Here is a 54,759-nt window from a genome sequence, read left to right as displayed (position 1 = left end):
GGCGGTGATGCGCGTGAGCGAGGTGCTGCTGGGCATCCTGGTCGCGGCCGTGTTCAGCGATCTGCTGTTGCCGCAGCGCCTGCGCGTGGTGCTGCGGCAGAGCGCGCGCAGTCAGTTCGCCCACTTCATCGACTTCGTCCGGGAAAGTACCGGCGGCGTGCTGCCGCGGGTGCGGATGGAGCAGGCGCACCTGGAGTCCGTGCGCGCCGCCGTGCACCTGGAGGACCTGCGCGCCTCGGTGATCTTCGAGGATCCGGAAGTGCGCACGCGCAGCGCCCGCATGCGTCTGCTCAACCAGCGCTACATGGCCGCGGCGACCAGCTTCCAGTCGTTGCACCACCTGATCAACCGCCTGCAGCGGGGCCGCGACGCGGTAGCGCAGGCGCTCATCGCGCTGTACCGGCCGATCGGGCAGGCGCTTTCCGTGCCTGCGCCGGAGCAGCATGAACCTTCGATCCTGACCCGGCGCCTGCGTGCCTGCGCCCAGACCCTGCCGGCGCACGCCGCCGCCCTGCGCGAGCCGTTCGACGAGCCTGCGGCAAGGCTGGAATTCGATACCGGCGCGGCGCTGGTGCTGCGCTTCGCCGACGAGCTGTCGGATTTCACTGCGGCGGAAGCCTCACTGCGCAGCGACACCCTGCGCGGCAGCGTCGAGCGCGTGCACTTCCGCCGCGGCAACGACCTGGCTGGCGCGGCGGTCGCGGTGCTGCGCACCTTTCTCACCATGATCGTGCTCGCGGCGTTCTGGCTGGCCAGCGGCTGGGCCTTCGGCGGCAGCGCGATGCTGCTGGCAACGATCTTCGCCGGCCTGCTGGCCGCTTCGCCCAACCCGATCGCCTCGGCCGCACGCACGTTGTACGGCTATGCCGGCGGCATGGCCGCGGGCTTCGTGGCGGTGTTCTTCCTGCTGCCGGGAAGCGACGGCTTTGCCATGCTGATCGCCGCCACCGCAGGCCTGTTGCTGATCGGACCGTACCTCACCACACGCGACACGCTGCCGGGCGTCGGCGCCGGCTACACGCTGGGTTTCGTCTACATCCTCGCGCTGAAGAACCCGATGGTGTACGACCCCACCCACTTCCTCAACGACATGATCGCGCAGCTGGCGGGACTGGGCCTGTCCGGCGTGGCCTTCATGGTGCTGCCCGGCGTCACTGGCACGCAGTGGCAACGCCGGCGCCAGCTGCGGCTGTTGCGCGCACAGGTCACGTTGGCGGCCAGCGCGCCGCTGGAAGGGCTGGCGTGGCGCTTCGAGAGCGTCAGCCGCGACCTGCTGCAGCAAGTCGTGGTGCACACGCGTCCGGACAGCGACGAGTCGCGCCACCTGCTGGCCTGGTCGCTGGCGGTGCAGGAAAGCGGGCGCGCGGTGATCGAGTTGCGGCAGGACCTGAGCGGCGGCGAGCTGCCTGCCGATGCGCGCGCTGCCGCGACGCGTGCGCTTGATGTCGTCGCCACGCTCTATCGGGCTCCGGACGCCACGCGCTGGCAGGTGGCCGATGCGGCCGTGCTCGACGCCATCCACGCCACCCCGCGCGGCGCTTCCGTGCGGCGCCACCTGTACCAGTTGCGCAGCGCCCTGCGCGACGAGGAATCGCCCCTGGTCGCCTACATGCCCACGCCGGAGGTCGCCCATGCCGCCTGAGATCGAGTTCTACGGGGTGCTGGTGCCAGGACTGCTGCCGGTGTTCCTGCTCAGCCTTGCACTGATGGTGACGCTCGACCTGGTGCTGGGCCGCGCCGGCCTGTACCGGCGCCTGTGGCATCCCTCGCTGTTCCGTTTCGCTCTGTTCGTTTGCCTGTTCGGCGCCGCCGGACTCTTGCTGATCCACTGATACCGTTCCCATGAAAGCCGCTTCGTTGCTCCGATTCCTGGTCACCGCCGCCGTGGTGGTGCTTGCCGTGCTGCTCGGCCACGCGCTGTGGAAGCACTACCTATATGCGCCGTGGACGCGCGACGGCCGTGTGCGTGCCGACGTGGTGCGCGTGGCGCCGGACGTGTCCGGGCTGGTCGACCGCGTGGCGGTGTCGGACAACCAGTTCGTGCACAAGGGCGATCCGTTGTTCACCATCGACCAGGCGCGATTTGCCAACGCGGTGGCGCAGGCCGAGGCCAACCTCGCTGCGGCCGAGGCGGGCGCGCGCGCGGCCGGCGCCAACATCAGCGCCGCATTGGCCAGCGCCCAGGCCAGGCAGGCGGAGTACCGCATGTACGCCGAGCAGGCGCAGCGACGCGAGCAGGTCGGCGACGTGATCTCGCGCGAAGCGCGCAGCGACGCGCGGGCCACGGCCAGCGCCGCGCGCGCCAGCTGGCAACAGGCGCAGGCCGGCGGCAACCAGGCCAGCGCCGCCCGCGAACAGGCCGCAGCGGCGGTGGAGCAGGCGCAGGTCGCGCTCGACCGCGCCAGGCTCGATCTGCAACGCACCGAAGTGCGCGCGCCGGTCGACGGCTACGTCACCAACCTGGACGTGCGCGTGGGCGATTACGCCGCCACCGGCACGCCGCGGCTGGCACTGATCGACGCGCACAGCTACTACCTGTACGGCTACTTCGAGGAAACCAAGCTGCCGCAGCTGCGCGTGGGCGATCCGGTCGACGTGCGCCTGCTGGCCGGTGGCGTGCACCTGGAGGGCACCATCACCGGCATCGCCCACGGCATCACCGACCGCGACAATCCCGCCGGCGGCGACCTGCTGGCGGACGTCAACCCGACGTTCAACTGGGTGCGGCTGGCGCAGCGCGTGCCTGTGCGCATCGCCATCGATGCTTCGCAGATGCCGCCCGGCACGTTGCTCGCGGCAGGGATGACCGCGACGATCGAAGTGCACCCGCGCGGGATTCGCTAGGAAGTTTCCGGCGAGCCCTTCACCCCAACCCTCACCCCGCAGGGAGAGGGAGCCAGGCTGCTCGCGCGTTGTGGCCTCAAGGTGCCTCACACGGCTCCCTCTCCCTGCGGGGAGAGGGCTGGGTGAGGGACCAGGGCTTGCGGAAGACTCGGACGAAGCGGGCAGGAATGCTCAGCGCGACGCGGTCAACCGCTGGAGCCGCAACTCCAGCCAGCGCTTCACGTCCGCCCATTCACGCTCGAGGATCGAATAGCACACCGTGTCGCGCAGGCTCCCATCCGGCCGCCGCCGGTGCGCACGCAATACGCCCTCGCGCTGCGCGCCCAGCCGCTCGATCGCCCGCTGCGAATCCAGGTTGCGCCCGTCGGTGTGGAATTCGACCGCGACACGGCCCATGCGCTCGAACGCGTGCTCCAGCAGCAGGCGCTTGCACGCGGTGTTGAGATGGCTCTTCTGCCAGTGCCTGGCGTACCAGGTGTAGCCGATCGCCGCGCGCGGCGGGTCGTCCACAACGTCGTAGAACCGCGTGCTGCCCACCAGTTCGCCGGTGCCGCGCTCGCGGATCGCGAACGGGAGCATCCTTCCCTCACGTTGCCCGGCCAGCGCCTTCTCCACGTAGGCCGCCATTTCCCCCGGCGCCGGAACCGAGGTGAACCACAGCCGCCAGAGCTCGCCGTCGGCGGCGGCGGCTTCCAGCGACGGGACGTGTTCGGCACACAGCGGTTCGAGGACGACGTGTGCGTCCTCCAGCGTGGTGGGTGTGGGCATCGTCGTCAGGCGTCCAGGTCGGGGATCAGCTTGCTTTCCAGCCGCGCGATGGCGTCCTTGAGCAGGAGCTTGCGCTTTTTCAACCGTGTCAGCTGCAGTTCGTCACGCGCCGGGTGCGTAGCCATGTGGCTGATCGCCGCGTCCAGGTCGCGGTGTTCCTGGCGCAGTTCGGTCAGGCGGCGGGCGATCTGGATGGGGTCCTGGACCTGCATGGCGGGTGGCGGCGGGCGGAACAGGGGGCCAAGTGTACCGCCGCGGGCCGGATGCGGCGGCGCGGTACAATGGCGCGCTATGTCCGTCCCCGTTCTTCCCGACACCCGCGCCGACCGCAAGCGGGCCCATGAGGCCGCGCGGCTGGCCAAGCGGCTGCGACGCCAGGTGGGCCAGGCGATCGTCGATTTCCAGATGATCGAGGATGGCGACCGCGTCATGGTCTGCCTGTCCGGTGGCAAGGATTCCTACACCCTGCTGGACATGCTGCTTTCGCTGCAGGCCAGGGCGCCGGTGCGTTTCGAACTGGTCGCAGTCAACCTGGACCAGAAGCAGCCGGGCTTCCCCGCGCAGGTGCTGCCGGACTACCTCACGTCGCGCGGCGTCCCGTTCCACATCATCGAGCAGGACACCTACAGCACGGTCACCCGGGTGATCCCGGCGGGCAAGACCATGTGCAGCCTGTGTTCGCGGCTGCGTCGCGGCGCGCTGTACCGCTGGGCGGCGGAGAACGGCATCACGCGCATCGCGCTTGGCCATCACCGCGACGACATCCTGGCGACCTTTTTCCTCAACCTGTTCCATGGCGCGAGCCTGAAGGCGATGCCGCCGAAACTGCGCTCGGACGACGGCCGCCACGTGGTGATCCGTCCCTTGGCCTACTGCCGCGAGAGCGACATCGCCCGGTACGCGCAGGCGCGAGCTTTCCCGATCATCCCGTGCAACCTGTGCGGCTCGCAGGAAAACCTGCAGCGCAAGGCGATCGGCCGTATGCTCGCGGACTGGGATGCGCAGCATCCAGGTCGTTGCGAGAGCATTTTCCATGCGCTCGGCAACGTCGCGCCGTCGCAGCTTGCCGACCGCAGCCTTTTCGATTTCGCCGCGCTCGGTGCGCGGGAAGATGCGCGGCGTGCCGATGCGCATGGCTGGCTGGTCGACGATCTGGCCGGAGCCAATGAAGACGTCTAGACGTCTATACTTCCAATTTTCAACGCGAGCCCACAACGTGTCCCACTTTGCTACCGTCGAAATGGCCCCGGGCGATCCGATCCTCGGCCTTACCGAGGCCTACCTGGCCGACCCGCGCCCGAACAAGGTCAACCTGGGCGTGGGCATCTACGTGGACGAGCACGGCCGCATCCCGCTGCTGCGCGCGGTGCGCGAGGTCGAGCAGGCGCTGGCCGCCGAAGCCAAGCCGCGCGGCTACCTGCCGATCGACGGCCTGGCGGCCTACGACGCGCTCAGCCAGCAGCTGCTGTTCGGCGCCGATTCGCCGCTGCTGGCCGCCGGCCGCGTGGCGACCGCGCAGACCATCGGCGGCAGTGGCGCCCTGCGCGTGGGCGCGGACCTGCTCAAGAAGGTGCTGCCGAAGGCGCGCATCGCGATCAGCAGCCCGAGCTGGGAAAACCACCGCGTGGTGTTCGGCAACGCCGGCTTCGAGGTCATCGATTACCGCTATTACGACCCTTCCACGCATGGCCTGGATTTCGCCGGCATGCTGGAGGACCTGGGCCGACTCGAGCCCGGCACCGTGGTGCTGCTGCACGCCTGCTGCCACAACCCCACCGGCGTGGACCCGGACGCGCAGCAATGGCAGCAGGTGGTCGACCTGGTCAAGGCGCGCGACCTGCTGCCGTTCGTCGACATCGCCTACCAGGGCTTCGACCAGGGCATCGACGCCGACGCCACGGCGATCCGGCTGTTTGCAGCCTCCGGCATCGATGCGTTCGTGGTGGCCAGTTCCTACTCGAAGTCGTTCTCGCTGTACGGCGAGCGCGTGGGCGCGCTGTCGATGGTCGGCGCCGATCGCGACGAGGCCGCGCGGCTGCGCGCGAAGATCAAGCAGACCATCCGCGCGAACTACTCCAGCCCAGCCACGCACGGCGGCGCGCTGGTTGCCGGCGTGCTCGGCAGCGCCGAGCTGCGCGCGATGTGGGAGGCGGAGCTGGCGGAGATGCGCGAGCGCATCCACGCCATGCGCGCCGGCCTGGTCGAGAAGCTTGCCGTCCACGGTGCGCCACAGTTCGGCTTCATCCAGCAGCAGGCGGGCATGTTCTCCTACTCGGGCCTGTCCCGTGCGCAGGTCGATCGCCTGCGCGAGGAGTACGGCATTTATGCGTTGGGCACCGGCCGCATCTGCGTGGCGGCGCTCAACCGCGGCAACCTCGATGTCGTGGCGCAAGCCGTGGCGGCGGTGAGCCGCTGACATCCCGCAGACCCTCCGACGTCGCTGCGCTACGCTCAGGGCGAACGAGGAGGGCCGACACCCCAATGAACCGTTCGCCCTGAGCGTCGGCCCGCACGGCCGTAGTCGAAGGGTCCCAGGGCAATCGCCTCCCAACCGGATCCCGCATGTTCTTCCGCAACCTCACGCTGTTCCGTTTTTCCCCCGCCGTCGCCGAAGACCTTTCCCGCCTGGACGAGGCCCTCGGCGAGCATCGCCTGCGCCCCTGTGGCCCGCTCGAGCTCTTCACCAAAGGCTTCGTGCCACCGATCGGCCGTGGCGAGGAAGCTGCGCTCACCCACGCGGTCAAGCACTGCACCTGGGTCTCGGTCGGCGGCGAGGACAAGTTGCTGCCCGCCGCCGTGGTCAACGACGAACTGTACCGTCGCGTGCAGAAGATCGCCGAAGAAGAGGGCCGCAAGGTGGGCGGTCGCGAGCGCAAACGCATGAAGGAAGACCTGCTCAACGAGCTGCTGCCACGTGCGTTCGTGCGCAGCTCACGCATGTCCGCCTACGTCGACCGCCAGCACGGCTGGCTGGTGCTCGACACCTCCAGCCGCAAATCGGCCGAGAACGCGCTCACCCAGATGCGCGAGGCGCTGGGCAGTTTCCCCGCGGTGCCGCTGGCGCCGGAAGAAGGCCCGCGCGTGCTGATGACCGACTGGCTCGCCAACGGCACGCTGCCGGCCGGCCTGACGCTCGGCGACGAGGTCGAGCTGCGCGATCCGGGCAGCAACACCGGCGCCATCGCCCGCTGCCGCCGGCAGGACCTGGAGAGCGAGGAGATCAAGGAGCACCTGCGCAACGGCAAGCAGGTGTTCCAGCTCGGCCTGGTGTTCGACGATCGCATCAGCTTCGTGCTGGGCGAGGACCTGGTGCTGCGCAAGCTCAAGCTGCTGGACGTGGTGACTGACGAGCTGGCCGACAGCGCCCCCGACGCCGCCGCGGAGCTCGACGCCCGCTTCGCGCTGTTCACGCTGGAACTCGAGCGCCTGCTGGGCAAGCTGGAGGAGTGGTTCGGCCTGCCGCGGCCCAAGGACGCCTGACCGCTTCTGCGCCTTTTCCCCCTCAGGGGAAAGGCCGGGGTGGGCCGCGCTTGCGGTGGCCTCCGCAAACGCGGTTCTTTCCCGGGCGTTTCCCGTGGGCCTCGGCTCTCATCCGAGCCTTCGGGCAACCTTCCCCACGGAGGGAGAAGGAACACAAATGCAACCGTCGACGTCGCGTGAACGGGAACCGAAAACCCGCCACGCGACGCCATCCAACCCTTTCCTCACACCCCCCGTTGCAAGGTTATGCTCTACCGACGGGCCCCGGATCATGGCAGCACAACTTCAAGGCGATTGGCTGGAACTGGCAACGGCGAGCGGCAGCACCATCCGCGTGCTCAAGGCCGCGCATCCGCGCGCGCGGCGCCTGCGCCTGACGGTCACGCCCAAGGGTGCGCGGGTGTCCTATCCCAACGGCACCCACCCGTCGCAGGTCAGCGCCTTCCTGCGCAGCCATGCCGACTGGCTCGAAAAGAAGCTCGATGAGCTCAACCTGATCGTCAAGCCGCTGCCTCCCTTGCGTGTTGGCCATGCCACCGAATTCCCGCTGCGCGGCGAGACCGCGCTGCTGGACTGGGCGGAGGGCCCCTACCCGCGGGTGGAGTCCTTCGACGGCGGCCTGGTCCTGGTGATTCCCCGGCCACACACCCGCGCCCTGCCGGTGGCGCGTGGCCTGCTCGCCTCGCATTTCGAAGCGCAGATGCGCCGCGACGTTTCGCGCTGGATGGCCGCCTACGTGCCGCAGCTGGGCCTGGCGCCCACCTCGCTGCGCATCCGTCCGATGAAGAGCCTTTGGGGCAGCCTCGACACGCGCGACCGCATCAATCTGGATCTGGCGCTGGCCCTGGCCCCGCCGGCCGCGCTGCGCTACGTGCTGGCGCACGAGCTGTGCCATCTGAAAGTGCGCAGCCATGCGCCGCGCTTCTGGGCGCTGGTCGCCACGCTGTTCCCGAACTGGCGCGAGCAGCGCGACTGGCTGCGCGTCAATGGCGCCACGCTGAAGGCGGAGCTGGACCGGCTGGTGGCCGACGTCGCCGATTGATCGCGGTCGCCGTCGCCTTGACCGGCGCGCTGCGCTCTCGTTAAGTTCGATCCTTGCACCATGGTGGCCATCCTGGCCCGCCGGCCCGCCTGCGGCAGGTCTCTCCTTCCACTGCCGCCCAGGTTCGCCCATCGTGTTCGACAAGGTGCTGATCGTCTGCATCGGCAACATCTGCCGCAGCCCCACGGCGGAGTACCTGCTGCGCCACCGGCTCGGCGGCAGGGCGATTACGGTCGACTCGGCGGGCCTGGCCGCGCTTGCCGGCAACCCGATCGATCCCTTCGCCGCCGACCTGCTGGCCGAACACGGGATCGATGCTTCCGCCCATCGTGCGCGCCAGCTGGACGAGGCGGCCATCGCCAGCGCCCAGCTGATCCTGGTGATGCAGCGCTCGCACCTGGCCAACCTGGGCAAGAACTGGCCGCATGCGGTGGGCCGCACTTTCCTGCTCGGCAAATGGCAGGGCGACCGCGATGTTCCGGACCCCTATCGGCAGCCGCGGGCCGCCTTCGAGCTGGCGTACCGGCTGATCGACGAGGGCATCGACAGCTGGTTGCAACACCTCTGAGCGGTCGCCGCTTGGTATCGTTGGGCAGGCGCTTGCGTGGGGCGCAGGTTGGGGCGGCACATCGGCCGTAGCGGGGCCACGGTCGCCGGTGCCGGTTGGGAGGCAGGAACTCAAGGATGGACCGATGTCCAGGCGCAACAGCCTGGGCAGGCATGCGGGCGTCAACTTGAACGGGGTGGGGCCATGGACCTGGATGCACGCATTCTGGTGACCGGTCAGTGCGGCTGGGTGGGCAGCGCGGTGGTGCGCCGGTTATGGGCTGCCGGATACAGCAACATCCGCTTTCTTGCGCCGGGCGAGGCGGATCTGACCCGGGCGGCGCCGGCTCAGGCGATGCTGTTCCGGGAGCGGCCCGAGTACGTTTGGCTGACCGCGCCGCGGGAAGGCGCCGGCGGCGCGCGGCCCGGCGAGGCGGTCCGCGAGAGCCTGGCAGTGCAGGCCAACGTGATCCATGCGGCATGGCGGGCGGAAGTGCGCAAGCTGTGCTTCCTGGCCTCGTCCGGCGTTTACCCGGCCAGGGCGTTGCCGCCGTTGCAGGATGGCTCGCTGTTGTCGACCGCGGTCGGGCCCGGCCAGGACGCCAGCGTGCTGGCGCAGATCGCCGGCATCCGCATGTGCCAGGTCTACCGGCGCCAGTATCGGTTCGACGCCGTCAGTGCCGTACCTGCCGAGCTTTACGGGCCGGGCGACAGTGCTGGCGCGCAGGCCGGCGTGTTGCCGGCGCTGGTGCGGCGCCTGTACGAGGCACAGGCGGCGGGCGCGGCGGAGCTGGCGATCAGTGCCGTGCCGGCGCGGGAGTGGCTGCAGGTCGACGACTTTGCGGACGCGGCGTTGTTTCTGATGCAGCGCTACAGCAGCGAGCTGCCGGTCAACGTCGGTGGCGAGGCAATGGCCTTCGCCGACCTCGCGCGGTTGGCGGCTGAAACGGTCGGCTACCGGGGGCGGCTGCTGTTCGGCAGACGGACCGCGGCGCCCGGGCAGGTGATGCGGGATGGCGCCTGGCTGAACACGATGGGCTGGTCGCCGTACATGCCCCTGCGCGACGGCGTGGAGCAGATGTGCGCGTGGTACCTGCAGGGCGTAGGACCCGTGATGGCGTAACGCAGCGGGACCTGTTCGCGCGCAGGGCGGGCTTGCACAGGGCATCATGTGGGGTCGCCGGGGATGGCCGGGCCGGTTCCGGCACACCACGGCAGTACGGATCGAGGTTGCCTGCCGCCAGATGCGGCGGGCCGGATGGAGATGTCGATGGTTCCTGTAATTCTTTCCGGTGGTTCCGGTACGCGCCTGTGGCCGTTGTCGCGCGAGTCGTATCCGAAGCAGTTCCTGCCGCTGGCCGGCACGGACACCATGCTGCAGGCGACCTGGCTCCGCATCGCGCCGCTGGCCTCGGCCGCACCGATGGTGGTGGCCAACGAGGAACACCGCTTCATGGTGGCCGAGCAGCTGCGCCAGGTCGGCTGCGTACCCTCGGCGATCCTGCTTGAGCCGGTCGGGCGCAATACCGCGCCGGCGATCGCCGTGGCTGCGCTGCAGGCCACCGGCGAGGGCGCCGATCCGCTGCTGCTGGTGTTGCCCTCGGACCACGTGATCGCCGACGCGGCCGCGTTCCAGGCGGCCGTGCGCCGCGCCGAGCCGGCGGCGGCGCAAGGACGACTGGTCACCTTCGGCATCGTGCCGCATGGTCCCGAGACGGGTTACGGCTACATCCGCGCCGGCGCCGAGGTGGCCGACGGCGTGCGCCAGGTGGCGCAGTTCGTCGAGAAGCCCGACGCGGCCACGGCGCAGCAGTACGTCGCGTCGGGCGAGTACGTCTGGAACAGCGGCATGTTCCTGTTCCGCGCATCGGTCTACCTGGCGGAACTGGCGCGCCAGCAGCCGGCCATGCTCGAGGCCTGCCGCGCGGCGATCGCCGGCGCCGCGCGCGATGCCGACTTCGTGCGGCTGGACGGGGCGGCCTTCGCCGCCTGCCCATCCGACTCGATCGACTACGCAGTGATGGAACACACCGACGCGGCGGCCGTGCTGCCGATCGACGTGGGCTGGAACGACCTCGGCAGTTGGTCGGCACTGTGGGAAGTGGCCGAGCAGGACGGCAACGGCAACGCGCACCATGGCGACGTGCTGGCGCAGGACTGCCGCAACACGCTGGCCTGGGGCGAGGGTCGGCTGATCGCGCTGCTCGGGCTGGAGGACGTGGTGGTGGTCGACACCGCCGATGCGGTGCTGGTTGCGCACCGGGACCGCGTGCAGGACGTCAAGGGGATCGTCGCCCGGCTCAAGGCGGAGGGCCGCGGCGAGCCGACCCGCCACCGCAAGGTGTACCGGCCGTGGGGCAGCTACGATTCGATCGACGTGGGCGGGCGGTTCCAGGTCAAGCGCATCACGGTCAAGCCCGGCGCATCGCTGAGCCTGCAGATGCACCACCACCGCGCCGAGCATTGGGTCATCGTCAGCGGTACCGGCCGCATCACCCGCGGCGACGAAGTGCTCACGCTGACCGAGAACCAGAGCACCTACATTCCGCTGGGCGTCAAGCACCGGCTGGAGAACCCGGGCCGGCTCCCGCTGGAGCTGATCGAGGTGCAGTCGGGCAGCTACCTGGGCGAAGACGACATCGTGCGCTTCGAGGATGTGTACGGGCGCGGCTGACATGGCCCGCCGCCGCGCCCGTCCGCGGCCCGCCGTCGGCCGTGGCGTCCGCCGGCGCGGCGATGGATTTTTTTCCAGGCATGGGACTGTAACGCTGCGATGAATCTCAACGTGCTCGTCTGTGGTGGCGCGGGCTATATCGGCGCGCACGCTGCGCGCTGGCTGGCCCGGGCGGGACACCGCGTCACCGTGCTGGACAACCTCTCCACCGGCCACCGCCAAGCGGTGCGCTGGGGCGACCTGGTCGAGGCCGACGTTCGCGATGCCCAGGCGCTGCGCCGCGCCTTCACCGCGCAACGCTACGACGCGGTGATGCATTTCTGCGCCCTGTCGCTGGTGGGCGAGTCCATCGCGCGGCCCTACGTCTATTACGACAACAACGTCGGCGGCACCCTCACCCTGCTGCAGGCGATGCGCGAGGCCGGCGTGGAGCGGCTGGTGTTCTCCTCCACCGCGGCGGTGTTCGGCGAACCCCGCCAGCCGTTGATCGACGAGGACCATCCGACCGCGCCGATCAATCCTTATGGGGCGAGCAAGCTGATGGCCGAACGCATGCTGGCAGACGCCGGCCAGGCTTACGGCCTTCGCTCGGTGGCGCTGCGCTACTTCAACGCAGCCGGCGCCACGCCGTCAGGCGAGATCGGCGAATCACACCAGCCGGAGACCCACCTGATCCCCAACGCCCTGCGCGCCGCGATGGGCAACGGCGAACGCTTGCGCCTGTTCGGCAACGACTACCCCACGCCCGACGGCACCTGCGTGCGCGACTACGTACACGTGGACGATCTGGCCGCCGCCCACCTGGCTGCGCTGGAATACCTGCACGACCATCCCGGCGCGCATCGCTTCAACCTGGGCAACGGGCAGGGCTTCAGCGTGCTCGAGGTGGTCGAGGCGGTGCGCCAGGTCAGTGGGCGGCGTGGCCTGTCGTTCGACTGGGAGCCGCGCCGCGCCGGGGATCCGCCCATGCTGGTGGCGGCCAGCGCGCGGGCCCGGCAGGCGCTGGGCTGGTCGCCACGCCATACCGACCTGTGCGAGATCGTCGCCAGCGCCTGGCGCTGGCATGCGCAGCCGCGCTACTGAGCCGGCGGCGCGCGCCGGCTCCGGCGCTCAATGCGTGGGCGGCGAGCGCTCGAAGCTTCCCGCCTCGCCCGGGAATACCACCGGGCTCTCATAGCCGTCCGCCGATACCGACGACACGCCGAAGTACCAGTCGTCGATCACCACGTCCTCGAGCACCGCCTGGTCCACGTTGCCCACCGCGCGGGCGTATTGCCATTGCGGCGCGGTGGTGTCGCGCCAGTGCACGCGGTAGCCGGCGGCACCGGCCACCCGCTGCCAGTTCATGGTGGTGTCGGTGGCCAGCGCGCCCTTGATGTCGACGCCGCCGGGTGGCGCGGGAGCACGGCTCAGGCTGGCCATCGTGATCGCGTTCAGGGCGGTGACGCGGGCCAGGTAGCGGAAGTCGAGGCCGTCGATGGTGTCGCCGTAGCCGGGGCGCAGCTCCTGATGCTGGCGGGTGTAGTCCTCGTGGCCCTCGGTGACCCGCACCGCCGGGAAGCCGGCCTGCAGGAAGGGCACCTGGTCGCCGCCTCGGCCATAGCGGTCGGTGCGGTAGACCATGTGCACGTCGAAGTCGGGCAGGTAGGCGTCGGCCAGCCGATCGATGTAGCGCGCCAGGTTGCGCGAGGGCGAATCGACCTCGCCACCGTGGTAGCGGCGGAAGGCGGCCTGCTTGAGCGTCTCGTTGCTCTTGGTGCCCTCGGAAAACACGCGCACCATGGTGTTGTCGCGCACGCCGTTCTGGCCGCGGCTGTTGCCCACGATGTCGTTGTTGAGTTCGGCCTCCACGCGCCAGCCGTGCGCCACCGCGTAGTCGGCCAGCACCTTGCCGCCGTACAGCCCCTGCTCCTCGCCGGACAGCGCGGCGAACACCAGGGTGGCACGGTTGTCCTGTGTCGAGAGCAGGCGCGCCACCTCGATCAGCGCAGCCACGCCGGAAGCATCGTCATTGGCGCCCGGCGCGTCGTGGGTCGTGTCCATGATGTCGGTGACGCGCGAGTCGAGGTGGCCGGTGATCACGATCACGCGGTCCGGATCGCTGCTGCCGCGCTTGATCGCCACCACGTCCGCCACGCCGACCGGTTTGGGCGCGCGCTCGCCGGTGAAGGCCTGCGAAGGCGTGATGACCTGCAGGCAGCCGCCGCAGTCGCGGCCGATTTGCTCGAAGCGAGCTTGGACCCAGCGCCGCGCGGCGCCGATGCCGCGCGTGTCGGAGCGGGTATCGGACAGCGTGTGGCGCGTGCCGAAGCCGACCAGGGCGGTGATCGTGGCCCGCAGCTCCTGTTCGCTGGGCGCGCTGGCCAGGGCATGCAGCTCGGGATGCTCGACCGGCTGCGCCGGCGGTTTGGCGATGGCGGCGGTGGCGGCGGTGGCGAAGGGGAGCAGGGCGGCGAGCAGCAGGCGGTGGCGGCGAAACATGGCATGCGTCCACTGGGAAAGCACCTACCTTACAAGCCCCGGCACACCTGTAGGAGCCCACGTCTTCTGCACCGCCCGCCACGGGCGTCACCCACAAGCGGGCTCCCACGAGGGCGCGGCAAGGCCAGCAAAATAGGCTTTACACATACACATATTGCGCGTAAACCCGACCCGTCCAGACTTCCACCGTCGCAACCGCGGCGATCCTTCTGGAGACCATCATGAAACCTTCCACCTGCCTGTCCGCTGCCATCCTTGCCGCCACCCTTGCCGCGGCCACCCCCACGATGGCCGCGACGCCTCCCGCGATGGCCATGCACAACCAGGGCCCGGCATCCGCCGTTCCAGCCGCGCCCAAGCTCGACGCCGCGATGCGCTCGCTCTGGCACGGCCACGCCGTGCACACCCGCGCCTACGCGCTGGCCGTGCACGCCCATGACGGCGCCAAGGCCAAGGCCGCGGCCGACGCGGTGGTCGCCAATGCCAAGCAGATCGCCGCTGCGGTCGGCGGCTTCTATGGCAAACCGGCCGGCGCGCGCATGCTCCAGTTGCTTGCCGGCCACTGGGGTGGCGTCAAGGCGCTGACCGATGCGCGCGCCGCCAATGACTCGGCCGCCGAGCGCAAGGCCATGGCCGACCTGCAATCGAACGTCACGGCGATCGCCAGATTCCTCTCCGGCGCCAACCCGAACCTGCCGGAGGGCGCCGTGCAAGGCCTGATGGCCACGCACGTCGCGCACCACGCCACCCAGATCCAGCAGATCATGGCCGGCGACATGAAGGGCGAGCAGTCCACCTGGCAGGCCGTCCAGGCGCACATGGACGTGATCTCCGACGCGCTGGCCGGTGCCATCGCCAAGCAGTTCCCGGCCAAGGCCGCCTGAGATGAGCGCACTCGCCCGGCTCGGTGCCACCCAGCAGCGCCTGCTGCGCCAGTTGCTGATGGCGCCGCAGGGCTGCTCGGTGGAGGAGCTGTGCGAGCGCCTGCGCATCAGCCACAACGCGGTACGCCAGCACCTGAGTGCAATGCTCGCGCGCGACTACGTCGAGCGCGGGCAGGCGCGTGCGACCGGTGGCCGACCGCAGGCGCGCTTCCGCCTCACCGAGGGCGGTCGTGCGCTGTTCCCGCGCAACTACGGCCTGCTGAGCACCGCGCTGCTGGGCAAGCTGCGCGAGCGCTATGGCCCGGCTGCGCTGGAGGAGATGCTGCAGGAACTCGGCCACTCGCTGGGCAGCCACGAAGTCCCGCTGCCGCCGGAGGCCAGCCAAGACGAAGTGGCCCAGCAGCTGGCCGGCCAGCTGGACGCGTTGGGCTACGAGGCGGTGGTCGCGCGGCACGGCCAGGAGCAGCAGGTGGAAGCGTTCAACTGCGTGTTCCACGCGCTGGCGCGTAGCGTGCCGCAGGTATGCAAGTTCGACCTGGCCTACATGGAGGCGGCGAGCGGGCGGCGCATCCACCACATGGAATGCATCATCCGCGGCGGCCACGTGTGCCGCTTCCGCATCGGCGACGCCAAGCGCTGATCCCTCGGCGGCGGCGTGGGCTGGTCCGCGTCGGCGGACGGCCGCACGCGCGTCGGGCGAACGACGGCGCTAGGCCATGAAACGCAAGCAAGCGGCTGCCATCAACCCAGCGGTCGAACGCGGAAGTTGCGCCCCTTGATGCGGCCTGCACGCAACCGCTCCAGTGCCTTGTTCGCCTGTGCGCGGCTGATGGCGACGTAGGCGCGCGTGGCGAACACGTCGATCTTGCCGATGTCGCCGGCGGCCAGCCCGGCCTCGCCCGTGAGCGCGCCCAGGATGTCGCCCGGGCGCAGCTTGTCCTGCCGGCCGGCATCGATCACCAGCGTCTTCATCGGCGCCAGTTGCAGCGTCTTGCCGCGTGGCGGCGCAAGCTTCAGTGGGTGCCACGACAGGGGCGTGCCGCTGGCCTGTTCGATGTTCTCGGCCTTGGGCCGCTCGCGCGGCGTGCACAGGCTGACCGCCAGGCCGGGCTCGCCGGCGCGGCCGGTGCGACCGATACGGTGGGTATGGGTATCCGGGTCGTGCGCGATGTCGTAGCTGACCACCAGCGGCAGTGCGGCGATGTCCAGTCCGCGCGCGGCGACGTCGGTAGCCACCAGCACCGTGCAGCTGCGGTTGGCGAAGCGCACCAGCACTTCGTCGCGGTCGCGCTGCTCCATGTCGCCATGCAGCGCGAGCGCGGAGAAGCCGCGCCGGTCAAGCTCCTGCGCCACTGCGTCCACCTCGCGGCGCATGTTGCAGAACACCAGCGCGCCTTCGTGGCTGCCGGTGCCAGCGGAGCGGCGGGCCTCGGCCAGCAGCTGCGCCAGTGCGTCCGGCTTGCGCGCCGGCTCCACCTCATGGAAACGCTGCTCGATCGCCGGCCGTGCATCGGCTTCGGCCGCCACGGTGACGGTGACCGGGTCTCGCTGCAGCCGGCCGCTCACGGCCCGGATCTCCTCCGGATAGGTCGCCGATAGCAGCAACGTCTGGTGGTGCCTGGCGATGCGCTTGACGATGTCGTCGATCGCCTCGGCAAAGCCCATGTCGAGCATGCGGTCGGCCTCGTCCAGCACCAGTACCTTGACGCCGCCGCCGTGCAGGCTGCCGCGCTTGAGATGCTCCTGCACGCGCCCGGGCGTGCCGACCACGATGTGCGGATCGTGCGCGAGCGAGGCAAGCTGTGGCCCAAGCGGCATGCCGCCGCACAGGGTCAGCAGCTTCACGTTGGGAATGCCCGCAGCCAGCTTGCGGATCACCTTGCTGACCTGGTCGGCCAGTTCGCGGGTGGGGCAGAGCACCAGCGCCTGCAGCCGGATCGACTCGACCTCGATCGCCTGCAACAGGGCCAGTCCGAAGGCCGCGGTCTTGCCGCTCCCGGTCTGCGCCTGCACGATCACGTCGCGCCCCTGCAGCATCGGCGGCAGGGCTTGCGCCTGCACCGGGGTCATCGTGGCGTAGCCGAGCGTGTCGAGGCTCGCCAGCAGGGCGGGCTTGAGCGGGTGCGTGTCGAAGGAGGTCATGGCGGCATGATCGCACGCGGAGCGGCGCGCTCCGCGGATCAGGCGGTCACCACTGCGTGCGATCGGGCAGCAGGCCCTTGAGTTCCGCGTCGGTGAGGTTGCGCCACTGGCCCGGCTTGAGGTGGCCGAGCTTGACGTTGACCACGCGCACGCGGCGCAGCTGGGTGACGCGGTAGCCGAAGGCCGCGGCCATCAGCCGGATCTGCCGGTTGAGCCCCTGGGTCAGCACGATGGCAAAGCCGAACCGGGCGATCGCGCGCACGCGGCAGGGCAGGGTCATCTGGCCGTGGATGCGCACGCCGCGCGCCATGCCGGCGAGGAACGCCGCGGTGACCGGCTTGTTCACTGCCACCAGGTATTCCTTCTCGTGGCGGTTCTCCGCGCGCAGGATCTCGTTGACGATGTCACCGTTGCTGGTCAGCAGGATCAGCCCCTCGGAATCCTTGTCCAGCCGGCCGATCGGAAAGACCCGCTGCGGGTGGTCGACGAAATCGACGATGTTGCCGGCTACGCCCTGGTCGGTGGTGCAGGTGATCCCGACCGGCTTGTTCAGCGCGATGTAGACCGCCCTCTTGGCCGCCGGCGTGGCCGCCAGGATGCGCGCCTTGACGATCTCGCCGTCGACCCGCACCTGGTCGCCCTCCAGCGCCTTGGCGCCGGTACTGACCACCTCGCCGTTGATGGTCACGCGTCCGGCCAGCAGCAGCTCGTCCGCCTCGCGACGCGAGCACAGCCCCGCTTCGCTGATGTACTTGTTGACGCGCATGGTGGCCCTCAGGAGCGCAGGCCGACCCCGCGCTTGAGCAGCTGCAAGGCCACGATGGACAGGCCCGCGACGAAGGCCAGCATCACCACGAACGCCACGCCGATGCGGACGTCGCTGATGCCCAGCACGCCGAAGCGGAAGGCGTTGACCATGTACAGGATCGGATTGGCGCGCGAGATCGCCTGCCAAGGCTCGCCGAGCATGTTGACCGAGTAGAACACGCCGCCCAGGTAGGTCAGCGGAGTGAGCACGAAGGTCGGCACCAGCGCAATGTCGTCGAACTTCTTGGCATAGACCGCGTTGACGAAGCCGGCCAGCGAAAAGATGGTCGCGCCCAGCAGCACCGAGAAGAAGGTCACCAGCGGGTGCGCCACGTGCAGCGAGGTGAAGAACAGCGCGATCAGCAGCACCAGCGTGCCGACCACCAGTCCGCGCGTCACCGCGCCGGTGACGTAGCCGAGCAGGATCACCCAGTTGGGCATCGGCGAGACCAGCATCTCCTCCACTGCGCGGCTGAACTTGGCGCCGAAGAAGGAGCTCGAGATGTTGCCGTAGCTGTTGGTGATGATGCTCATCATCACCAACCCGGGCACGATGTACTGCATGTACGAGTAGCCGCCCTGGATGGTGCCGATGCGGCTGCCGATCAGCTTGCCGAAGATGACAAAGTAAAGCGTCATCGTGATCGCCGGCGGGATCAGCGTCTGCGTCCAGATGCGCATGATGCGCACGATCTCGCGCCGCACGATGGTGTGCAGGGCGACCAGGTTGGTAGCGGTGTTGCTCATGCGCTTGGGTTCCACGCGGCTGCTGGGGTTGTGTTCGCCGGATGCGGAGGTGGGTGTGCTCACGCAGCCTTCTCCTTGCCCGACTCGCGCCCGCCCTCGACCAGCCGCACGAACAGCTCCTCGAGCCGGTTGGTCTTGTTGCGCATTGAGGTCACCGTAATGCCGTGCGAGGACAGCGTGGCGAACAGCGAGTTGAGGTCGTGGTCGCGCGACATCTCCGCCTCGAGCGTGTGCTCGTCGACCTTGCGGATGGCCACCCCGGACATTGCCGGCAGCGGACCGGGCACACCGGCCACGTCGAACACGAAGGTTTCCACGTCCAGCGAAGCCAGCAGCCGTTTCATCGTGGTGTTCTCGATGATGGTGCCGTGGTCGATGATCGCGATGTTGCGGCACAGCTGCTCGGCTTCTTCCAGGTAATGCGTGGTGAGGATGACCGTGGTGCCGGCCGCGTTGATGCCGCTGACGAACTGCCACATGGAGCGGCGGATCTCGATGTCCACGCCGGCGGTCGGTTCGTCCAGGATCAGCAGCTTCGGCTCGTTCATCATCGCGCGGGCGATCATCAGGCGCCGCTTCATGCCACCGGAGAGCATGCGCGCCTGGTGCTGCGCCTTGTCCCACAGACGCAGCTCCTTCAGGTATTTCTCCGCGCGCTGGGCCGCGATCTTGCGAGGGATGCCGTAGAAGCCGGCCTCGTTCACGCAGATGTCGAACGGCTTCTCGAACTGGTTGAAGTTGATCTCCTGCGGCACCAGGCCGATCAGCTTCATCGCCTCGTTGCGTTGCTGGTTGACCGAGACGCCGAAGATGCGCGCATCGCCACCGGTCGAGTTCACCAGCGAGGAGAGGATGCCGATCAGCGTCGACTTGCCGGCGCCGTTGGGGCCGAGCAGCGCAAAAAAGTCGCCTTGCTGGACGGTCAGCGAGATGCCCTTGAGGGCCTCCACGCCGTTGCCGTAGGTCTTGCGCAGGTTGTCGACGACGAGTGCGGGAACAGATGACATGGGCTGCACCGTGGGGGCCAGCCCTTTATTATACGTGGCCGTTTACCTGCCGCCCGCTCACGTCGGGCGTGCCTCCCGCTCCGGAATCCCATGGCCGACCATTTCACCCTCCGTCTCGTCGACAGCTTCATGCTCGCGCCTAGCGTGCGCCACCTGGTGTTCGAGCGCGCCGACGGACAGCCGCTGGCCTTCCAGCCGGGCCAGTTCCTGCAGGTGCATTTCCACTACGAGGACGGCACGGCGACCAAGCGCAGCTATTCGGTGGCGACCGTCGGCGATGGAAGCGCGCCCGTGCAACGGATCGAGATCGCGGTGAGCTACGTCGAGGGCGGCGCGGCCACCAAGCTGCTCGGCAACCTGCAGCCCGGCGGGACGATCGAGGCCAGCGGCCCCTACGGCCGCTTCTGCCTGCAGCCGGGCGACACCCACCCGCGCTACCTGCTGATCGCCACCGGTACGGGCGTGACGCCCTATCGCGCCATGCTGCCGCAGATCCGCCAACTGCTCGCCAAGGGCGGGCGCGAAGTCGTGCTGCTCTACGGCGCCCGCAGCGAGGCCGAGCTGCTCTACGGCGAGGAGTTCGAGGCCTTCGCGAAGGAAAACCCCGGGTTTACCTTCCACGGCTGCCTGAGCCGCCAGCCCCGCGCCGAACCCCGCCCGCACGACCGCAGCGGCCACGTGCAGGGCGTGCTGGCCGAACTGGCTCCCCAGGCCGACCGCGACATCGCCTACCTGTGCGGCAATCCCAACATGGTCGACGCCGCGTTCGCCGCGCTGAAGGACTACGGCCTGCCGGTGGCGCAGATCCGGCGCGAGAAGTACGTCAGCTCGCGCTGAGGCCCGCGCGCTCCCTCGCCAGGCGGGACGGCGGTCGGGCCGGAGTCAAACCTGCACGGAAAGCCCGCGCCGGTTCAAGTTTGTATTTCCCACGTCGATAAGTAACCCGCCAACGGATGCGCCTGCCTAACGGGCGCTCCGCTAAACCATCGCCACGCCCGAACCGCACGCAAAATGTGACGGCGTTCACGCTTTCGGACGGAAAGCCGACGCGCGCCATAAAGCCCACGCCGGCGGTGCCGAAAGCCCCTTTAGCTGCCGGGACTGGCCCGGGGTGCGTCGAGGGTTTGGATATGGCGAGTCGGTTCGGGAAATCTGCGACCTGCGGTCTGGCTGCCTCCCTGCTTGCCCTGTTGCCCGGCCCGGCCGCTGCCGACCAGGTCTCGGGTACCTTGCGGGTCACGCTGCGGGTGGTCGCTTCCTGCAGCGTGCAGACCCAGCCGTTGGCCCTCTCCGACTATGCGTCCGGTGGCCCTGTCACGGGTACCGCCTCGCCGGGTGCGATCGACGTGACCTGCGCACGCGGCACGCCGGCGGCCGTCTACCTCGAGGGCAACCGCACGCTGCAGGCTCCCAGCGGCGACCGCGTCGCCTACGAGGTGCGCGCCAATGGCGCGCCCTGGCGCGCGGGCGAAGCCATCCACGTCAAGGGGCTGGGGCAGACCCCGATACATTTGGCGCTTTCGGGCTCGGTGCCGGCGGGGCAGCGGGTGCCGGTGGGCGATTATGAGGACCAGGTGGTGGTGCGGGTCGTCTATTGAGCGGAATGCTCGTTGTACGATCTTCGCAGGCCGCAGCCGTCGGTGCTCAGTAATAGACGTACACGGTCACCACGTCGAAATAATCGCCGGCTGGGGGTAATCCTTGGTTCGGCTCGACCTTGCCATAAACGGTGAACGTTTTCGTGCCTTGCTGGCTGGTCTGCGTATCAATTTGATCCGTATAGCCCCACACAGTGTTATTGCCGCCGTCCTGATAGAGCTGGTAGCCGATCAGGTCGCTGTGCGTGGGGCCTCCGAGCATGTGCCGCACGTTGCCGGAGTAGTGCAACCCATTGTCCAGACCCACCCGGTAGCCCGTATGTTGGGTAAAGAAGCCATTGCACGTGACCGTCAGTGTTGCGGTTGCGGTCGTATTGCTGGGGTCACCGTTCACGGGCGTCGGAAAGACCAACGGATTGGTCTGCACGTTGCAGGTCGCCTGCATGTTTGCAGAGACCTTGAACCCTTCGATGCTGCCACCGCCTGGCGTGCACTGGCCACCGGACGGGCCGATATCGAAGGCAACGTTGCCTGGGCCGTACAGCGCCCCATAGCTGCCTGCCCCGCCGCCCCAGAAAGATTGATCGCTAGTTATAGTCGCGTAGATCGGTTCGGTAACTGGAGTCGACGTTCCGCCGGCCGGTACTGAAATGGTTCTGACGTAGGGGGTACCCCAATTGGCTTGACCAGTGCTGCTGCCCCAGCTGTTCGTATTGGAGGCATCCTTGAAAAGCTGGTAGTTCAGAACACTACCTGCCGGGCCGCTGAGAGACCGGGTCGGAGTGCCGGATGGATTACCAAGACCGATGCAGACGACAACGTCCTTTTGAGCCACGGTCGTGTTCGTGCAGTAATAAGTGAGGAAGCCTGTCGTCTGCAGATTGCTGTTTCCGTTCAAGAGCCCGATCCCGACCGTAGAAGCATCCACATTGCCGAAATTGATGTCGGTGATCGTGCCTTGGCAAGTGATGCCGGCCACGCTGGCCTGCGCCGCATTCAACGGGGCCATGCCGGCGGGCGCCAACCACTGGCACAGGATGAACAATCCGCCCAGCCACAGCCAGGTGCTAATGCGTCGGATCATGGCGCGTTCTCCTTCGTGCAGGTGAGCGGCCCGACCTGCGGAATGCCCTCACCCTGCTGGCGGTAATCGAAGCGGCTGCTGCAGCGGCCTCCCGCGGGCAGGCTCACCTCCAGCACGTTGTGCTCGCCCAATGTGTCCAGGTAGGCCGCGCCGTCGAAGCCGACCAGCGCCGCCTCCCCGGCCTGCCCGCGCACGCGCACCTCGCTCCCGAGTGGCAACGGCTTGCCGGCGGCATCGCGCAGCAGCACCGAAGCCGAACGATGCGGCTCGAGGTCGAAGCGCACCAGCGTGCCGGCGCGGTCAGTGGGCGAAGCCTGCAGGTCGATCTGGCCTACGCGCACGTCGGCCGGCAGCTGCATCGGGTCGATGCTCAGCTTGTTGTTCTGGTACGCATTGAGCGGCGTGACCAGAAGCAGGCCGTGCGCGTCGGTGTGGCCGATCGGGTTGTTCTCCAGCTTCACCGGCACATCGGGTATGCCATCGGTGGATACCACCGCAAAACCGTTGTAGATGCTGCGAGCGGCGAAGGCATGGCCATCCATCAGCACCAGCGCGCCGTTGCCACCGGCGAAGGCGGTGCTGTCGCCGCTGAAGCGCATGACGCCTGCCTGCACCTGGCCGTAGCGGCCCAGGTAATCCAGCTCGGCCAGGCCGGAGCGGGTGCCCTCGCCCTGCTGCGTCTGCGCACGCCAGCCGAAGCCGCCCTTGGTGGGCAACGAGCGGGCGATGCTGGTGTCGACCATGTTGCGGCTACCCTGGTGGTCCAGGCCGGCGCTCATGTAGGTGCGGTCGTCCAGAGACAGGCTGAAGCTCAGGAACACGCTGTGGTCGCGTGCGTCGTCCAGGTTCTGGTTGAGGTTCAGGCTGAGCGAGGCGCTGCGGCCCAGCGATCGGTACCAGTAGCCGCTGGCGTAGCGGCTGGTCTGCTCCAGGTAGCGCAGGTGCACGTAACTGATGCCGAAGTTGCCCAGCGAGCGGGTGCTGATGCCGGCCTGCGCGCTGGCGCTCAGCCGGGGCGACGGGCTGCCGTACAGCGCGGCCACGTCACGGTAGCCGCTGCTGCTGCGGGTGCCCTGGGCGCTGAAGTTGAAGCGGTTGTTGATCCACTGGTAGCCCAGGCTCAGCTGCGAGCCGCCGAGGCCGTGGTAGCTGCTGTGAGCTGCCGATCCGGAGAGCACGCCCGCGGTACCCAGCAGCCAGTCGCCACCGACGCCGGCATTGGCCAGACCCTGGGTCAGTTCGGCGTGCGCGCCGGCGGTGACCTGGTCGGTCAGGCCGCGGCGCCAGCTGCCGCTGGCCATGGGATCATGTCCATAGGAAAACGAGCGCAGGCCGTAGTCCTCGCGTACGAAGCCGAATCCGGCCGACCAGTCGGTCAGCCCCTTCTGCAGCAGCTGCTGGGTGTCGTACAGCGAGAAGTCGACTGTGGTGACGCGCCCCAGCGCATCCGTCAGCACCAGCTGTGCGTTACCCGCGCCATTGATGCCCGGGACCGCGTTGAGCTGGAACGGGCCGACCGGCACCTGGCCGCTGTACTGCTTCATGCCGTCGATGTACAGCTCGACCTGCGAGGGCAGGGTGGCCTGGCCGAGGAACTGCGGCAGCGGCGCTGTGACCCGGTAGGGCTGCAACGCGAAGTCGGTGCCGATCTGTACGCCGCCGATGCGCGTCGGGCGCGACCACGACGCGCCACCGGTGAGCGTGTCACCCACTTGCAGCGTGAGCATGTGCTCGGGAAATGAGCTGGTCCAGGTGGTGTCCAGGCGCACCGAACGGCCGCGCCAATCGCCATCGGCGCGGTTGGCCTGGGTCAGCCCCGTGCTGCTCAGCACGCCAGCGCCGCCGAACAGGCGCAGCTCGGTGTAGGCGCTGGCGGTGGCATTGCCCTGCGTGTCGTGGGTAGCGTAGAGGTTGTAGTTGAGCAGCGCGCCCGGCGAGGCGCTGGCGTGCGGGACCGGCGGACCCGGCGGCTTGAGGACGCTGGTAGGCAGCTGCAGCAGTTTCAGCGGGACGGTGAGCGCCGCCGTCTGCTGTTGCGCGTCATAGCGCACCTGCACGCCGGGCAGGCTGTCCAGGCGGATCGGGTCGGGGCTGTCCACTGGCAGCATGAAGCCCAACTGCTGCAAGGTGGCGCGCGAGGCCCACAGCTTGCCGTCGCGGTAGCCGAAGTGCGTCAGGCCGCGATAGGTGCCATTGAGGGTGAGGTCGAGGTACAGATCGGTGGCGTCGATGGCGGCCATCGCGCCCACCGGATCGAGCGCCAGGGCGGTCCCGTCGGCTGCGCCCTGGCTGCTGCCCAGGTCGACCGCCGACGCGCGAGGGGCGATGGCGATCAGACAGGGCAGCAGCAGCGACTCAGCGAGCGCGATCGGCCAGCGAGACCGTTTGCGTGGCCTTCGCGCCATTGATCGTTGCCTCCAGCGTGCCGGTTCCGGCGAAAACCGTCGCCGACTGCTTGAGCGTCCAGTGCATGGTGGCTCCTGGGAGCACATAACCCAGCAGGCCGCCGGCGATGGCCGTGCGATGGCCTGCGCGGTCGACGTAGCTGATCTCGGACAACTGCGCGTGGCCGCTGCCGGTGTTGGACACCACCAATGCCGTGTGGTCGCCTTCGTGCTGCAGCGCCCAGTGCAGGGTGGGGGCCACCTTTGCCGCCCCCTGCGGCTCGACGAAGACCGGCACCGAGTAGTGCAGCACGAACTGCAGGCCCTTCTTGCCTGTGTTCTGGATCGGCAGTTCGTCGATGGCCAGCCGGTAAGCCGCTTCCACGGCGCCGATGCCCGAGGGCGGCGCACCGATCCTGATGACCCGGATCAGCTGGCGCCCGCCCGGCTGGATGCCGAGCATCGGCGGACTGATCACCAGTTCCTGCGAGGGCGTGAGCTGGTCCGTGCCTTCTGCCTGCGTCCAGCGGTACACGCGTACCTGCGCGTGCACCTGGTCGGAACCGGTATTGCTCAGCCACAACCCGTCGGCGTGCTGCACGGGCTGCAACGTAAGCGAGACCGGTGCGACCTGCAGGCCGCTGGCCCATGCGCCAGCGCCGGCCAGGGCCAGGCCGGCGCACAGCAACAGGCGGAAGAGTAAGCGCCCGACCATCGCCTTTTCAGTAGGTCACGTTGACTGCGATGGAATCCGAGTACGAATCGGGCATTACATTGAGATTCGCCGACAGCACTTTGCCGTAGACCTTGTAGGTCTGCGCAGAACCGGTGCCGGCAGCCAGTCCGTTGGCGGCGGTCAGGCTGTTGCTCGCGGTGTTGCCCCAGGCCGTGGTGTTCCCGGCGTTCTGGTACAGCGCGTAGGCGATGGTGTCCGTATTGCCGGCGATGGTGCCCTTCATGGTGCCGGTGCCGTCGGTGCTGCTGGAGCTCGGCGTCAAGCCAACGCTGTAGGGGAGCTTCTTCGAACACGTCACGCTGATGTTGCTCGCGTTGGCTGTTGCGTCGGTGGACTGGTTGGAATCAACGGTGCCGAGGTCCAGGGGGCCACTGGTCGTCACCGAGCAAGCCTTGGCGATGGTCAGCTTGATCTGGAAACTCGCGGAGGCCGGGCTGGTGGCACCCGTGGCACTGACGGCAAAGCCGCCAAGAGCAAGCAAGGCGGAAGCGAGCAAGGTCTTCTTGAACAGCATGGGTCTTCTCCGGGAATGGGCTAAGTGCCGGGTTCGCTCGGCAACAGCCGTGCCAAGCGGCTGTGTGCAGGGCGCACAGGCGGGTGTTTGCTGGGGATTTGAGGCTGCGGGGCGGCTTCCAGCGCGCGGGTGCTGCAGCAGCCAAGGATTTGACGGCTTGACGCGGCTTGTCCCCCAACTGCCGCGCCGTGTCACTAAGTTGACGTCTGTGACACGGTTCTCATTTTTTCACAAGATCTTCATCCTGGGAAGCCGCACCGGATGGATTTTGTAAAGCGTGCTTGACACGTCGGCGCCGGTTGCCTACGCTTCATGTCAAGCACACTTTACATCCGGCGACCGCCATGGCCCGCTTCACCGAAAAGCAGTATCGCAACCAACTCAGCCTGGCGATGGTGGCCTACATGGCCGCGATGCTGCTGGTCTGGCCGCTCAGCCGCACCGCCGCGAGCGTGCCGCTGAAGGTGGTGCTGGCGGTGGTCCCGGTGCTGCCGATGCTGTTCGTGATCGGCCTGATGGCGCGGCGGATCGGTGCCAGCGACGAATTCGAGCAGCGCGTCCACCTGCTGGCATTGGGGGCCGCCACCGCGTTGCTCGGTGCGCTCAGCCTGGTCGGCGGGTTTCTGGACGCAGCGGGCGTGCTGGCGCTGCGCGGCAGCATCCTGATCTGGGTGTTCCCGGTGACGATGCTCGGTTACGGCGCCGCGCGCTGGTGGCTGCTGGTGCGCCACTACGGCGGCAGCGCGGGCTGCGAGGGCAGCTCGCCGGGATGGCAATTGTGCCTGCTGGGCGTGCTGGTGCTGATGGTGCTGGGGGTGGCCTGGTGGCACGGGCGGCTGGACGCTTTCCAGACGGGCCTGTTGTTCGGCCTGGCGCCAGGCGTGCTGTTACTGCTGGGGGTGCTGCTGTGGCGGCGACTGCGCCGCGCGGCCGACAAGGATTGATGCCATGGCCATGCTGCCCTCGGCCCATCGGTGTCCGAAGCCGCTGGCCCGGGTCCCGGCCGGCGCCGGCCCGGGACCGGGTCTCCCATGAAGAACCAGGTACGCGAACTGCGCGGCGACCGGGGCTGGTCACAGGCGGACCTCGCCGAGCGGCTGGACGTGTCGCGCCAGACCATCAACGCGATCGAAACGGGCAAGTACGACCCCAGCCTGCCCTTGGCTTTCAAGATCGCGCGGCTGTTCGGGCAGTCCATCGAAACGATCTTCGAGCCGGACTGACGGCGGAGGACAGGGAATGAACAAATTGCTTCATCGCTACGCGCGCCACATGTGGCTGCCCACCACGGTCATGCTGGTGGTCCTGGTGCTGTTCTCCCGCTACGCCAAGCACCTGTCGCCGGTGGGCCGGATGCTGGCGATGACGGGGCTGATGGCGAGCTACGCCTGGACCGGTTGGGCCGAGTTCCGCCACATGCAATGCATGGACGAAATGCGCCGACGGCTGGAAATGGAGGCGATGGTGATCGCCTTCATCGCCGGTGCGGGCGTGGTACTGGCACTGTTCTTCGTCCAGGCGCTGAAGCTGGCCGAGGTGCCGTTCGTTGCCGCACCGATGGTGCTGTTCAGCTGCTACGTGCTGGCCCAGCTCCAGGCGCGCCTGCGCTATCGGTACTGGTCGCTGTAGGAGGGGTCGTCATGAGTCGCCGCACTGCCGCCATCGCCGCCGTACTGCTCGCCATGCTCTGCATGCGCCTGCCGGCATGGCAGGAAGCCGCACCTGCAGCAGGCGACGTCCCGGCGTCGCGCGCGGCCGCCTTCGGCGATGGACGGCACACCGGGTTCAGCGTGGACATCGACGGCTGGCAAGCTGCACCGGCGCTACGGCGTTGGCTTGGACAATTACTCGAACGGGAAGGGGATTGAGGACATGGCTCTGAAAGCGCGCACCGCGTTGCGCATCGTCGTGGTTGCCGTCGGGCTTGGCCTGCTGGCGTGGAACCAGTTCCGCCCGCACGGCCCGGCCGCAGCGGGCGAAGGTCCGGCGTCCGACGTCGTGCCGGCCAAGCCGCAGGCGGCGGCGAAACCGCGTACTTGGAAACTCGGCCAGCTCACCCTGACCGCCTGCGAACTGGGCCGGCCGGACAGTGGGTTGACCACCGCCGCCTGGTGCGCACCGTTCCAGGTGCCGGAGAACCGCGCCGACCCGCACAGCCGCCGGATCACGCTGAACCTGGCGGTGGTCCGCTCGGATGCGCAGGTGCCGGCCAAGGACATGCTGGTGTTCCTCGCCGGCGGTCCCGGCCAGGCGGCAACCGAAACCTGGCCGACGGTGGCTCCGGCGCTCGAGCCGCTGCTGGCCCATCGCAATGTGCTGCTGATCGACCAGCGCGGCACCGGCAAGTCCAATCCGCTGGATTGCAAGGCCGCCGACCAGCAGGACAAGGCCGCGCCGATCGCCGGCTTCGACGCCGAGCGGCTGCGCACGCAGGTGGCGCAGTGCCTGAAGGAAGTGCAGGCCAAGGCCGACCCGCGCTTCTACACCACCACCGCTGCGGTTGCCGACCTGGAGGACGCGCGCCAGGCGCTGGGTGCGCCCAGCTTCGACCTGGTAGGCGTTTCCTACGGTACCCGTGTGGCGCAGCAATACGCGATGCACCACGGCGACGCCGTGCGCAGCATCGTGCTCGACGGCGTCGCGCCCAACTCGCTGGTGCTGGGCGAGGACTTCGCGCGCAACCTGGACGACGCGCTGAAGGCGCAGTTCGCCCGTTGCTCGGCGGAGCCTGCGTGCAAGGCGCGCTTCGGCGATCCCTACCAGACGCTCTACCAGCTGCGCGACGCGTTGCGCGCCAACCCGCACAAGGTCAGCTTCCGCGATCCGCAGACCTACCAGAGCGTCGAGCGCACGCTCAGCGATGACGCGGTGGCCAGCGTGGTGCGCCTGTTCGCCTACTCGCCGGTCACCGCCGCACTGCTGCCGCTGTCGATCGACGCGGCGGCGCACGGCGACGTCGGCCCGCTGCTGGGGCAGGCCAAGCTGATCAGCGGCGACCTGGGCGACAGCATGAACGGCGGCATGCAGTCCTCGGTGATCTGCAGCGAGGACGCCGACCTGCTCACGCCCCGTCCGCAGGACGCCAACACCATCCTGGGCACGCGCATGATCGACACCTTGCAGGCGGTGTGCTCGGTGTGGCCGCACGGTACCCGGCCGGCCGACTTCCACCAGCCGCTGCAGACGTCCATCCCCACGCTGCTGCTCTCGGGCCAGTACGACCCGGTGACGCCGCCGCGCTACGGCGAGGAGGTGCTCTCGCACCTGTCCAACGCTCGCCATCTGGTGCTCAAGGGCCAGGGCCACAACGTCATCGGCGCCGGCTGCGCGCCCCAGCTGGTAGAGCGATTCATCAAGGATCCGGATCCGAAGAAGCTCGACGCCAGCTGCCTGGATCGCCTGCAACCGACCCCGCTGTTCATCGACTTCAACGGAGCGACCCCATGATCGAGGTCAAGGACCTGCACAAGGCGTTCGGCGCGGTGAAAGCCGTCGACGGCGTCAGCTTCACCGCCCGCGACGGCGAGATCACCGGCCTGCTCGGTCCCAACGGCGCCGGCAAGACCACCACGCTGCGCATGCTCTACACGCTGATGAAGCCCGACCGCGGGCAGGTGCTGGTCGACGGCGTGGACGCGGCCACCGACGCGCTCACGGTGCGCCGCCACCTGGGCGTGCTGCCCGATGCGCGCGGCCTGTACAAGCGCCTGACCGCGCGCGAGAACATCGACTATTTCGCGCACCTGCAGGGCCTGCCCGACGACGAGGTGCGCAGCCGCCGCGAAGCGTTGATCGAGGCGCTGGACATGGCCGACATCGCCGACCGCCGTACCGAGGGCTTCTCGCAGGGCCAGCGGGTGAAGACCGCGATCGCCCGTGCGCTGGTGCACGACCCGCGCAACGTGATCCTGGACGAGCCGACCAACGGCCTGGACGTGATGGCCACCCGCGCGCTGCGTCAGTTCATGCTGAAGCTCAAGGCGGAGGGCCGCTGCGTGCTGTTCTCCAGCCACATCATGCAGGAGGTGGCCGCCCTGTGCGATCGCATCGTGGTGATCGCGCATGGCCGCGTGGTGGCCGACGAGACGCCCGACGCGCTTCGCGCCCAGACCGGCGAGGCCAACCTGGAAGAAGCCTTCGTGAAACTGATCGGCACCGATGAGGGACTGGCCGCATGAACAAGATGGAGACCCACCCGTTGCGGCGCAGCCGCGCGTTCCTGACGGTGTTCCTGAAGGAAGTGCGCGAGAACCTGCGTGACCGGCGCACGCTGATCAGCGCGTTCCTCACCGGCCCGCTGCTGACGCCGCTGCTGTTCACAATGCTGATCAGCTTCACCGTCAACCGCGAACTGGACAAGGCCGAACAGCCACTCAAGGTGCCGGTGATCGGCGCGCAGTACGCGCCCAACCTGGTCGGCGCGCTGAAGGCCGGCGGCGTGCTGCCGCAGCCGGCGCTCGCCAATCCGGAACAGGCCGTGCGCGACCAGCAGGCCGACCTGGTGCTGCGCATCTCCGCCGGTTATCCCAAGGCCTGGCGCAAGGGCGAGCCGGTGCAGGTAGAGCTGATCTACGACTCCTCCCAGCGTGACTCGGGCACGTCGGTCGATCGGGTCACCAAGCTGGTGGAAAACTACTCCCGGCAGCAGGGTGCGATGCGGCTGGTGGCGCGTGGCCTCTCGCCGGCGCTGGCCTCGCCGGTGATGGTGGCCAAGCGCGACCAGGCCACGGCGCAATCGCGCGCGGTGCTGATGTTCAACATGCTGCCGTACCTGTTCGTGCTGACCATCTTCATCGGCGGCATGTACCTGGCGATCGACCTGACCGCCGGCGAGCGCGAGCGGCAATCGCTGGAACCGCTGTTCGCCAATCCGGTGCCGCGCTGGAAGGTGTTCCTCGGCAAGCTGGCGGCGATCTGCGCGTTCTCCACCGCCAGCCTGGTGATCTGCCTGGTCGCGTTCTCGGTGGTCGGCCGCTTCATCCCGACCGACAAGCTCGGCATGGAAGTCCACCTGGGCCCATCTTTCGCCCTGCACGTGCTGCTGCTGCAGCTGCCGTTGATCGTGCTGCTCGGCGCGCTGCAGTCGCTGGTGGCCGCCTTCGCCAAGAGCTACCGCGAGGCGCAGACCTACCTCTCGCTGCTGATGATGGTGCCGATCCTGCCGAGCATCTTCCTGATGGTGATGCCGATCAAGCCGCAGCACTGGATGTACGCGGTGCCGCTGCTGGGCCAGCACCTGGGCATCCTCGACCTGGTGCGCGGCGAGGGCGTCGGCGCGATCCCGCTGGCGCTGTGCCTGGCCGGTACCTCGCTGGCCGCGCTGATCGCCGCGCTGGTGACCATGCAGCTCTACCGCTCCGAGCGGCTGGCGATTTCCGGCTGAGCCAGGAGGCCGTCGTTGCGCCCTCTCCCGCAGGGAGCGGGCCGCGTTGAGAGTCAACGCTCGCGGGGAAAGATGGCGTGGACGGTACCCATCGTGCCGCCACGCCCGAGTCGAAGGTCCCGGGCGAGCCGGGACCTTACTTCCGACCTCTCCGGAGGAAGGAAACCAGGCTCAAGGGGAGGCGGTACTGCCCGCCTCCGCCGGCAGCGGCTGCACCGGCGTCCGATCTGCCGGACGGCGCACCAGCTTGCCCTGCTTGAACAGTTCGGCGGCCACCTGGTAGTACGCGGTGGCGTCGTCGAGGTCCTCCGGGTCGCGCTGGCGCACCGGTGCCGCATCGCCGGTCTCGAAATCCGGTCGCATCTGCTCAACCTTTTTCTGCGGCTCCAGGATGGTCAGCAAACCGTTGTGCAGATAGCCGAGCTTCTCGTACGTGGCCGGGAAGGCGCGCTCGCGCCCCGGCGGTAGCTGGAAGATGTCATAGCCGAAGAAGCGGCTGCGGTAGCTGAAGTGGAGCAACCCGAGCAGCGTCGGCGGGATATCGATCTGGCTCATGAAGCGGTGCACGCGCTGCGGCGCGATGTGCCCGGGCGCATAGATCCACAGCGGGATGTGGTAGCGGTTGACCGGAAGGCTGGTCTTGCCGGCGCTGGACGCGTCGTGGTCGGCGGTGATCACGAACACCGTGTCGCCGAAGTACGGCCGCTTGCGCGCCCGCTCGATGAAGTCGGCGATCGACCAGTCGGTATAGGCCACCGCACCCCCGCGCGTGCCGTTGCGCTCCTTCACCCGGCCGGCGGGGAAGGTGAACGGGCGATGGTTGGAGGTAGTCATGATGTGCAGGAAGAACGGCTTGCCCTCGCCGTGGATCTTGTCCATCTCGCCCAGCGCCAGCGTGTACAGGTCTTCGTCGGCCACGCCCCATACGTTCTCGCTGTGGATGGTGGCGCCCTTGGGAATGTCCTTGCGGTCCACCGGCACGTAGCCGTTGTGGGCAAAGAAATAGTTCATGTTGTCGAAGTAGCCGTAGCCGCCGTAGACGAACTCGGACACGTAGCCGCGATCATTGAAGATGTCCGCCAGCGAGAACAGGTTCTCGTTGTGGTGCATCTTCAGCACCGAGTCGCCGGGCGTCGGCGGGATCGACAGCGACAGCGCCTCCAGGCCGCGCACCGTGCGCGTGCCGTTGGCATAGACGTTGTCGAAGAACAGGCTGTCATTGGCCAGCGCGTCAAGGTGCGGGGTGATTTCGCCGTGGCTGGCGCCGAAGGTCTTCAGGAAGTCGGCCGACAGGCTTTCCACGCTGATCAGCACCACGTTGAGGTGCTGCTCGGGCCCCGGGTTGCGGATCGCCCGGGTGAGGTCCTGGGGGTCGTCGTCGAGGTAGCTGGCGTCGGGCGTCTTGAGCGCCTTGCGCACGCGCTCGAACGCCACCGGGTCGGGCAGGGTCCGGTAGAAACGCGAGTAGTCGAGGTGGCTGCTGCGGAAGGCGGCGAAAAACTGGTAGATGCCGTTGCCGGCCAGCTCGTTGACGTACATGTTGTCGCTGTGGTCCTTCATGCTGCCGTTCACGGCGAGTACCGAGACCACGGTCAACGCCAGCCAGCCCAGCACCACCTTGCTGCGGCCGAGCAGGCGGCTGCCTGTGTCGGTCGTGCGCAGCCAGCGCCGGCCCAGCCACACGATCGCCAGCGAGAGCAGGCCGATCAGGCTCATCCACAGGCCGATCGGGTAGGACTCGCGGATGTTGCCGATCACCTCGGTGGTATAGACCAGATAATCCACCGCGATGAAATTGAAGCGCACGCCGAACTCGCCCCAGAACACGAACTCCGAGGCGGCCACGAACAGCAGCCAGTACATCAGCAGCAACGCAAGCAGGTAGAGGGCCCACTGGCCCGCGCGCGACACGTAGGCGCGCCGCGGCATCAGCCAGAGGAACAGCAGCATCGGCCAGGCCACGTAGAGCAACGTGACCAGGTCGTAGCAGGCACCGATGCCGAAGGCATAGAGCCAGTACAGCGGGTTGGGCGGTACGCCGGGGCCGGACATGGCCAGCAGCACGATCCGCGTGACCACGCCGATCAGCAGGTAGGTGACCCCCAGCCACCACAAAGGGCGGAAGCGCAGGCGAAGCGGTGGGTTGGGCGTGATGGTCAAGGACATGGCAACCCCTTGGCGGGTTCTGGACGCAGCTCACCTTTATACATGGCAGGGCTTGGCCGGTGCTTAGTAGTGCGGTGCACCGGCCCCTGGTTTTGTTGCTTCGGGAAGAGGTGAGGAGTCGTGCTCGCCCCAAACTGCCAACAGGGATGTCGGATTTATGTCATGCGCTCGCGCCGTGTTTGCGCACACCTCGGCCCTTCACCGTTCCTCTTCCGGAAGGGAAGGACAGCAAAACAGTCAGTGGGTGACGGGCCTGGGTACGGCCGCGATGGCAGCTACGCGTGCCCTGTCCATCGCTTCGCCGATCGCCGGGCCGGCCAGTCCGCGCGCCACGAATTCGGCCGAGGCCACGGCGGCGGCCGCGTCCCGTGCCGCACGCAGAAATTCCGCCTGCGGATACGACGCCTCCGCGCTGCCCAGCCGGCCCCGCCTGTCGGCTTCACAGCAGGCGAGGAAGCTCTCCAGCCGCTGCGGCCGGCGCAGCGCGTCGAGCTTGGCCAGCAGGCGCAGCACGGTGGCAGGCTTCAGTTCCAGCGCCCGGTGCGCATTGAGGTGCTCGCGGCAGACCAGCTCGGCCAGCGCGGCATGCTCGGCCGGCACCTTCAGCCGGGTGGCCAGCGCCCGCAGCGGCGCGACCCCGGCATGCTCGTGGCCGACGTGGCTGGGCAGCACGTCGGCCGGGGTGCACGCCTTGCCCAGGTCGTGGCACAGCGCACCGAAGCCGACCAGGTCGTCGCCCGGGGCGATCCGCGCGGCCATGTCCAGCACCAGCTCCAGGTGCACGCCGGTATCGATTTCCGGGTGGTACTCCGGCCGCTGCGGCACGCCGTAGAGGGCATCGACCTCGGGAAACAGCACGGCCAGCGCGCCCGCGTCCCGCAGCACGCGAAGGAAAGCCGACGGCTGTGCCTCGGCCAGCGCTCGGCGGGTTTCGGCCCAGACACGTTCGGGGACCAGATGGTCGACCTCGCCGCCGGCGACCATGTCGCGCATCAGCGCCATGGTCTCCTCGGCCACGCGGAAGCCCAGCGGTGCGAAGCGTGCAGCGAAGCGCGCCACGCGCAGCAGGCGCACCGGGTCTTCCACGAAGGCGGGCGAGACGTGCCGCAGCACGCGCTGCTCGAGGTCGCGCCGGCCGTGGAACGGGTCGACCAGCACACCGTGCTCGTCTTCGGCGATCGCGTTGATGGTGAGGTCGCGGCGGGCCAGGTCTTCTTCGAGCGTCACGTCCGGGTCGGCGTGGAAGGCAAATCCGTGGTAGCCGCGGCCGGTCTTGCGCTCGGTGCGCGCAAGGGCGTATTCCTCACCGTTGCCCGGGTGCAGGAACACCGGGAAATCCTTGCCGACCGGCCTGAAGCCCTGCGCCAGCATGTGCTCGCGCGTGGCGCCGACCACGACGTGGTCGTGGTCGACCACCGGCCGGCCCAGCAGCCGGTCGCGTACCGCACCGCCGACCAGATAGCGGCGCATGTCAGTGCGGGGTGCCCGCCACCGCGCTCGAGGCGGGAGCGGGTGCCGAGGTGGCGGGGCAGGTGACGTCCCTGCGCGGCGAATGGACGTCCGGAAGGCGGTACGGCTGACCGACCGGCGGCATCCGCGACGCCAGCGGCAGGGCCTTGCCGGACAGGCGCCAGTCGTAGATCACGGCGAACGCCATCACGCGGGCCACGTAGTCGCGGGTCTCATGGTAGGGAATGGTCGCCACGAACAGGTCCGCGGGCAAGCTGCCGCGCTGGTCCAGCCATGCGTCGACCTTGTTCGGGCCGGCGTTGTAGGCGGCGCTCGCCAGCCACGGTGCGCCGCCATAGCGCGCGGCCATCTGCGCCAGGTAGCGCGTGCCGAGCACGATGTTGACCACCGGGTCGTACAGCGACTGGCCGCCGCTCCAATCGAGCCCGTTCTTCTTCGCAACCTGCGCTGCGGTGGCCGGCACGAGCTGCATCAGGCCGCGCGCGTCGGCTCCGGAGTGCGCGTCGCTCATCCAGGCGCTCTCGGCACGTGCGATCGCGTAGGCCCAGGACGGATCGATGCCGGCCTGCTGTGCCTGCGGCACCACGCCATCCTGGCTGGCCAGCGGGAAGCGTTGGTCGTAGTAGCGCAGCGCATCGCCGCTGGAATAAGTGAACACGGCGCGGTCGTACCACTGCCGCTCGTAGGCCAGCCGTGCGGCCAAGCGCAGCGTGCCCGCGTCGGCGCCGTCCAGCGCATGCGACCACTCGCGGCGGGCCAGCTGCGGCAAGTCCACGGCGAACAGTTCGAAGGCGCGCTGCAGGCCGGCCCGGGCGAGCAGGTCCTGCTCGCGCTGCGGGTCGTCGGGTGGGTCGAGCGGGCAGATCGCGTAGTCGCCCTGCACGCGGTCGGCGGCGAGGAAGCCGTAGTAGGTCGGTTCCTGCGCGAGCTTGCCGTACAGCGCATCGGCCTGGTCCGCATGGCCGGTGGCGGCGAGCGCGCGGGCGCGGAAATAGCGCCATTCGTCTTCGTCCTGCTGCCCGGCCGGCATGGCGTCGAGGGCGGCCAGCACGGCGGGCCAGTCCTGCCGTGCCAACGCGACGCGGGCGCGCCATTCACGGCTGGTGGCGGTCTGCGCATCGGCGGGCAGGGCCGCGAGGCGGACGAGGGCGTGTTCGTCGAAGTCGGTGGCGTGGTACAGCGCCAGCGCGTAGAGCACGCCGTCGCGCTGGGTGGGCGTGAAGCTGAAACGGGGGCGCAAGCGCTGCCAGCCGGCGTCGGCGGCCTCGGTGTCGCGGCGGGCCAGGCGCTGCAGAGCCAGCGCGGCAGCCTGGCGGTGGCGCGGCGTATCCGGCCAGTTCGCTGCGTCGGCGACGGCCGCAGCCGGGTCGCGCAAGGCCTGCGCCAGGCGTGCGGCGACCTTGCCCTCCTCGCCGGGCAGCCAGGCGGCCAGCGCGGCGACCGTGCCGGCCTGGCCGCCGTCGAGTGCGCGATCGATACGCGTCCACAGGCGCGCGTCGGTGAGCAGGCCGGCATCGTGGGCGGCGGCGAGCACCGTGTCGCAGGCGTTGGGCAGGCTGGGCTTGGCCCACAGTGTGGCGAGGTCGCGCTCGAAGTCGAGGGTACCCCCCTGGGCGAGTTTCGCCTGCAGTGCGTCGCAGGCGAGCGCGTCGCCCAGGCCGGGCCGGTAGAGTGCCAGGAAGTCGTCCCAGTGCTGCTGGCGCGCCTGGCTGCGCAGCCAGGCGCGGCGCAGGTCGGCGGCCGGCAGCAGGTCGTGGTAACGGGCAAGGAAGTCGGTGACGGTGGCGCGGTCCAGCGTGTCCACGTCGTGTTCGAGCGCGGCTTCCTCCAGGTAGGGATAGAGCGGGTAGTCGGCCAGGCTCTTGGCCCAGTTGCGCCAGCCGTCGCCACCCTGCTGCGCCACCGCCCAGGCCTGCCTGAACGCGACGCGCTGCGCAGCCAGCGAAGGTGCGGCACGCGCCGTCGCCGCCAGGCAGAAGCCGATGGCCAGGGCAAGCAGGAGGTGCGACAAGGCGCGCCGCGCGCGGGCGGCCGGGAGGGTGTGCTGGATCATTGTTGCAAGTGTAGTAAGGCGCGGTAAGCGCAGCGTTAACCGGCATCGAGCGTCGCTCTTGCCACTTCTGCCGCAGCAAGAAAGGCGCACGCTTCGAGAGCGAAAGTCGGCTTTGCTCCGAGTCGGTCCCGGAAGCCGGAGGAACGCCCGGGGCAGCGGGGATCGCCCGGGCCTTTGTTAAGCTGCCGCGTCGCCGTCCGTCCCTGGAAAACATGTCCACCACCTCGTACTTCCGCTCCCGCGTGCACTGGCCGGTGTGGGTCTCGCTCGCGGCGGCAGCGCTCGCCGGCATCGCTGGCTGGTGGTGGATAGGACGTCCGGTGGCGTTGCCGGATGCACCCTCCTCGCGCATTGCGTGCGTTTCCTACGCGCCCTATCGCAGGCCCGGCGAAACGCCATATGACCCGGCGACGTTCATCAGCCCCGAGCGCATCGATGCCGACCTGCGCGCGCTGTCGCAGCGTTTCGACTGCGTGCGCACCTATTCGCAGGGTCAGGGGCTGGCCGCGGTGCCGGCGATTGCGCGTCGCCATGGCATGAAGGTGCTGATGGGCATCTGGCTGGGCCGCGATCCCGAGGCGAACGCGCGCGAGGTCGCAACGGGCATCGCCACGGCCAGGGCCAACCCGGACGTGCTGCGTGGAGTGATCGTCGGCAACGAGGTGCTGTTGCGCGGAGAGCTGTCGCCGCAGGGGCTGGCCGGCTACGTGCGGCAGGTGCGCGCGGCGATCCCGGCATCGGTGCCGGTGACCTATGCCGACGTGTGGGAGTTCTGGCTGCGCTACCCGCAGATGGCCAGCGCGGTCGACTACCTTACCGTCCACATCCTGCCGTACTGGGAGGACGAACCCGTGCCGCCGGAACACGCCGTGCGCCACGTCGCCCAGGTGTACGCGCGGATGCAGCAGGCGTTTCCCGGCAAGCCGGTGATGATCGGCGAAACCGGCTGGCCCAGCGAAGGCCGCCCGCGCCGCGCAGCGCGCGCCACGCTGGTCAACGAGGCGCGCTACCTGCGCCAGTTCCTCGCCTATGCCGCCACCGTGCACATGCCCTACAACGTGATCGAGGCCTTCGACCAGCCGTGGAAGCGCGCGCAGGAGGGCACGGTGGGCGGTTACTGGGGCATCTTCGATGTCGACGCGCGACCGAAATTCGCGATGACCGGTCCGGTGGTGGAAGAGCCGCGCTGGTGGTGGGGCTGGGTCGCCGGCGTCGCGGGCATGCTGCTGTTCGCGATGCGCGTGGACTTCTCGCGGCGGCAGCCATGGCGCGAAGGGCTCGCACTGCGCCTGGCCGGGCTTGCGGCGGGCGCGGCGCTGGCCTGGCAGGCGCGGCAGATGTTCTACGCCTGCCGCGACCTGTTCGAGTGGAGCGCCTCGCTCGCCGCCTGCGTCGCCGCGTCGGCAACGGCGCTGTGGCTGGCGCGTGGTTTCGCCTCGCGCCTGGCCAGGGGTGAAGGCGGCCGCCCGCCCGCCTGGCTGCAATTGGGCTGGTTGTTCGGCCTGGCCTGGTACGACCTGCTGCTGGTGTTCGATGGCCGCTACCGCGATTTCCCGCTGGGCCTGTTCGCACTGCCTTGCGTGGGCTATGCGCTGGCCGGCTGGCTGGATCCGCAGCCGGCACCGCCGCCGCTTGAGCATCGCCTGCTGGCGCTGTTGCTGCCGGTGCTGGGCACGCTGGTAGTGGTGCAGGAAGTGGGGCTCAACTTCACCGCCTGGCTATGGCTGGGGCTGAACCTCGCGCTGGCTCTGCCGGTACTGCTTACCTGGCATGCCGTCGGCCTGCGCGCGCAACAGGCGTAATGCGCCCACCAGCGTGGCGAAGGCGCCGGCCTCGAAGCAGTACAGCACCAATGCCGACATCCCAAGCGCCGCGGCCAGCCACGCCGGAAGCGGGTGGCGCCAGAACAGCGCGATGAAGGCAGCCGTGAGCGCCGCGTAGCCGTAGCCGTAGCTCAGGAAACCGAGCACCGCCCATTGCCGCCAGGCGCACCAGCCGGGACCGCCATTGGCGGTACACAGGTTGGCTACCGCCGGCGGTTCGATCACGCCGTAGCGCAGCGCGGCGGCAGCCACCGCAACCAGCGCGAGGGTGAACCAGGGCAGGACCAGGCGCAGCGTGCGGTTCATCGGCGTAACCGGTGGGCGCGCGGCGCCAGCGTGGTTGGCAGGCGGATTTCGGCCGCCAGCGGCAGGTGGTCGGAGAACGCCTGCGGCAGGGCCCAGACGCGTTCGAGCTGGAGCGATTCGGACAGCAGGATGTGATCCAGCGCGCGCCGCGGTTTCCAGCTGGGAAAGGTTGGCGTCGGTTGCCCGGGCGGCTGCAGGCTGCAGCGTGCGAACAGGTGGCGCATCTCGGCGCTGTGCGCCTCGGTGTTGAGGTCTCCCATCAGCACCACGTTAGGGTAGTCGTGCAGTACCTCGGCGATGAAGGCGAGCTGGCGCGCGCGTGCCTGCGCCGAGAGCGAGAGGTGGGCGATCATCACCGTCAGCGCCTCCGGTTGCGCGCCATAGCGCACCAGCAACGCGCCGCGACCGGGGATGCGGCTGGGCAGCGGATAGTCGTGGACACTGTGGGGCTCCATCCGGCTGATCAGTCCGTTGGCCGAATGGGCCAGCCGTGCCATCGGGCGGTTCGGCTGGTGGCTCCAGAAGGGCAGGCCGGACGCCTCGGCCAGGTAGCGCGTCTGGTTGAGGAAGCCCGAGCGCAGGCTGCCGGCATCGGCCTCCTGCAGCCCGATCACGTCGAACTGCGGCAGCACCTCGGCCAGGCGGTCGAGGTTGTCCAGCTTGCTGCGACCCGGCAGCACGGCGTTGATGCTGCGGGTGACGTATTCGCTGTAGCGCTGCACGCTGGCGCCGGCCAGGATGTTGCAGCTGAGCAGGCGCAGGCGGCGTTCCGCGGCGGCCTGCGGGTCGGGCTTGCCTGAAGCGGCCTTCTCTGAAGCAACCTTGTCCGAAGGGAATTTGGCGGCGCGGGTCATGGGCGGCGATGGGGGGGGCAGCATGGCGGTCGTCATTCCTCACAGCGTTCGCCCTCGGCGTGGCGGCAGCGAAGTCGAAGGTTTTCCCCGACCTCGCCCTGGCACGGCGCGGACGTCCGGAACGCGACCAGCATCGCCTGCCGCGCGTGAACGCGAGGCGCGCCGCGTTACTTGCCGACCAGCTCGCGATCGACCAGCCACCGGGTGAGCTTGACCAGTTCGTCGAACGACTTCACGTGCCCGCTGCGGTACTTGCCGTCGACCACGATGGTCGGGGTGCCGTCGATCTGCCACTTCTGCAGCAGTTGGAAATCCTTCTTCATCTGCGCGGTGGCCGCTTCGGAGTTGGCGATGCGCAGGAACTCCGCACGGTTCACGCCCTGCCGGGCGTAGAAGTCGGCCAGCTCGTCCAGCGTGTTGATCGGGTAGTTGTCCTCGAATTTGGCCTTGAACAGCGCCAGGTGAGTGCGCTGGACCACGCCCAGCTGCTTGGCCGCGTAGTAGGCGCGGGCGAACGGCATCCACGCGTCATTGAACGGTGCCGGCAACAGCTTGAACACCACGCCTTTGGGCAACGACTTGCGCAGCTCTTCAGCGGTCGGCGCAAAGTGCGCGCAGTGGATGCAGCCGTAGGAGAACACCTCGACCACCTCGACCTTGCCCTCGGGGCTCAGGCGCTGCTGCGGCGCGGGCAGCGTCACGTACTGGTCGCCCTCGGTGAACGGCGCGGCCGTGTCCGGCGCGGCGCTGCAGGCGCTGGCCAGCAGCAGGCCGCCGAGCAGAGCGAACAGGCGCAGGCGGGCGAGATGCTTGATCATGAAGGTCTCCGTGGGAAGGGATGGTGGGCAGCGCGTTCGGGCCGCGCGGATCCCGCCCATTGAACCATCTTCGTCGGCGCGGCGAGGATCCAATGCGCGGAAACGCGACTTCGACCGCGCATGGGAGGCGCGAGTTTCGTGGGCCCCAAACGATTGCAGGAGCGCATCCCGTGCGCTCCTGCAGATGCAACCCGATGGCCGGAGCTACTTGCCCGCCGCTTCCTTGGCTACCAGCCACTTGGTCAGCTCGATGGTCTGCGGGTAGCCGCCGGCATCACTCGGGCTGAAGCGGTACTTGCCGTCGACCACCAGCGTCGGCGTGCCGGTCACGCCGTAGGCCTTGACCAGATCGTCGGCACGCTTGGCCTGCGTGTTGATGCTGAAGGAACTGGCGACTGCGGCGAATTCCTTCGGGTCGGCGCCGCACTTGGCGTATACCTTGGCCGCGTCGGCGATCGTGGGCAGTGCATCGTGCGGCTTCAGGCCATTGCCGGCCGGGTTCATGGCGGAGAGCTCGCCGCTCTTCCACACCGCGTCGTACATCGCATCGTTGCACTTGTCGGCCACGCCCAGGGCCTTGGCGGTGAAGTAGGCGCGCTGCAGCATCGGCCAGTTTTCCTGCGGGATGAACGAGGCCGGCAGGTAGGCCATCACGGCGTTGGACGGCAGGCTCGCCGCCAGTTGCTCGACGATCGGGTGGAACTGGTTGCAGGCCGGGCAGCCGTAGGAGAACACCTCGGTCACCTCGATCTTGTCGGTGGAGGTGGCCTTGGGCTGGGCCGGCTCGATGCGGAAGTAATTCTTGCCCTCGACCCACTTGCCGGTGTCGGCGAACGGCTCGCCCGGCGGCGCCGCCGCGTTGGCCGGTGCGGTGGTCTCGGCGCTGCCGGCGCTGGCCGGCGTGCTGGCGGCGGGAGCCGGAGCCGTGCTGCCGCTGGCAGCCGGCGCGGCAGGCACGGCCGGCGCCGTTGCCGCGGTGCCGCTGGCGGTCGGGGCGGCGGGCGCGCTGCCGGTATCGCTGTCGTGGCTGCAGGCGGCGAGCGCGAACACGGCGGCACACAGGATCGGCAGGCGCTTGAGCATGGGGACCTCGATTGGCTAAGGCTGGAAACGGACACGCCGGCTTGCGCCGGCGTGTGGGTGATCAGGGCGTGGCCGGCTTGGCCGGACCGGCCGCGTCGTTCACATGCAGGCCTTCGACGTAGCTGGCGAGCGCGGCGATGTCCTTGTCGTCGAGCTTCTTGGCGATCGACGGCATGATCTTCGCCTGCGCGTCGTTGCCCCAGGTGGTGCCGTCATGCCAGGACTTGAGGGTCTTCTCGATGTACTGCGCGTGCTGGCTGGTCAGTTGCGGATAGGCGGCGCCCGGGTTGCCGCGGCCGTCGATGCTGTGGCACGCCATGCAGGCGGGAATGCCGCGCTCGACGTCGCCCTGGCGGAACAGCGTTTCGCCCTGCTGGACCAGTGCGGCATCGGCCACGCCCGGTAGCGACTGCTTGCTGGAGAAGTAGGCGCCCAGGTCGTGCATGTCCTGCTCGGACAGCGGCGCGGCCATGCCCATCATGATCGGGTTCTGCCGCTGGCCTGCCTTGAAGTGGGTCAGCTGGCGGACGATGTAGGCCTCGTTCTGGCCGGCCAGCTTGGGGTACTGCGCGTCGCTGGAGTTGCCGTCCATGCCGTGGCAGGCGCCGCAGGCGGCGGCCTTGCCCTGGCCGGCGGTGGCATCACCGGCCTTGGCCACGGCGGTGGCTTCAGCCGGGGCGGCCGGCTGCGCGGCGGAAGCGGCGGCGGTCGGCGTGGCGGCAGCCCGCTGGCCGTTGTTGGCCGGGGCCGGTGCGGTGCTGGTGACTGCCGGCGTGCCGGCGGGGCTGCTCTGCTTGGCGCCCGCGGCGGTGGCCGGCGCGCGCGTCGCGGGCTTGGCGTTCTGCGCCACGGCCGCGCTGGCGGACAGCGCGAACACCAGTGCGATCACGCCCCCAAGGGCAGCAGGCCGGAAACCGGCGGACCGAAAACTCATACACTTGTCTCCCGAAAGACCGCTTAGATCCGCCGCGAACCGCTGCCAACATGGCCTGCGGCAGGCAGAAACCGCCGAATTATCCCCGCCCCACAGCATCCGGGTCAAACCGTTCCCATGCCCAATCCGCTCAATGGCGCGCAGTTCGTGCTGGCCGCCCACCGCATCAGCCAGTTGCCTGCCGACCGCGGCGCCGAAGTCGCCTTCGCCGGACGCTCCAACGCGGGCAAGTCCAGCGCGCTCAACGCGCTGACCGGGCACAAAGGGCTGGCGCGCACCTCCAAGACACCGGGGCGCACGCAACAGATGGTCGCCTTTTCGTTGCCGCCGCTGGCGCAGGGCGACGGGAATGCGCCGCTGGATGCGCGGTTGATCGACCTGCCCGGCTATGGCTACGCCAAGGTGCCGGAGGAACTGCGCGCGCACTGGAAACAGGAGATCGACGCCTACCTGCACCAGCGGCGCAGCCTGCGCGGCGTGGTGCTGATCGCCGACATCCGCCATCCGCTGAAGGAGTTCGACCGGATGATGCTGGACTTCTGCTTCGAGACGAACCTGCCCTGCCACCTGCTGCTGACCAAGGCGGACAAGCTCTCGCGCAACCAGGCCACGCAGGCGCTGGCGGCGGTGCGCAGGGAATTCGGCGAGGGCGTACAGGCCAGCGCGCAGGTGTTCTCCTCGGCCGACGGCACCGGCGTGGAGCCGGCGCGCGAGGCGGTGGTGGCATTGCTGCGCAGGCCGCGCGAGTGACGAGCGGCAAACGCAGGGTGGGCTGAAGCCGTTGCCGCGTAAGCGGTCAGCCGCGAAGGGATTCCATGAACACCGCGCACAGCGCGGCCATGCCTTCACGGTCGTCCTCGTCGAACCGGCCCACCCGCGGGCTGTCGACGTCCCACACGCCCAGCAGCGAGCCGTCGGCCTTCACCAGCGGCACCACGATTTCCGATTGCGAGGCAGCATCGCAGGCGATGTGGCCCTCGAACGCGTTGACGTCGCGCACCAGCTGGATCTCGCGCGTGCGTGCGGCCGCTCCGCAGACGCCGCGGTCCAGCGCGATGCGCACGCAGGCCGGCTTGCCCTGGAACGGGCCGACCACCAGCTCGGTGCCGTCGAACAGGTAGAAGCCGGCCCAGTTGAGGTCGGGCAGGCTGTTGAACACCAGCGCGCTGAAGTTGGCCGCATTGGCGATCAGGTCGCGCTCGCCGGCGAGCAGGCCGCGCGCCTGGCTGGCCAGGTCGGCGTAGTGCTCGGGCTTGCTGGCGTAGGTGGTTTCGGAGAGGTGGAACATCGACGTGTTTCCGGCGGCAAAGCCCGTATTATGCGCCCGACATCCGGTGGGAGACCCAAGCGATGAGCCTGACCGAGCAACGCGAGGGCATCGAAGCGGGGCGGCTGGACATGTTCGTGGACGGCGCGTTCGCCTTCACGCTCACCTTGCTGGTGATCGGCGGTGACGTGGTACCCGATAGCGCGGCCGCGCTGCTGCACGTGCTTGGCGGCATTCCGGCCTTCGCCGTCTGCTTCTGGATGATCGCCTTCTTCTGGCATGGCCACGTGCGCTGGCGCCGGCGTTGCCCGCGCGCGGACGCCACCGGACGCTGGCTGTCGCTGCTGCTGGTGTTCTTTGCGCTGATCTTCGTCTACCCGCTGCACATGATGTTCGCCAGCCTGGCCAACATGTTCAGCGGCGGCCTGTTGCCGAGCCGCTTCAGGCTGGTCGGTGCCAGTGAGATCCGCACCCTGCTGGTGGTTTACGGGATCGCCTTCACCTGCATGGCCGGCACGCTCACGCTGCTGTTTTGGCACGCGGCCCGGCGTGCGCAGCGCGAAGGCTTTTCGCCACTGGATGCGCAGCGCGAGCAGCTGGTATGGATCGTCCCGGCCTTGCTGGGCCTGGCCTCTGCGCTCATCGCCGTGCTGATGCCCTTGTCTGCACCGCCGGTGCTGTGGTCGCTGCCGGGCTTCCTGTACGTACTGATGTTCCTGATCGGGCCGTTGACCTCGCGCTTCCGCCGCCGCCACGGGCTGGCCTGAGGCAGCGCGATGCCGGCGCGCGCCAACCCTGCGGTGATCGACGCGGAACACGCGCGCTTCCTGCAGGGCGCGGTGTCGATCATCGTGGCCTCGCGCAACGCATCCAACCAGCCGGAGCTGGTGCGAGCGCACGGCTGCCGGGTCTCCCGCGACCGCCGCCAGCTGCGGCTGTTCGTCGATGCCGCGCAGGCGGGTGAATTGCTGGCGGACCTGCACGGAAACGGGCTGGTCGCGGTGGTGTTCACCGAGCCGAGCTCGCATCGCTCGCTGCAGGTGAAAGGCGAGGGCGCCAGGATCGTGCGCCTGCGCGTGGACGAGCCGGCGCGAGTGGAAGCCTATCGCGCCGCGATGGTCGGCGAGCTCGGCAGGATCGGCATCAGCGAGGCGCTGACCCGTGCGCTGCTGTTTACCGGTGGCGAGGAAGTGGCGCTTCAGTTCGCTCCGGTGCAGGCGTTCGTGCAGACGCCCGGGCCAGATGCCGGCCGGCCCCTGGGGGCGAACGCGTGAAGCTGGGCCTGGATGCCATCCGCGAATGCTTCGACGGAACGGTGCCCGGCGTGATGGCCACCTGCGCGCCGGATGGCACGCCCAACGTCGCCTATCTGTCGCAGACGGAATATGTGGACGAGGAGCACCTCGCACTGTCGTTCCAGTTCTTCAACAAGACCCGCCGCAACATCCTGGCCAACCCGCAGGCGAAGCTGCTGCTGATCCATCCGCAGACTGCGGCGATGTATCGGTTGACGCTGCGCTACCTGCGTACCGAGACCGAAGGTCCGCTGTTCGAGCGCATGCGCGCCAAGCTCGCCGGTATCGCCTCGCACACCGGCATGAGCGGCGTGTTCCGGCTGAAGGGTTCGGACGTCTATCGTGTGCTGGCGGTCGAGCAGGTGCCGGGCCGCCCACTGCCCGCGCCGCCGCCGCGGCGCAACCTGCTGGCGGCGGTGCGCGCCGGCTCGCAGCGGCTCGCCGGCGCGGGCGACCTGGCCGCGCTGCTGGAGGCGATGTTCGCCACGCTGCGCGGCGAGTTCGACATCCACCACGCGATGGTGCTGCTGCTGGATGAGCAAGGGCAGAAGCTGTTCACCCTGGCCAGCTGCGGCTACGAGCATTCGGGCATCGGCTCGGAGATCCCGCTGGGCGAGGGCGTCATCGGTGTGGCTGCACGCGAAGGCACGCCGATCCGCATCGCCCACATGACCGGTGAATACGCCTACGGCCGCGCAGTGCGCGACGCGCTCGCCCGGGGCGAGCTGGCCGGGCGGCTGGAGACCGAAATCCCGCCGCCGGGCCTGTCCGAGTCGCGCAGCCAGCTGGCGGTGCCGGTTTCGGCCGGGCGGCGCCTGCTCGGCGTGTTGTACGTGGAAAGCCCGCAGGACCTGCGCTTCGGTTACGACGACGAGGATGCGCTGGTGGCGCTGGCCGCGCAGCTGGGCCTGGCCATCGCGGCCTTCCGCGAGGCCGTCGATGCCGCGGGCGAGCCGGCCATCGCCGAGGCTTGTACGGTGTCGCCCGGCGGCCCGCCGGTCGCGGTGCGCCACTACGCCGAGAACGACAGCGTGTTCTTCGGCGAGGACTACTGATCAAGGGCGTGGCCGGCGCGATCCTGTGGACGCTGCTGCGCGATCACGCCGAAAGCGGGCGTACCGCTTTCGCCAACCGCGAGCTGCGGGTCGATCCGCGCATCCGCCTGCCCGAGCTCAGCGACAACCTGGAGGCGCGGTTGATCCTGCTCGAGCGCCGCCTGGTCGAGCGCGATGCCTGCGTGCGGCTGGAGAAGACCGGCCGCGGCCGCTTCCGCCTCTGCGTGAACCGGCCGCTGCAGCTGGTCGAGGTCCCCGCCACGCGCGCTTGATCGCGTCCTTGGATCAGGCTGCCACGGCTTGCTCCAGTCCCAGGCTCGCCGATAGCTTGTCCCAGTCCCGCGTCCCCAGCCGCTCGCGTGCCGCGGTGAGCGCACTGCCGAACGCCGCCGCCGGCGCGTTGGCGCGCATGCCCTGAAGCAAGCCCACGCGCTCGGGATGGCTCAGCGCCGGCAGCATCCAGCGCATCGACAGCGCGCTGGTCGCCGGGGTCAACGCCGCCACGATCGCGCCCTCGATCGCATGCAGCTGCATATCGGTGTAGTGCGCCCACAAGGTCGCGTTGTGCTCGCGCTCCTCGTAGTCCATGTGGACGAAGTTGTCGCCGACGAACACCGCCATGTGCCGATACAGTCGCCCGGCGGCGGCCATGCAGGCGGACGCGTCGCCGCGCGCGGCGTCCACCGCGTCGACCTGGCCGAGCAGCAGGGCGATGTCCTCCTCGTGATGCACGTGCTCGCCGGCAATGCGCGACGCGCTGCCCGGATCGCAGGCCTCCAGTGCAGGATGGACGAAGCGGTTTTCGTGCTCCAGGTGCATGCGGCAAAGCGCGAGCAGCTGGCGCGCCTGCGCCAGCACGGTGTCGGTCTCCTGCGCGTCGGCCACGTCCAGGCGACCGAGCGCGACCAGCGTGTCACTCAGGAAGTGGCGCAGCGCCTTGTGGATGAAGCCGTAGATGTTGTGGCGGGCGTGCATGGCAGTACCTGTTCTGATGGGGAGGGAGTGCCGGCCAGTCTAGGCAGCCGTGGCGTGCGCGTTTCCTAAAACTTCGCTGCGCGTTTCCTAAGAATTTCCTAGGTGCCCTTGCTCGCGTCCGCACCGGCGGGGAACATGCCCGTTTCAGATCGTCCAAGGACCGCCATGCACAGCGAATCGAAGGCGGGCAGCGCGCTGTTCGTCGCCGGCACCGACACCGGCATCGGCAAGACCCACGCCGCCTGTACGCTGATCCATGCGTTGCGCGCGCAAGGGCTCCAGGCGTGCGGTATGAAGCCGGTCGCCAGCGGCTGTCTGGAGACACCCGAAGGGCGACGCAACGAGGACGCACTGGCCTTGCAGGCGGCCGGCAGCCGGCCGCTTCCCTACGAGGCGATCAATCCGGTCGCGCTGCGCGAGCCGCTCTCGCCACACCTTGCCGCGCGGCTGGAAGGCGTGACGGTGGCGATGGCGCCGTTGCGCACCGCCTTCGACCGCTTGCAGGCTACCCACGACGGCGTGGTGGTCGAAGGCGTGGGCGGCTGGATGGTGCCGCTCGCGCCTGGCCTGCTCGCATCGGCGATTCCCCGGCAGTGGGATCTGCCGGTGGTACTGGTGGTCGGCCTGCGGCTGGGTTGCCTCAACCATGCATTGCTGAGCACGCGGGCGATCCTCGCCGACGGTTGCCGCCTGGCTGGCTGGATCGGCAATTGCAACGATCCGGCGATGGCGGCGATGGCAGACAACCTGGAAACCTTGCGTGACATGCTGCCCGCGCCCTGCCTGGGCGTCCTGCCGTACGGCCTGGAACCGGCGCAGGCCGCGGAGCGGCTGGATGTGGCGGCGCTGGTCGGACACCGTTCGCCCTGAGCTTGGCGAACCCGAGGGGCCTGCCACGCACGCTCGCGATGTGGCAGCGGCTTCACGCGTCGCATGCTTCGATTCTTTCCACCCATACAGGAGTGCGCATGAGCAACCGCAACCACTATTACCTTTCGATCGCCGACATCCGCAGTGCCCACGGCGCCGATCCGGCGCTGGCCTGGCAGGGCGCCAGCCCGGACGACCTGGCTGCAGTGCTGCAGGAGGCCCTGCGCGGCACCGGCCTGTTCGAGCGCTGGCGTGCCATGCAGCCGGACCCCGACGAGGTCGACACGAGCCTGGCCGCCACCGACCCGCAAGCCACCGCCAGCGCCAAGGTCGCCGACCTGCACGTGGACCTGGACCTGGTCACCGACCTGCCGATGCGCGTGGTGCGCCCGCGGCTGAACTGGCTGATCGGTTCGGGCTGGCAGTTGCGCGACATGCGCGCGGCCTGAGGCCTGCGGCGCGACCACGGGCACTTCCGGCCCTTGGAAGTCCTGCCCCGGTGTGGTTAGAGTCGAACGCTTGACTCGACCGTTCCGCGTCGCGGACACCACCCTGGGGAAAACCGAATGCCTCGTCTCCGCCTGCTCGTGATCGCGACTTCCATCGCCATGGCCGCCTGTTCGCAATCGTCCAACGACAATCAGTCCACGCCCGCGCCGGCCCCCGCCGCCAGCGCGCCCGCGGCCGGCTCCAGCACCGCTCAGGCCGATGCAGCCAACCCCTTCTTCACCGCGAGCACGTTGCCGTTCCAGGCGCCGCCGTTCGACAAGATCAAGGAAGGCGACTACCAGCCGGCGATCGAGGAGGGCATGCGCCAGCACCTGGCCGAGATCGAGAAGATCGCCAACAACCCCGAGCCGCCGACCTTCGACAACACCTTCATCCCGATGGAGAAGTCCGGCGCGCTGCTTCGGCGCACGATGAGGGCCTTCGACACGGTCACCGGCGCCAACACCTCCGACGCGCTGCAGAAGGTGCAGGAAGAGGAAGCGCCCAAACTCGCCGCGCACCAGGACGCGATCTACCTCAACGACAAGCTGTTCCAGCGCGTGGAGGCGATCTACAACCAGCGCGACCGGCTCAAGCTCGATCCCGAGTCGCTGCGGCTGGTCGAAGTCACCTACAGGGACTTCGTGCACAACGGCGCCAAGCTCTCCGCGGCCGACAAGACCAAGCTGAAGGAACTCAACAAGGAAGAATCCACCCTCAGCACGCAGTTCACTAACAAGCTGCTGGCCGCCACCAAGGCCGGCGCGCTGACCGTCGATGACGCGGCCAGGCTCAAGGGTCTGTCCGAGGGCGACCTCGCCGCCGCCGCGCAGGCGGCCAAGGGCCGCAAGCTGGACGGCAAGTGGACGCTGCCGCTGCAGAACACCACCCAGCAGCCGGCGCTGAAGGACCTGGAGGACCGTGCCACCCGCGAGGCGCTGTTCAAGGCCTCCTGGGACCGCGCCGAGCACGGCGGCGACAACGACACCCGCGCCACCATCGAGCGCATCGCGCAGATCCGCGCCGAGCAGGCGAAGCTGCTGGGCTTCCCGACCTACGCCGCGTGGAAGCTCGAGGACCAGATGGCCAAGACGCCCGAGCGGGCGATCGACTTCATGCAGAACCTGGTGCCGGCCGCCACCGGTCGCGCCGAGCGCGAGGCGGCCGACATCCAGAAGGTGATCGACCAGCAGCACGGCGGTTTCAAGCTCGCCGCGTGGGACTGGGAGCACTATGCCGAGCAGGTGCGCAAGGCCAGATATGACCTGGACGAAAACCAGATCAAGCCGTACTTCGAGCTCGACAACGTGCTGCAGAACGGCGTGTTCTACGCAGCCAACCAGCTCTACGGCCTGACCTTCAAGGAGCGCCACGACATCCCGGTGTGGCAGCCCGACGTGCGCGTCTTCGAGGTGTTCGACAAGGACGGCACTTCGATGGCGCTGTTCTATTGCGACTACTTCAAGCGTGACAACAAGGGTGGCGGCGCCTGGATGGACAACCTGGTGGAGGAGTCGACCCTGCTCGGCACCAAGCCGGTGGTCTTCAACGTCGCCAACTTCACCAAGCCCGCGCCGGGCCAGCCCGCGCTGCTGTCGTTCGACGACGTGATCACCATGTTCCACGAGTTCGGCCATGCGCTGCACGGCATGTTCGCCGACACCAAATACCCGTCGCTGTCCGGCGCCAACACCGCGCGCGACTTCGTCGAGTTCCCCTCGCAGTTCAACGAGCACTGGGCGACCGACCCGAAGGTGTTCGCGCACTACGCGATCAACTACAAGACGCACCAGCCGATGCCCCAGGCGCTGGTGGGCAAGATCAAGCAGGCGCGCCACTTCAACAGCGGCTACGACATGACCGAGCTGGTCGCCGCCGCGCTGCTGGACATGGGCTGGCACACCCTCAGCGCCGATGCGCCGAAGCAGGACGCCGACAAGTTCGAGATGGACGTGCTCACGAAGGACAAGATCAACCTGTCCTACGTGCCGCCGCGCTACCGCTCCAGCTACTTCCAGCACATCTGGGGCAACGGCTACGCCGCCGGCTATTACGCCTATCTGTGGACGCAGATGCTGGCCGACGATGGCTTCGAGTGGTTCAAGGAACACGGCGGCCTGACTCGTGCCAACGGCGACCGCTTCCGCCAGATGGTGCTGTCGCGCGGCAATACCGAGGACCTGGCCAAGATGTACAAGGACTGGCGCGGCAAGGACCCGAGCGTAGAGCCGATGCTGATCGACCGCGGGCTCAAGGACGCGCCCAAGGGCAACGAAAAGTAACAACGAGGGGCCGGCGCAAGCCGGCCTCTTCTTTTCCCCTCCCTGGAACCGAGAGGGTGCGCTCCAGGCCGCTGCCGCAGAACCGGCCGGCCGTCACCGGGTGATCGAACGGCTCAGGCGGAGCGGGACCGGCCAAGGAAGCGCTGGCGCAGGAACCTCATGACAGGTCGTTCGAAATACACGTGGATCGCGATCGCGATGGCGCTCGACACCACCATGAGGACGACGATGACCGCGACGGTTCCGGCGGGGCCGCCTTGCACGCCACGCAACGCCGTGCGCAACAGGCCGAAGACGACATACGGGTGGATCAGGTACAGGATGTACGACGCTTCGCCCAGCAGAAACAGCACTCGGCTGTCGATCGTGAGCCGATAAATGCGTTCCAGCAGGATGGCGCAGAACACGATGAAAAACGCAGGTATTCCGGCGCTCAATTGCCGCGCCAGGCCAAAGCCCTGCTCAGCCTCGATGTAGAAGATCGCCGTGAGCGCGGCGCCCAGCACGAGCAACAGGACCGGCTTCGCCATGGGTGCGCCAAGCAACGCATCGCGGTGGCGGTCGGCTGCGCGCACCAGGTAGAAGGCGACGATCCCGAACACGAACTCGAAGACGATCGGCCGCGCGTAGAACTGCACGGACGGGTTCTGCGAACCGCTGGCGTCGATCAGCCACAGCACCGCGGTGATCGCGACGCAGCAGAGAATGGGCGCCAACCGCCGAGAAATCAGCAGCGACAGTCCGAACAGGATGTAGAAGTACATCTCGTAATTGAGCGACCAGCCGAGCACCAGCGTCGGGAACATTCCCGCGTAGGTGGTCTCGCGCGGGATGAAAAGCAGCGAGCAAAGCAACTGGACGACATCCGGCTGGGTACTGCGCAGCACGCGTGGCGCCACCAGCGCCACGCAGAACACAACTAGGGTGGCTGCCCAGTAAAAGGGGACGATCCGGATCAGGCGGCGGGCGAAGAAGTGGTCCGCATTGCGCGAGCTGATGTACGCGATGATGAATCCGCTGATGACAAAAAATATGTCCACGCCGCGCGTGCCGATACTGGGCTGCAGGTTCAGCCCGGCCTCCGAGGTGATGTGCGAGTAGACCACCGCGAGGGCCGCCACCGCGCGCAGCGTGTTGAGGTTTACCAGCAAGGCTGGTGCTGCCTGGCGGGCTACTTCCTTCTCGGCCGGCAGCTCGGGGTTCGCGGGGAACGTCGGTAGTGTGCTCATCGGCGCAGGCGTCCTTTGCGCGAAGAAACCAAGGGGCATCCCGTGGCTGGAGCCAGGATGCCGTTACCGGCTGACGTTGGATGATCGATGCGGATGACGACGTTTGCCACGAGCGCAGGAACAGGCGGCTCCAGGCATCCCCATCCATATTGAGCCCGGTCCGGCCGGTTCCACAAGCCGGCAGGCAGGCGTGTGCAGGCCGTCGGGACTACGGCCGGTTTTTGCTCACTTGCCCTTCACGCGCGTGGTGGCGCGGCGGGCTACCGATGCCCCTCAGTGTGCGCACGGGTCGGCGCGAATGCGCCGTCGTTCCGACGGCCGCCCGATGGTCGCCTGCCCGGCATCGTGATTATCAACCAGCCGGGCCGCCCGTAGGGATCGGCCAGGCCAGGCCCCGATTCAGTAGGCGAACTCGCGGAACAGTGGGTCGATGCTGCCGTTCCAGGGTCCGTGGAAAAGTTCGAGCTTGCGCTCGGCAGGCGTCTGCTTCGCTTCGACGATCTCGATCATCGGCTGGAGAAAGATGCTCTCGTCGGCGCCGTTGCGGTTGAGCCGCGCGCGCCGCTTCAACCCGTGTGCGGCAATCTTCAGCGTTTCGGCCGCGAGATCCCCCACACTGCCGCGGCGGAAAGGTAGCTTGAGCGCTTGGCGCGGCACGCCGTCGCGCAGGGCATGGCGCTCCTCCATCGTGAAGTCCTTGACCAGGTCCCAGGCCGCATCGAGCGCCTCGTCGTCGTACAGCAGCCCGACCCACAGCGCGGGCAGGGCGCACAGGCGGTTCCACGGTCCGCCATCGGCGCCGCGCATTTCCAGGTACTGCTTCAGGCGCACCTCGGGGAAGGCGGTGGTGAGGTGGTCGGCCCAGTCCTTCATGGTCGCGCGCGTGCCCGGGACCGCCTCCAGCCTGCCATCGAGGAACCGCCGGAAGTCCTGGCCGGCCAGGTCGATGTAGCGGCCGTCCTGGTAGCTGAAGTACATCGGCACGCCGAGGATGTAGTCGACGTAACGCTCGTAGCCGAACCCGTCCTGGAACACGAAGTCGAGCATGCCGGTGCGGTGCGGGTCGGTGTCGGTCCACACCTGCGAGCGGTAGGAGAGGAAGCCGTTGGGCTTGCCATCGGTGAACGGCGAGTCGGCGAACAGCGCGGTGGCGACCGGCTGCAGCGCGAGGCTTGCACGGAACTTCTTCACCATGTCCGCTTCGCTGGAAAAATCCAGGTTCACCTGCACGGTGCAGGTGCGCGTCATCATGTCCAGGCCCAGATTGCCGACCTTGGGCATGTACTCGCGCATGATCTTGTAGCGGCCCTTGGGCATCCACGGCATCTCGTCGCGGCGCCACTTCGGCTGGAAGCCCATGCCGAGGAAGCCCAGGCCCAGGCCGTCGGCCACCGAGCGGACTTCGTCCAGGTGCGTGTTCACCTCGCAACAGGTCTGGTGGATGTTTTCCACCGGCGCGCCGGAAAGCTCCAGCTGGCCGGCCGGTTCCAGCGTGATGTTGGCCTTGCCGCGGGTCAGTGCCACCGGTGTCTCGCCCTCGCGGGCGATCTCCCAGCCGTACCTCGACGCCAGTCCTTCCAGAAGCGCACGGATACCACGCTCGCCCTCGTAGGTGGGCGGGCGCAGGTCGTCCGTGCGGAAGCCGAACTTCTCGTGCTCGGTGCCGATGCGCCAGGCCTCGCGCGGCTTCTCGCCGGCAGCGAGGTAGTCGGCCAGCTGCTGGCGGCTCTCGATCGGGGTGCTCTCTACGGCACTGGGTATGGACACAGGCAAAGCCTTGCAGGGAGGGAGCGGCCACTATGGGGTCGGGCCCGGCCATGAAAAGGGGAGCCGGGTCCAAATAGTGTACGCCGGGGTACTGGATGGCGCCCGTGAAAGGCCGGGGTCGCTTCGGGCGATTCGACAACGCCCCTACGGGTGCGCTCTCGAAAACGAAACAGGCCGGCATGTGCCGGCCTGTCTTCCCGAAGGCGTGCCGCCTTCAGCGCTTCATCGAGTTGAAGAACTCGTCGTTGGTCTTGGTGTTCTTCATCTTGTCGAGCATGAATTCCATCGCCGCCAGCTCGTCCATCGGATGCAGCAGCTTGCGCAGGATCCAGATCTTCGCCAGCAGGTCCGGGTCGATCAGCAGGTCCTCGCGGCGGGTGCCGGAGCGGTTGATGTCGATGGCCGGGTACACGCGCTTCTCGGAAATGCGGCGGGACAGGTGCACTTCCATGTTGCCGGTGCCCTTGAACTCCTCGTAGATCACCTCGTCCATCTTCGAGCCGGTGTCGATCAGCGCGGTGGCGATGATGGTCAGGGAGCCGCCTTCCTCGACGTTGCGCGCGGCGCCGAAGAAGCGCTTCGGCCGCTGCAGCGCGTTGGCGTCGACGCCGCCGGTGAGCACCTTGCCGGAGCTGGGCACCACGGTGTTGTAGGCCCGGGCCAGGCGGGTGATCGAGTCGAGCAGGATCACCACGTCCTTCTTGTGCTCGACCAGGCGCTTGGCCCGCTCGATCACCATCTCGGCGACCTGCACGTGCCGGACTGCCGGTTCGTCGAACGTAGAACTGATCACCTCGGCGCGCACGGTACGGGCGATCTCGGTGACTTCCTCCGGACGCTCGTCCACCAGCAGGATGATCAGGTGCGACTCGGGATGGTTGTACTGGATCGCCTGGGCGATG

Annotated in this window: 55 protein-coding genes (2 of these 55 only partly in view); 31 read left to right on the top strand and 24 right to left on the bottom strand. The window is 68.6% G+C overall.

Translation table 11 applies throughout. The annotated features are described in order from the left end of the window. The 3 genes in view from BMZ38_RS05090 to BMZ38_RS05080 are tightly spaced (at most 10 nt apart) and all read left to right on the top strand, a layout consistent with a single transcriptional unit that may run on beyond the window. Positions 1–1,642: the 3' portion of an FUSC family protein gene (locus BMZ38_RS05090; protein WP_091334951.1), read on the top strand. 452 nt of this gene lie to the left of the window's left edge; only the last 1,642 of its 2,094 coding nucleotides appear in the window; its start codon lies off the left edge, out of view; it ends in the stop codon at positions 1,640–1,642. Then, complete coding sequence (locus BMZ38_RS05085) at positions 1,632–1,832, top strand: DUF1656 domain-containing protein (RefSeq protein ID WP_091334949.1); 201 nt, start codon at positions 1,632–1,634, stop codon at positions 1,830–1,832. Before BMZ38_RS05090 ends, BMZ38_RS05085 begins: the two co-directional genes overlap by 11 nt. Before the next feature lie 10 nt (positions 1,833–1,842). Further along, on the top strand, positions 1,843–2,844 hold the full coding sequence (locus BMZ38_RS05080; RefSeq protein ID WP_091334947.1) for an HlyD family secretion protein: 1,002 nt from the start codon (positions 1,843–1,845) through the stop codon (positions 2,842–2,844). Positions 2,845–3,015: 171 nt separating this feature from the next. Here BMZ38_RS05080 and BMZ38_RS05075 read toward each other — a convergent pair whose 3' ends face one another. Both BMZ38_RS05075 and BMZ38_RS05070 read right to left on the bottom strand, forming a co-directional pair. Further along, complete coding sequence (locus tag BMZ38_RS05075) at positions 3,016–3,612, bottom strand: GNAT family N-acetyltransferase (RefSeq protein WP_091334944.1); 597 nt, start codon at positions 3,610–3,612, stop codon at positions 3,016–3,018. 5 nt (positions 3,613–3,617) lie between these two features. Then, entirely contained in the window at positions 3,618–3,824 is a 207-nt protein-coding gene (locus BMZ38_RS05070; protein WP_091334941.1) for a YdcH family protein, read from the bottom strand. Between the two features lie 79 nt (positions 3,825–3,903). On the opposite strand from BMZ38_RS05070, the gene ttcA reads away from it, so the two are divergent. The 8 genes from ttcA (at position 3,904) to galE (ending at position 12,437) form a co-directional block, all read left to right on the top strand. Then, positions 3,904–4,791 carry a tRNA 2-thiocytidine(32) synthetase TtcA gene (ttcA, locus tag BMZ38_RS05065; RefSeq protein ID WP_091334938.1) on the top strand — a complete coding sequence of 296 codons (888 nt, stop codon included), beginning with the start codon at positions 3,904–3,906 and terminating at the stop codon, positions 4,789–4,791. Between the two features lie 37 nt (positions 4,792–4,828). Continuing rightward, positions 4,829–6,028, top strand: a complete 1,200-nt coding sequence (locus BMZ38_RS05060) for an amino acid aminotransferase (RefSeq protein WP_091334936.1) — start codon at positions 4,829–4,831, stop codon at positions 6,026–6,028. A gap of 146 nt (positions 6,029–6,174) precedes the next feature. Continuing rightward, positions 6,175–7,092 carry a recombination-associated protein RdgC gene (locus BMZ38_RS05055; RefSeq protein ID WP_091334934.1) on the top strand — a complete coding sequence of 306 codons (918 nt, stop codon included), beginning with the start codon at positions 6,175–6,177 and terminating at the stop codon, positions 7,090–7,092. A 271-nt stretch (positions 7,093–7,363) separates the two neighbouring features. After that, positions 7,364–8,134, top strand: coding sequence for a M48 family metallopeptidase (locus BMZ38_RS05050; RefSeq protein WP_091334931.1), 771 nt, complete (start codon positions 7,364–7,366; stop codon positions 8,132–8,134). A 133-nt stretch (positions 8,135–8,267) separates the two neighbouring features. Then, the gene (locus BMZ38_RS05045; protein ID WP_091334928.1) at positions 8,268–8,702 is read left to right on the top strand and encodes a low molecular weight protein-tyrosine-phosphatase; all 435 of its coding nucleotides are present in this window, start codon (positions 8,268–8,270) and stop codon (positions 8,700–8,702) included. A 183-nt stretch (positions 8,703–8,885) separates the two neighbouring features. Next, positions 8,886–9,803: an NAD-dependent epimerase/dehydratase family protein gene (locus BMZ38_RS05040; protein ID WP_091334925.1), complete on the top strand. Its 918-nt coding sequence runs from the start codon at positions 8,886–8,888 to the stop codon at positions 9,801–9,803. Positions 9,804–9,944: 141 nt separating this feature from the next. After that, positions 9,945–11,354: a mannose-1-phosphate guanylyltransferase/mannose-6-phosphate isomerase gene (locus tag BMZ38_RS05035; protein ID WP_091335640.1), complete on the top strand. Its 1,410-nt coding sequence runs from the start codon at positions 9,945–9,947 to the stop codon at positions 11,352–11,354. A gap of 99 nt (positions 11,355–11,453) precedes the next feature. Next, complete coding sequence (gene galE, locus BMZ38_RS05030; protein ID WP_091334922.1) at positions 11,454–12,437, top strand: UDP-glucose 4-epimerase GalE; 984 nt, start codon at positions 11,454–11,456, stop codon at positions 12,435–12,437. 27 nt (positions 12,438–12,464) lie between these two features. Here galE and BMZ38_RS05025 read toward each other — a convergent pair whose 3' ends face one another. Next, the gene (locus BMZ38_RS05025) at positions 12,465–13,835 is read right to left on the bottom strand and encodes a M20/M25/M40 family metallo-hydrolase (protein ID WP_091334919.1); all 1,371 of its coding nucleotides are present in this window, start codon (positions 13,833–13,835) and stop codon (positions 12,465–12,467) included. 221 nt (positions 13,836–14,056) lie between these two features. Between BMZ38_RS05025 and BMZ38_RS05020 the strand changes: the two genes are divergently transcribed. Further along, positions 14,057–14,719 carry a hypothetical protein gene (locus tag BMZ38_RS05020; protein ID WP_139202383.1) on the top strand — a complete coding sequence of 221 codons (663 nt, stop codon included), beginning with the start codon at positions 14,057–14,059 and terminating at the stop codon, positions 14,717–14,719. A gap of 1 nt (position 14,720) precedes the next feature. Continuing rightward, positions 14,721–15,359 (top strand): helix-turn-helix transcriptional regulator, encoded by a 639-nt coding sequence (locus BMZ38_RS05015; protein WP_091334914.1) that lies wholly within the window; start codon positions 14,721–14,723, stop codon positions 15,357–15,359. Between the two features lie 101 nt (positions 15,360–15,460). Here BMZ38_RS05015 and dbpA read toward each other — a convergent pair whose 3' ends face one another. Genes dbpA through BMZ38_RS04995 form a run of 4 tightly spaced genes read right to left on the bottom strand, consistent with a single transcriptional unit; the run spans position 15,461 to position 19,422 of the window. Then, entirely contained in the window at positions 15,461–16,861 is a 1,401-nt protein-coding gene (gene dbpA, locus BMZ38_RS05010; RefSeq protein ID WP_091334913.1) for an ATP-dependent RNA helicase DbpA, read from the bottom strand. A gap of 46 nt (positions 16,862–16,907) precedes the next feature. Continuing rightward, positions 16,908–17,627 carry a pseudouridine synthase gene (locus BMZ38_RS05005; protein WP_091334910.1) on the bottom strand — a complete coding sequence of 240 codons (720 nt, stop codon included), beginning with the start codon at positions 17,625–17,627 and terminating at the stop codon, positions 16,908–16,910. An 8-nt stretch (positions 17,628–17,635) separates the two neighbouring features. Further along, positions 17,636–18,415 carry an ABC transporter permease gene (locus tag BMZ38_RS05000; RefSeq protein WP_091335638.1) on the bottom strand — a complete coding sequence of 260 codons (780 nt, stop codon included), beginning with the start codon at positions 18,413–18,415 and terminating at the stop codon, positions 17,636–17,638. A gap of 59 nt (positions 18,416–18,474) precedes the next feature. Continuing rightward, positions 18,475–19,422, bottom strand: coding sequence for an ABC transporter ATP-binding protein (locus tag BMZ38_RS04995; RefSeq protein WP_091334908.1), 948 nt, complete (start codon positions 19,420–19,422; stop codon positions 18,475–18,477). Positions 19,423–19,512: 90 nt separating this feature from the next. Between BMZ38_RS04995 and BMZ38_RS04990 the strand changes: the two genes are divergently transcribed. Together BMZ38_RS04990 and BMZ38_RS04985 are read left to right on the top strand one after the other, a co-directional pair. After that, positions 19,513–20,259, top strand: a complete 747-nt coding sequence (locus tag BMZ38_RS04990; RefSeq protein ID WP_091334906.1) for a ferredoxin--NADP reductase — start codon at positions 19,513–19,515, stop codon at positions 20,257–20,259. A gap of 293 nt (positions 20,260–20,552) precedes the next feature. Next, positions 20,553–21,020 (top strand): spore coat protein U domain-containing protein, encoded by a 468-nt coding sequence (locus BMZ38_RS04985; protein ID WP_091334904.1) that lies wholly within the window; start codon positions 20,553–20,555, stop codon positions 21,018–21,020. 46 nt (positions 21,021–21,066) lie between these two features. Here the strand turns inward: BMZ38_RS04985 and BMZ38_RS04980 are convergent, their stop codons facing one another. From BMZ38_RS04980 to BMZ38_RS04965, 4 genes are read right to left on the bottom strand one after another with little or no spacing between them, the layout of a single operon-like run. Further along, entirely contained in the window at positions 21,067–22,104 is a 1,038-nt protein-coding gene (locus BMZ38_RS04980; protein WP_091334902.1) for a Csu type fimbrial protein, read from the bottom strand. After that, positions 22,101–24,509 carry a fimbria/pilus outer membrane usher protein gene (locus BMZ38_RS04975; protein ID WP_091334900.1) on the bottom strand — a complete coding sequence of 803 codons (2,409 nt, stop codon included), beginning with the start codon at positions 24,507–24,509 and terminating at the stop codon, positions 22,101–22,103. Before BMZ38_RS04975 ends, BMZ38_RS04980 begins: the two co-directional genes overlap by 4 nt. Then, entirely contained in the window at positions 24,460–25,203 is a 744-nt protein-coding gene (locus tag BMZ38_RS04970; protein ID WP_091334898.1) for a fimbrial biogenesis chaperone, read from the bottom strand. Before BMZ38_RS04970 ends, BMZ38_RS04975 begins: the two co-directional genes overlap by 50 nt. A gap of 7 nt (positions 25,204–25,210) precedes the next feature. After that, a complete protein-coding gene (locus BMZ38_RS04965; protein WP_091334895.1) occupies positions 25,211–25,738 on the bottom strand; it encodes a Csu type fimbrial protein in 528 nt (175 codons plus the stop codon). A gap of 344 nt (positions 25,739–26,082) precedes the next feature. On the opposite strand from BMZ38_RS04965, the gene BMZ38_RS04960 reads away from it, so the two are divergent. From BMZ38_RS04960 to BMZ38_RS04930, 7 genes are all read left to right on the top strand, one after another. Further along, positions 26,083–26,682 carry a hypothetical protein gene (locus tag BMZ38_RS04960; RefSeq protein WP_091334893.1) on the top strand — a complete coding sequence of 200 codons (600 nt, stop codon included), beginning with the start codon at positions 26,083–26,085 and terminating at the stop codon, positions 26,680–26,682. A gap of 87 nt (positions 26,683–26,769) precedes the next feature. Next, positions 26,770–26,961 carry a helix-turn-helix transcriptional regulator gene (locus tag BMZ38_RS04955; RefSeq protein ID WP_091334890.1) on the top strand — a complete coding sequence of 64 codons (192 nt, stop codon included), beginning with the start codon at positions 26,770–26,772 and terminating at the stop codon, positions 26,959–26,961. A gap of 16 nt (positions 26,962–26,977) precedes the next feature. After that, positions 26,978–27,367, top strand: coding sequence for a hypothetical protein (locus BMZ38_RS04950; RefSeq protein WP_091334888.1), 390 nt, complete (start codon positions 26,978–26,980; stop codon positions 27,365–27,367). 11 nt (positions 27,368–27,378) lie between these two features. Then, positions 27,379–27,606, top strand: a complete 228-nt coding sequence (locus tag BMZ38_RS04945; protein WP_091334886.1) for a hypothetical protein — start codon at positions 27,379–27,381, stop codon at positions 27,604–27,606. A 4-nt stretch (positions 27,607–27,610) separates the two neighbouring features. Next, a complete protein-coding gene (locus BMZ38_RS04940; RefSeq protein WP_091334884.1) occupies positions 27,611–29,185 on the top strand; it encodes an alpha/beta hydrolase in 1,575 nt (524 codons plus the stop codon). Further along, a complete protein-coding gene (locus BMZ38_RS04935) occupies positions 29,182–29,916 on the top strand; it encodes an ABC transporter ATP-binding protein (RefSeq protein WP_091334882.1) in 735 nt (244 codons plus the stop codon). Before BMZ38_RS04940 ends, BMZ38_RS04935 begins: the two co-directional genes overlap by 4 nt. Continuing rightward, positions 29,913–31,121 carry an ABC transporter permease gene (locus BMZ38_RS04930; RefSeq protein ID WP_425431858.1) on the top strand — a complete coding sequence of 403 codons (1,209 nt, stop codon included), beginning with the start codon at positions 29,913–29,915 and terminating at the stop codon, positions 31,119–31,121. The genes BMZ38_RS04935 and BMZ38_RS04930 overlap by 4 nt, the downstream gene beginning before the upstream one ends. 171 nt (positions 31,122–31,292) lie before the next feature. Here BMZ38_RS04930 and BMZ38_RS04925 read toward each other — a convergent pair whose 3' ends face one another. The 3 genes from BMZ38_RS04925 to BMZ38_RS04915 form a co-directional block, all read right to left on the bottom strand. Further along, positions 31,293–33,287, bottom strand: a complete 1,995-nt coding sequence (locus BMZ38_RS04925; RefSeq protein ID WP_091334880.1) for an LTA synthase family protein — start codon at positions 33,285–33,287, stop codon at positions 31,293–31,295. A gap of 237 nt (positions 33,288–33,524) precedes the next feature. Beyond that, complete coding sequence (locus BMZ38_RS04920; RefSeq protein ID WP_091334878.1) at positions 33,525–34,757, bottom strand: multifunctional CCA addition/repair protein; 1,233 nt, start codon at positions 34,755–34,757, stop codon at positions 33,525–33,527. A gap of 1 nt (position 34,758) precedes the next feature. Further along, positions 34,759–36,768, bottom strand: a complete 2,010-nt coding sequence (locus BMZ38_RS04915) for a transglycosylase SLT domain-containing protein (RefSeq protein ID WP_245747185.1) — start codon at positions 36,766–36,768, stop codon at positions 34,759–34,761. 254 nt (positions 36,769–37,022) lie between these two features. Between BMZ38_RS04915 and BMZ38_RS04910 the strand changes: the two genes are divergently transcribed. After that, positions 37,023–38,612, top strand: a complete 1,590-nt coding sequence (locus BMZ38_RS04910) for a glycoside hydrolase family 17 protein (protein WP_091334875.1) — start codon at positions 37,023–37,025, stop codon at positions 38,610–38,612. On the opposite strand, the gene BMZ38_RS04905 is transcribed toward BMZ38_RS04910, so the two are convergent. From BMZ38_RS04905 to BMZ38_RS04885, 5 genes are all read right to left on the bottom strand, one after another. After that, a complete protein-coding gene (locus BMZ38_RS04905) occupies positions 38,529–38,939 on the bottom strand; it encodes a hypothetical protein (protein ID WP_091334873.1) in 411 nt (136 codons plus the stop codon). The genes BMZ38_RS04910 and BMZ38_RS04905 overlap by 84 nt on opposite strands. Then, positions 38,936–39,817, bottom strand: a complete 882-nt coding sequence (locus BMZ38_RS04900; RefSeq protein ID WP_245747184.1) for an endonuclease/exonuclease/phosphatase family protein — start codon at positions 39,815–39,817, stop codon at positions 38,936–38,938. Before BMZ38_RS04900 ends, BMZ38_RS04905 begins: the two co-directional genes overlap by 4 nt. Before the next feature lie 143 nt (positions 39,818–39,960). After that, entirely contained in the window at positions 39,961–40,611 is a 651-nt protein-coding gene (locus BMZ38_RS04895; RefSeq protein ID WP_091334869.1) for a thiol:disulfide interchange protein DsbA/DsbL, read from the bottom strand. Positions 40,612–40,815: 204 nt separating this feature from the next. Then, positions 40,816–41,694, bottom strand: coding sequence for a thiol:disulfide interchange protein DsbA/DsbL (locus tag BMZ38_RS04890; RefSeq protein WP_091334866.1), 879 nt, complete (start codon positions 41,692–41,694; stop codon positions 40,816–40,818). A 61-nt stretch (positions 41,695–41,755) separates the two neighbouring features. After that, a complete protein-coding gene (locus BMZ38_RS04885) occupies positions 41,756–42,628 on the bottom strand; it encodes a c-type cytochrome (RefSeq protein ID WP_175483675.1) in 873 nt (290 codons plus the stop codon). A 117-nt stretch (positions 42,629–42,745) separates the two neighbouring features. Here BMZ38_RS04885 and yihA point away from each other — a divergent pair, with 117 nt between their 5' ends. Continuing rightward, positions 42,746–43,378: a ribosome biogenesis GTP-binding protein YihA/YsxC gene (gene yihA / locus BMZ38_RS04880; protein ID WP_091334864.1), complete on the top strand. Its 633-nt coding sequence runs from the start codon at positions 42,746–42,748 to the stop codon at positions 43,376–43,378. 46 nt (positions 43,379–43,424) lie between these two features. Here the strand turns inward: yihA and BMZ38_RS04875 are convergent, their stop codons facing one another. Further along, the gene (locus BMZ38_RS04875) at positions 43,425–43,916 is read right to left on the bottom strand and encodes a GAF domain-containing protein (RefSeq protein ID WP_091334862.1); all 492 of its coding nucleotides are present in this window, start codon (positions 43,914–43,916) and stop codon (positions 43,425–43,427) included. 62 nt (positions 43,917–43,978) lie between these two features. Between BMZ38_RS04875 and BMZ38_RS04870 the strand changes: the two genes are divergently transcribed. From BMZ38_RS04870 to BMZ38_RS17865, 4 genes are read left to right on the top strand one after another with little or no spacing between them, the layout of a single operon-like run. Next, entirely contained in the window at positions 43,979–44,662 is a 684-nt protein-coding gene (locus tag BMZ38_RS04870) for a TMEM175 family protein (protein WP_091334860.1), read from the top strand. Positions 44,663–44,671: 9 nt separating this feature from the next. Further along, the gene (locus BMZ38_RS04865) at positions 44,672–45,169 is read left to right on the top strand and encodes a hypothetical protein (RefSeq protein ID WP_091334858.1); all 498 of its coding nucleotides are present in this window, start codon (positions 44,672–44,674) and stop codon (positions 45,167–45,169) included. Further along, positions 45,166–46,245 (top strand): GAF domain-containing protein, encoded by a 1,080-nt coding sequence (locus BMZ38_RS04860; RefSeq protein ID WP_217638720.1) that lies wholly within the window; start codon positions 45,166–45,168, stop codon positions 46,243–46,245. Before BMZ38_RS04865 ends, BMZ38_RS04860 begins: the two co-directional genes overlap by 4 nt. Before the next feature lie 8 nt (positions 46,246–46,253). Then, on the top strand, positions 46,254–46,517 hold the full coding sequence (locus BMZ38_RS17865) for a hypothetical protein (protein WP_217638719.1): 264 nt from the start codon (positions 46,254–46,256) through the stop codon (positions 46,515–46,517). 13 nt (positions 46,518–46,530) lie between these two features. Here BMZ38_RS17865 and BMZ38_RS04855 read toward each other — a convergent pair whose 3' ends face one another. Next, positions 46,531–47,220, bottom strand: a complete 690-nt coding sequence (locus tag BMZ38_RS04855) for a hemerythrin domain-containing protein (RefSeq protein ID WP_091334857.1) — start codon at positions 47,218–47,220, stop codon at positions 46,531–46,533. A gap of 165 nt (positions 47,221–47,385) precedes the next feature. On the opposite strand from BMZ38_RS04855, the gene bioD reads away from it, so the two are divergent. From bioD to dcp, 3 genes are all read left to right on the top strand, one after another. Then, the gene (gene bioD, locus BMZ38_RS04850) at positions 47,386–48,090 is read left to right on the top strand and encodes a dethiobiotin synthase (RefSeq protein WP_091334854.1); all 705 of its coding nucleotides are present in this window, start codon (positions 47,386–47,388) and stop codon (positions 48,088–48,090) included. A 98-nt stretch (positions 48,091–48,188) separates the two neighbouring features. Continuing rightward, positions 48,189–48,539, top strand: a complete 351-nt coding sequence (locus tag BMZ38_RS04845; RefSeq protein ID WP_091334851.1) for a hypothetical protein — start codon at positions 48,189–48,191, stop codon at positions 48,537–48,539. Positions 48,540–48,656: 117 nt separating this feature from the next. Continuing rightward, positions 48,657–50,861, top strand: a complete 2,205-nt coding sequence (gene dcp, locus BMZ38_RS04840) for a peptidyl-dipeptidase Dcp (protein WP_091334849.1) — start codon at positions 48,657–48,659, stop codon at positions 50,859–50,861. Between the two features lie 113 nt (positions 50,862–50,974). Here dcp and BMZ38_RS04835 read toward each other — a convergent pair whose 3' ends face one another. The 3 genes from BMZ38_RS04835 to rho all read right to left on the bottom strand — a co-directional run. Further along, on the bottom strand, positions 50,975–52,090 hold the full coding sequence (locus BMZ38_RS04835) for an acyltransferase family protein (RefSeq protein WP_175483674.1): 1,116 nt from the start codon (positions 52,088–52,090) through the stop codon (positions 50,975–50,977). A gap of 399 nt (positions 52,091–52,489) precedes the next feature. Further along, complete coding sequence (locus BMZ38_RS04830; RefSeq protein ID WP_091334844.1) at positions 52,490–53,857, bottom strand: glutamate--cysteine ligase; 1,368 nt, start codon at positions 53,855–53,857, stop codon at positions 52,490–52,492. Positions 53,858–54,071: 214 nt separating this feature from the next. Continuing rightward, a protein-coding gene (gene rho, locus BMZ38_RS04825; protein WP_091334841.1) for a transcription termination factor Rho crosses the window boundary here: on the bottom strand, positions 54,072–54,759 show its 3' portion. 1,103 nt of this gene lie beyond the right edge of the window; only the last 688 of its 1,791 coding nucleotides appear in the window; its start codon lies off the right edge, out of view; its stop codon occupies positions 54,072–54,074.

Origin of the sequence: Frateuria terrea, from assembly GCF_900115705.1 — a bacterium.
Taxonomy (GTDB): domain Bacteria; phylum Pseudomonadota; class Gammaproteobacteria; order Xanthomonadales; family Rhodanobacteraceae; genus Frateuria_A; species Frateuria_A terrea.
This window is presented reverse-complemented; position numbering and strand designations above follow the sequence as displayed.

Coding starts and splice junctions, on each gene's coding strand:
- BMZ38_RS04835 (WP_175483674.1), bottom strand. CDS start 52,090: ATGAGCACACTACCGACGTTCCCCGCGAACCCCGAGCTGCCGGCCGAG.
- BMZ38_RS04965 (WP_091334895.1), bottom strand. CDS start 25,738: ATGCTGTTCAAGAAGACCTTGCTCGCTTCCGCCTTGCTTGCTCTTGGC.
- dcp (WP_091334849.1), top strand. CDS start 48,657: ATGCCTCGTCTCCGCCTGCTCGTGATCGCGACTTCCATCGCCATGGCC.
- BMZ38_RS04875 (WP_091334862.1), bottom strand. CDS start 43,916: ATGTTCCACCTCTCCGAAACCACCTACGCCAGCAAGCCCGAGCACTAC.
- BMZ38_RS04990 (WP_091334906.1), top strand. CDS start 19,513: ATGGCCGACCATTTCACCCTCCGTCTCGTCGACAGCTTCATGCTCGCG.
- BMZ38_RS04995 (WP_091334908.1), bottom strand. CDS start 19,422: ATGTCATCTGTTCCCGCACTCGTCGTCGACAACCTGCGCAAGACCTAC.
- BMZ38_RS05055 (WP_091334934.1), top strand. CDS start 6,175: ATGTTCTTCCGCAACCTCACGCTGTTCCGTTTTTCCCCCGCCGTCGCC.
- BMZ38_RS04925 (WP_091334880.1), bottom strand. CDS start 33,287: ATGTCCTTGACCATCACGCCCAACCCACCGCTTCGCCTGCGCTTCCGC.
- BMZ38_RS04900 (WP_245747184.1), bottom strand. CDS start 39,817: ATGCTGCCCCCCCCATCGCCGCCCATGACCCGCGCCGCCAAATTCCCT.
- BMZ38_RS04930 (WP_425431858.1), top strand. CDS start 29,913: ATGAACAAGATGGAGACCCACCCGTTGCGGCGCAGCCGCGCGTTCCTG.
- BMZ38_RS04845 (WP_091334851.1), top strand. CDS start 48,189: ATGAGCAACCGCAACCACTATTACCTTTCGATCGCCGACATCCGCAGT.
- BMZ38_RS04955 (WP_091334890.1), top strand. CDS start 26,770: ATGAAGAACCAGGTACGCGAACTGCGCGGCGACCGGGGCTGGTCACAG.
- BMZ38_RS04940 (WP_091334884.1), top strand. CDS start 27,611: ATGGCTCTGAAAGCGCGCACCGCGTTGCGCATCGTCGTGGTTGCCGTC.
- BMZ38_RS04970 (WP_091334898.1), bottom strand. CDS start 25,203: ATGGTCGGGCGCTTACTCTTCCGCCTGTTGCTGTGCGCCGGCCTGGCC.
- ttcA (WP_091334938.1), top strand. CDS start 3,904: ATGTCCGTCCCCGTTCTTCCCGACACCCGCGCCGACCGCAAGCGGGCC.
- BMZ38_RS04935 (WP_091334882.1), top strand. CDS start 29,182: ATGATCGAGGTCAAGGACCTGCACAAGGCGTTCGGCGCGGTGAAAGCC.
- BMZ38_RS04870 (WP_091334860.1), top strand. CDS start 43,979: ATGAGCCTGACCGAGCAACGCGAGGGCATCGAAGCGGGGCGGCTGGAC.
- BMZ38_RS05080 (WP_091334947.1), top strand. CDS start 1,843: ATGAAAGCCGCTTCGTTGCTCCGATTCCTGGTCACCGCCGCCGTGGTG.
- BMZ38_RS05070 (WP_091334941.1), bottom strand. CDS start 3,824: ATGCAGGTCCAGGACCCCATCCAGATCGCCCGCCGCCTGACCGAACTG.
- BMZ38_RS04895 (WP_091334869.1), bottom strand. CDS start 40,611: ATGATCAAGCATCTCGCCCGCCTGCGCCTGTTCGCTCTGCTCGGCGGC.
- BMZ38_RS05025 (WP_091334919.1), bottom strand. CDS start 13,835: ATGTTTCGCCGCCACCGCCTGCTGCTCGCCGCCCTGCTCCCCTTCGCC.
- BMZ38_RS04960 (WP_091334893.1), top strand. CDS start 26,083: ATGGCCCGCTTCACCGAAAAGCAGTATCGCAACCAACTCAGCCTGGCG.
- BMZ38_RS04865 (WP_091334858.1), top strand. CDS start 44,672: ATGCCGGCGCGCGCCAACCCTGCGGTGATCGACGCGGAACACGCGCGC.
- bioD (WP_091334854.1), top strand. CDS start 47,386: ATGCACAGCGAATCGAAGGCGGGCAGCGCGCTGTTCGTCGCCGGCACC.
- BMZ38_RS05075 (WP_091334944.1), bottom strand. CDS start 3,612: ATGCCCACACCCACCACGCTGGAGGACGCACACGTCGTCCTCGAACCG.
- BMZ38_RS04890 (WP_091334866.1), bottom strand. CDS start 41,694: ATGCTCAAGCGCCTGCCGATCCTGTGTGCCGCCGTGTTCGCGCTCGCC.
- BMZ38_RS04885 (WP_175483675.1), bottom strand. CDS start 42,628: ATGAGTTTTCGGTCCGCCGGTTTCCGGCCTGCTGCCCTTGGGGGCGTG.
- BMZ38_RS05015 (WP_091334914.1), top strand. CDS start 14,721: ATGAGCGCACTCGCCCGGCTCGGTGCCACCCAGCAGCGCCTGCTGCGC.
- BMZ38_RS05050 (WP_091334931.1), top strand. CDS start 7,364: ATGGCAGCACAACTTCAAGGCGATTGGCTGGAACTGGCAACGGCGAGC.
- BMZ38_RS05005 (WP_091334910.1), bottom strand. CDS start 17,627: ATGCGCGTCAACAAGTACATCAGCGAAGCGGGGCTGTGCTCGCGTCGC.
- BMZ38_RS04950 (WP_091334888.1), top strand. CDS start 26,978: ATGAACAAATTGCTTCATCGCTACGCGCGCCACATGTGGCTGCCCACC.
- galE (WP_091334922.1), top strand. CDS start 11,454: ATGAATCTCAACGTGCTCGTCTGTGGTGGCGCGGGCTATATCGGCGCG.
- BMZ38_RS04920 (WP_091334878.1), bottom strand. CDS start 34,757: ATGCGCCGCTATCTGGTCGGCGGTGCGGTACGCGACCGGCTGCTGGGC.
- BMZ38_RS05040 (WP_091334925.1), top strand. CDS start 8,886: ATGGACCTGGATGCACGCATTCTGGTGACCGGTCAGTGCGGCTGGGTG.
- yihA (WP_091334864.1), top strand. CDS start 42,746: ATGCCCAATCCGCTCAATGGCGCGCAGTTCGTGCTGGCCGCCCACCGC.
- BMZ38_RS05000 (WP_091335638.1), bottom strand. CDS start 18,415: ATGAGCAACACCGCTACCAACCTGGTCGCCCTGCACACCATCGTGCGG.
- BMZ38_RS05020 (WP_139202383.1), top strand. CDS start 14,057: ATGAAACCTTCCACCTGCCTGTCCGCTGCCATCCTTGCCGCCACCCTT.
- BMZ38_RS05035 (WP_091335640.1), top strand. CDS start 9,945: ATGTCGATGGTTCCTGTAATTCTTTCCGGTGGTTCCGGTACGCGCCTG.
- BMZ38_RS04975 (WP_091334900.1), bottom strand. CDS start 24,509: ATGGCGCGAAGGCCACGCAAACGGTCTCGCTGGCCGATCGCGCTCGCT.
- BMZ38_RS04985 (WP_091334904.1), top strand. CDS start 20,553: ATGGCGAGTCGGTTCGGGAAATCTGCGACCTGCGGTCTGGCTGCCTCC.
- BMZ38_RS04905 (WP_091334873.1), bottom strand. CDS start 38,939: ATGAACCGCACGCTGCGCCTGGTCCTGCCCTGGTTCACCCTCGCGCTG.
- BMZ38_RS04855 (WP_091334857.1), bottom strand. CDS start 47,220: ATGCACGCCCGCCACAACATCTACGGCTTCATCCACAAGGCGCTGCGC.
- BMZ38_RS04980 (WP_091334902.1), bottom strand. CDS start 22,104: ATGATCCGACGCATTAGCACCTGGCTGTGGCTGGGCGGATTGTTCATC.
- BMZ38_RS05085 (WP_091334949.1), top strand. CDS start 1,632: ATGCCGCCTGAGATCGAGTTCTACGGGGTGCTGGTGCCAGGACTGCTG.
- BMZ38_RS04910 (WP_091334875.1), top strand. CDS start 37,023: ATGTCCACCACCTCGTACTTCCGCTCCCGCGTGCACTGGCCGGTGTGG.
- BMZ38_RS04945 (WP_091334886.1), top strand. CDS start 27,379: ATGAGTCGCCGCACTGCCGCCATCGCCGCCGTACTGCTCGCCATGCTC.
- dbpA (WP_091334913.1), bottom strand. CDS start 16,861: ATGACCTCCTTCGACACGCACCCGCTCAAGCCCGCCCTGCTGGCGAGC.